Origin of the sequence: Bacteroides sp. OF03-11BH (assembly GCF_003604005.1) — a bacterium.
Lineage (GTDB): Bacteria > Bacteroidota > Bacteroidia > Bacteroidales > Bacteroidaceae > Bacteroides > Bacteroides ovatus.
In genome coordinates, this window is the sequence record NZ_QTMW01000014.1 from 1 (window position 1) to 57,671 (window position 57,671).

At 41.1% G+C, this 57,671-nt stretch carries 43 protein-coding genes (1 of these 43 running past the window's edge); 23 read left to right on the forward strand and 20 right to left on the reverse strand.

Going from position 1 to position 57,671, the window contains the following annotated elements:
• Positions 1 to 31: 31 nt before the first annotated feature.
• Together DXA54_RS12400 and DXA54_RS12405 are read left to right on the forward strand one after the other, a co-directional pair.
• On the forward strand, positions 32 to 1,453 hold the full coding sequence (locus tag DXA54_RS12400; RefSeq protein ID WP_120079599.1) for an MBOAT family O-acyltransferase: 1,422 nt from the start codon (positions 32 to 34) through the stop codon (positions 1,451 to 1,453).
• A gap of 6 nt (positions 1,454 to 1,459) precedes the next feature.
• Complete coding sequence (locus DXA54_RS12405; protein WP_008649132.1) at positions 1,460 to 2,500, forward strand: hypothetical protein; 1,041 nt, start codon at positions 1,460 to 1,462, stop codon at positions 2,498 to 2,500.
• 70 nt (positions 2,501 to 2,570) lie between these two features.
• Here DXA54_RS12405 and DXA54_RS12410 read toward each other — a convergent pair whose 3' ends face one another.
• The gene (locus tag DXA54_RS12410) at positions 2,571 to 3,554 is read right to left on the reverse strand and encodes a glycosyltransferase family 2 protein (protein WP_120079601.1); all 984 of its coding nucleotides are present in this window, start codon (positions 3,552 to 3,554) and stop codon (positions 2,571 to 2,573) included.
• Positions 3,555 to 3,750: 196 nt separating this feature from the next.
• On the opposite strand from DXA54_RS12410, the gene DXA54_RS12415 reads away from it, so the two are divergent.
• From DXA54_RS12415 to DXA54_RS12440, 6 genes are read left to right on the forward strand one after another with little or no spacing between them, the layout of a single operon-like run.
• A complete protein-coding gene (locus tag DXA54_RS12415) occupies positions 3,751 to 4,560 on the forward strand; it encodes a glycosyltransferase family 2 protein (protein ID WP_120079603.1) in 810 nt (269 codons plus the stop codon).
• Between the two features lies 1 nt (position 4,561).
• Positions 4,562 to 5,611 (forward strand): pyridoxal phosphate-dependent aminotransferase, encoded by a 1,050-nt coding sequence (locus DXA54_RS12420; protein ID WP_004298294.1) that lies wholly within the window; start codon positions 4,562 to 4,564, stop codon positions 5,609 to 5,611.
• Entirely contained in the window at positions 5,608 to 6,339 is a 732-nt protein-coding gene (locus DXA54_RS12425; protein ID WP_008649128.1) for an NTP transferase domain-containing protein, read from the forward strand. The genes DXA54_RS12420 and DXA54_RS12425 overlap by 4 nt, the downstream gene beginning before the upstream one ends.
• A 15-nt stretch (positions 6,340 to 6,354) precedes the next feature.
• Positions 6,355 to 7,167, forward strand: coding sequence for a phosphorylcholine transferase LicD (locus tag DXA54_RS12430; protein ID WP_120079605.1), 813 nt, complete (start codon positions 6,355 to 6,357; stop codon positions 7,165 to 7,167).
• 29 nt (positions 7,168 to 7,196) lie between these two features.
• Complete coding sequence (locus tag DXA54_RS12435) at positions 7,197 to 8,330, forward strand: glycosyltransferase family 4 protein (RefSeq protein WP_008649124.1); 1,134 nt, start codon at positions 7,197 to 7,199, stop codon at positions 8,328 to 8,330.
• Positions 8,327 to 9,139, forward strand: coding sequence for an FkbM family methyltransferase (locus DXA54_RS12440; protein ID WP_004298298.1), 813 nt, complete (start codon positions 8,327 to 8,329; stop codon positions 9,137 to 9,139). Before DXA54_RS12435 ends, DXA54_RS12440 begins: the two co-directional genes overlap by 4 nt.
• On the opposite strand, the gene DXA54_RS12445 is transcribed toward DXA54_RS12440, so the two are convergent.
• Complete coding sequence (locus tag DXA54_RS12445; RefSeq protein ID WP_004298299.1) at positions 9,140 to 10,051, reverse strand: lipopolysaccharide kinase InaA family protein; 912 nt, start codon at positions 10,049 to 10,051, stop codon at positions 9,140 to 9,142.
• A 232-nt stretch (positions 10,052 to 10,283) separates the two neighbouring features.
• Here DXA54_RS12445 and DXA54_RS12450 point away from each other — a divergent pair, with 232 nt between their 5' ends.
• Positions 10,284 to 11,342: a glycosyltransferase family 9 protein gene (locus DXA54_RS12450; protein ID WP_004298301.1), complete on the forward strand. Its 1,059-nt coding sequence runs from the start codon at positions 10,284 to 10,286 to the stop codon at positions 11,340 to 11,342.
• Here the strand turns inward: DXA54_RS12450 and DXA54_RS12455 are convergent.
• The 3 genes from DXA54_RS12455 to DXA54_RS12465 are packed head-to-tail and all read right to left on the reverse strand — an operon-like array spanning position 11,325 to position 14,099.
• Complete coding sequence (locus tag DXA54_RS12455) at positions 11,325 to 12,401, reverse strand: glycosyltransferase family 4 protein (protein ID WP_008649122.1); 1,077 nt, start codon at positions 12,399 to 12,401, stop codon at positions 11,325 to 11,327. The two genes, DXA54_RS12450 and DXA54_RS12455, sit on opposite strands and share 18 nt — an antisense overlap.
• 57 nt (positions 12,402 to 12,458) lie before the next feature.
• Complete coding sequence (locus DXA54_RS12460; RefSeq protein WP_008649121.1) at positions 12,459 to 13,490, reverse strand: glycosyltransferase family 9 protein; 1,032 nt, start codon at positions 13,488 to 13,490, stop codon at positions 12,459 to 12,461.
• 3 nt (positions 13,491 to 13,493) lie between these two features.
• On the reverse strand, positions 13,494 to 14,099 hold the full coding sequence (locus DXA54_RS12465; RefSeq protein ID WP_008649120.1) for a DUF4254 domain-containing protein: 606 nt from the start codon (positions 14,097 to 14,099) through the stop codon (positions 13,494 to 13,496).
• 117 nt (positions 14,100 to 14,216) lie between these two features.
• On the opposite strand from DXA54_RS12465, the gene pdxB reads away from it, so the two are divergent.
• Entirely contained in the window at positions 14,217 to 15,257 is a 1,041-nt protein-coding gene (gene pdxB, locus DXA54_RS12470) for a 4-phosphoerythronate dehydrogenase PdxB (protein WP_004322488.1), read from the forward strand.
• A 106-nt stretch (positions 15,258 to 15,363) separates the two neighbouring features.
• Here pdxB and purN read toward each other — a convergent pair whose 3' ends face one another.
• Positions 15,364 to 15,990 (reverse strand): phosphoribosylglycinamide formyltransferase, encoded by a 627-nt coding sequence (gene purN, locus DXA54_RS12475; protein WP_004307440.1) that lies wholly within the window; start codon positions 15,988 to 15,990, stop codon positions 15,364 to 15,366.
• A 98-nt stretch (positions 15,991 to 16,088) separates the two neighbouring features.
• Here purN and DXA54_RS12480 point away from each other — a divergent pair, with 98 nt between their 5' ends.
• Genes DXA54_RS12480 through rnc form a run of 3 tightly spaced genes read left to right on the forward strand, consistent with a single transcriptional unit; the run spans position 16,089 to position 18,636 of the window.
• A complete protein-coding gene (locus tag DXA54_RS12480) occupies positions 16,089 to 16,325 on the forward strand; it encodes an acyl carrier protein (RefSeq protein WP_004291965.1) in 237 nt (78 codons plus the stop codon).
• A gap of 15 nt (positions 16,326 to 16,340) precedes the next feature.
• The gene (gene fabF / locus DXA54_RS12485; RefSeq protein ID WP_004307441.1) at positions 16,341 to 17,603 is read left to right on the forward strand and encodes a beta-ketoacyl-ACP synthase II; all 1,263 of its coding nucleotides are present in this window, start codon (positions 16,341 to 16,343) and stop codon (positions 17,601 to 17,603) included.
• Positions 17,569 to 18,636, forward strand: a complete 1,068-nt coding sequence (gene rnc / locus DXA54_RS12490; RefSeq protein ID WP_120079645.1) for a ribonuclease III — start codon at positions 17,569 to 17,571, stop codon at positions 18,634 to 18,636. Before fabF ends, rnc begins: the two co-directional genes overlap by 35 nt.
• Here the strand turns inward: rnc and DXA54_RS12495 are convergent.
• Entirely contained in the window at positions 18,578 to 19,588 is a 1,011-nt protein-coding gene (locus tag DXA54_RS12495) for an ATP-dependent 6-phosphofructokinase (protein WP_008649077.1), read from the reverse strand. The genes rnc and DXA54_RS12495 overlap by 59 nt on opposite strands.
• 137 nt (positions 19,589 to 19,725) lie before the next feature.
• Here DXA54_RS12495 and DXA54_RS12500 point away from each other — a divergent pair, with 137 nt between their 5' ends.
• Positions 19,726 to 21,252, forward strand: a complete 1,527-nt coding sequence (locus tag DXA54_RS12500; protein WP_008649076.1) for a GH3 auxin-responsive promoter family protein — start codon at positions 19,726 to 19,728, stop codon at positions 21,250 to 21,252.
• A 405-nt stretch (positions 21,253 to 21,657) separates the two neighbouring features.
• Here the strand turns inward: DXA54_RS12500 and mnmA are convergent, their stop codons facing one another.
• A complete protein-coding gene (mnmA, locus tag DXA54_RS12505; RefSeq protein ID WP_120079607.1) occupies positions 21,658 to 22,815 on the reverse strand; it encodes a tRNA 2-thiouridine(34) synthase MnmA in 1,158 nt (385 codons plus the stop codon).
• Between the two features lie 53 nt (positions 22,816 to 22,868).
• On the opposite strand from mnmA, the gene DXA54_RS12510 reads away from it, so the two are divergent.
• From DXA54_RS12510 to DXA54_RS12520, 3 genes are all read left to right on the forward strand, one after another.
• Positions 22,869 to 25,709: a DEAD/DEAH box helicase gene (locus tag DXA54_RS12510; protein WP_120079609.1), complete on the forward strand. Its 2,841-nt coding sequence runs from the start codon at positions 22,869 to 22,871 to the stop codon at positions 25,707 to 25,709.
• A gap of 145 nt (positions 25,710 to 25,854) precedes the next feature.
• Positions 25,855 to 28,356, forward strand: coding sequence for a DUF4955 domain-containing protein (locus DXA54_RS12515; RefSeq protein ID WP_117512404.1), 2,502 nt, complete (start codon positions 25,855 to 25,857; stop codon positions 28,354 to 28,356).
• A gap of 24 nt (positions 28,357 to 28,380) precedes the next feature.
• Complete coding sequence (locus DXA54_RS12520) at positions 28,381 to 30,366, forward strand: PL29 family lyase N-terminal domain-containing protein (RefSeq protein WP_008649070.1); 1,986 nt, start codon at positions 28,381 to 28,383, stop codon at positions 30,364 to 30,366.
• Between the two features lie 60 nt (positions 30,367 to 30,426).
• Here the strand turns inward: DXA54_RS12520 and DXA54_RS12525 are convergent, their stop codons facing one another.
• Positions 30,427 to 31,596 (reverse strand): ATP-binding protein, encoded by a 1,170-nt coding sequence (locus DXA54_RS12525; protein WP_004324308.1) that lies wholly within the window; start codon positions 31,594 to 31,596, stop codon positions 30,427 to 30,429.
• A 166-nt stretch (positions 31,597 to 31,762) separates the two neighbouring features.
• On the opposite strand from DXA54_RS12525, the gene DXA54_RS12530 reads away from it, so the two are divergent.
• Positions 31,763 to 32,575, forward strand: a complete 813-nt coding sequence (locus DXA54_RS12530) for a Cof-type HAD-IIB family hydrolase (RefSeq protein WP_004307449.1) — start codon at positions 31,763 to 31,765, stop codon at positions 32,573 to 32,575.
• 231 nt (positions 32,576 to 32,806) lie between these two features.
• On the forward strand, positions 32,807 to 34,288 hold the full coding sequence (gene cysS / locus DXA54_RS12535) for a cysteine--tRNA ligase (RefSeq protein ID WP_118161185.1): 1,482 nt from the start codon (positions 32,807 to 32,809) through the stop codon (positions 34,286 to 34,288).
• A 140-nt stretch (positions 34,289 to 34,428) separates the two neighbouring features.
• On the opposite strand, the gene DXA54_RS12540 is transcribed toward cysS, so the two are convergent.
• The 9 genes from DXA54_RS12540 to DXA54_RS12580 all read right to left on the reverse strand — a co-directional run bounded on the left by DXA54_RS12540 (position 34,429) and on the right by DXA54_RS12580 (position 51,766).
• Complete coding sequence (locus DXA54_RS12540) at positions 34,429 to 37,290, reverse strand: chondroitinase family polysaccharide lyase (protein ID WP_118419664.1); 2,862 nt, start codon at positions 37,288 to 37,290, stop codon at positions 34,429 to 34,431.
• A 113-nt stretch (positions 37,291 to 37,403) separates the two neighbouring features.
• On the reverse strand, positions 37,404 to 38,954 hold the full coding sequence (locus tag DXA54_RS12545; protein ID WP_004298319.1) for a sulfatase: 1,551 nt from the start codon (positions 38,952 to 38,954) through the stop codon (positions 37,404 to 37,406).
• A 152-nt stretch (positions 38,955 to 39,106) separates the two neighbouring features.
• On the reverse strand, positions 39,107 to 40,309 hold the full coding sequence (locus DXA54_RS12550) for a glycoside hydrolase family 88 protein (RefSeq protein WP_120079611.1): 1,203 nt from the start codon (positions 40,307 to 40,309) through the stop codon (positions 39,107 to 39,109).
• A 281-nt stretch (positions 40,310 to 40,590) separates the two neighbouring features.
• Positions 40,591 to 42,399: a glycoside hydrolase family 2 protein gene (locus DXA54_RS12555; protein WP_120079613.1), complete on the reverse strand. Its 1,809-nt coding sequence runs from the start codon at positions 42,397 to 42,399 to the stop codon at positions 40,591 to 40,593.
• 39 nt (positions 42,400 to 42,438) lie between these two features.
• Entirely contained in the window at positions 42,439 to 43,515 is a 1,077-nt protein-coding gene (locus DXA54_RS12560) for a metallophosphoesterase (protein ID WP_120079615.1), read from the reverse strand.
• 3 nt (positions 43,516 to 43,518) lie between these two features.
• Complete coding sequence (locus DXA54_RS12565) at positions 43,519 to 44,604, reverse strand: family 43 glycosylhydrolase (protein WP_004307466.1); 1,086 nt, start codon at positions 44,602 to 44,604, stop codon at positions 43,519 to 43,521.
• 26 nt (positions 44,605 to 44,630) lie between these two features.
• Positions 44,631 to 46,463 (reverse strand): RagB/SusD family nutrient uptake outer membrane protein, encoded by a 1,833-nt coding sequence (locus DXA54_RS12570; RefSeq protein ID WP_371682946.1) that lies wholly within the window; start codon positions 46,461 to 46,463, stop codon positions 44,631 to 44,633.
• Between the two features lie 20 nt (positions 46,464 to 46,483).
• Positions 46,484 to 49,984: a TonB-dependent receptor gene (locus DXA54_RS12575; protein ID WP_120079619.1), complete on the reverse strand. Its 3,501-nt coding sequence runs from the start codon at positions 49,982 to 49,984 to the stop codon at positions 46,484 to 46,486.
• A 57-nt stretch (positions 49,985 to 50,041) separates the two neighbouring features.
• Positions 50,042 to 51,766: a hypothetical protein gene (locus tag DXA54_RS12580; protein ID WP_008776096.1), complete on the reverse strand. Its 1,725-nt coding sequence runs from the start codon at positions 51,764 to 51,766 to the stop codon at positions 50,042 to 50,044.
• Positions 51,767 to 52,171: 405 nt separating this feature from the next.
• On the opposite strand from DXA54_RS12580, the gene DXA54_RS12585 reads away from it, so the two are divergent.
• From DXA54_RS12585 to DXA54_RS12595, 3 genes are all read left to right on the forward strand, one after another.
• Complete coding sequence (locus DXA54_RS12585; protein ID WP_004310927.1) at positions 52,172 to 52,768, forward strand: RNA polymerase sigma-70 factor; 597 nt, start codon at positions 52,172 to 52,174, stop codon at positions 52,766 to 52,768.
• 101 nt (positions 52,769 to 52,869) lie between these two features.
• A complete protein-coding gene (locus DXA54_RS12590) occupies positions 52,870 to 53,862 on the forward strand; it encodes a FecR family protein (RefSeq protein ID WP_004307470.1) in 993 nt (330 codons plus the stop codon).
• A 32-nt stretch (positions 53,863 to 53,894) separates the two neighbouring features.
• A complete protein-coding gene (locus DXA54_RS12595) occupies positions 53,895 to 54,305 on the forward strand; it encodes a PaaI family thioesterase (RefSeq protein ID WP_008649042.1) in 411 nt (136 codons plus the stop codon).
• A gap of 169 nt (positions 54,306 to 54,474) precedes the next feature.
• Here the strand turns inward: DXA54_RS12595 and DXA54_RS12600 are convergent, their stop codons facing one another.
• Together DXA54_RS12600 and DXA54_RS12605 are read right to left on the reverse strand one after the other, a co-directional pair.
• Positions 54,475 to 55,350 (reverse strand): DUF3108 domain-containing protein, encoded by an 876-nt coding sequence (locus tag DXA54_RS12600; RefSeq protein WP_008641759.1) that lies wholly within the window; start codon positions 55,348 to 55,350, stop codon positions 54,475 to 54,477.
• On the reverse strand, positions 55,295 to 57,211 hold the full coding sequence (locus DXA54_RS12605) for an Ig-like domain-containing domain (protein WP_008649040.1): 1,917 nt from the start codon (positions 57,209 to 57,211) through the stop codon (positions 55,295 to 55,297). Before DXA54_RS12605 ends, DXA54_RS12600 begins: the two co-directional genes overlap by 56 nt.
• Positions 57,212 to 57,548: 337 nt before the next feature.
• Here DXA54_RS12605 and DXA54_RS12610 point away from each other — a divergent pair, with 337 nt between their 5' ends.
• Positions 57,549 to 57,671 carry the 5' portion of a DsbA family protein gene (locus tag DXA54_RS12610; protein WP_004307474.1) on the forward strand. It continues 489 nt past the right edge of the window, so 123 of the gene's 612 nt are visible here — the first part of the coding sequence; its start codon is at positions 57,549 to 57,551; the stop codon falls past the right edge of the window.

Here is a 57,671-nt window from a genome sequence, read left to right on the forward strand (position 1 = left end):
ATTGTTGTATATAAAGGTTTAATACCTGTAGTTGGCCGAATACTTACTCTTAGTCTTTCTACCAATAGTATTCTTATTATATTGGTTTGCTTTCAAAAAATTAAGGACACAAAACTTATTTGTTGTTGTAGCTAGTTATCTATTTTATGGTTGGTGGGATTGGCGCTTTCTTATCTTAATAGCGTTTACTACTTTGTGTAGTTATGCAAGCGGAATCCTACTTGAACGACAAGAAGGACATAGACACATCCAACGCTTAATAAGTATTGCCAACATTGTATTAAACCTAACTATATTAGGAATATTCAAGTATTTCAACTTCTTCTCGGAAAATTTGCAACATCTATTTCAGTGGTTTGGATTTGAATTGGATTGGGTCACATTAGATATCTTACTTCCAGTAGGAATTAGCTTCTATACATTTCAAGCACTTAGTTATACAATCGATATCTACCGTCACAAGATGAACCCCACACATGATATTGTAGCATTCTTTGCTTTTATCAGTTTTTTCCCTCAACTCGTTGCAGGTCCTATCGAGAGAGCGACCAATTTACTACCGCAGTTCGAAAGACAACGAACTTTCGATTACACAGCGGCAGTAGATGGTATGAGGCAAATTTTATGGGGATTATTCAAAAAGATTGTTGTAGCAGACACATGCGCTGTCGCAGTCAATCAAATCTTTGCAAATTATCAAACACTTAATAGTTTGAATCTGGCTTGGGGAGCTTTCTTATTTACTTTCCAAATTTATGGAGACTTTTCTGGATACTCGGACATCGCTATAGGTACAGCAAAGTTATTTGGTATAAACTTACTGCAGAACTTCAACTTCCCATATTTCTCTAGAGATATTGCCGAATTTTGGAGACGTTGGCATATTTCACTCACCACCTGGTTCAGAGATTATATTTATATCCCATTAGGAGGAAGTCGATGTAGCAAATGGAAATCTTTCCGTAACACTATGATAATTTTCTTAGTTAGCGGTCTTTGGCATGGAGCCAATTGGACGTTTATTTGTTGGGGTGCATTTCATGCTCTACTATTTCTACCATTATTACTCATGGGAAGAAACAGAAAGTATAAAGACATAGTAGCTGAAAACAAACACCTACCATCCCTCAAAGAACTTGGACAGATTATTAGTACTTTCATTCTTGTAATGATTGGTTGGGTTATCTTCCGCGCCGAAAATATAAAAGAAGCCTATCAATATATCATTTATATGTTTACTAAATGGCAACCTTCATCACTTGAATATGGAGTTAAATGCATCCAATACATTGCTATTTTGATTATCATAGAATGGATTAACAGACGCAAAATGCACGGACTAGAAATAAATATAAAATACCCTATAATCAGATGGGGAATCTACTGTGCCATATTCTATTATATATTTTATTACTCTAATGAGATTCAAACATTTATCTATTTTCAATTCTAGAACTTTATGAGAAAATTTATATTAAAATGCTTATTCACCATATTCCCTATCATGGTATTAATATACGCATATGGCTTTTATGTGAATTTCTATTTGATAGACCGTCTAACCAAAGCCGGTGATTTAGGGAAACTTGGCTACTTTTACATAGACAAAACCCAAACCAATTTAGGTACACCACTATCAGAGAACAAGGTAGATACATATTATGACAACATACAAAGAAATTACAAAGTTATGACCATAGGAGACTCCTTTAGCCAACAAGGTTTCAGTGGTTATCAAAATTATTTAGCAGCCAAATTAGGAGAAAGAATCCTCAACTATCCTGATCCAAGAGGAAGAGGATATAGTTCTGAAGATATCGCATTGTATTTATTGAATAACGATATATACGCTAGCCTAGGATGTAAAACTGTTATTATTGAAACGGTCGAAAGAGAATTTGTACAGCATATACTTAGCTTTAGAGATATTAAAGACATCAATTATACTCTTGAGAAAGAAGACAATAAGCCAGAAAATAATTTTACAGAAAAAAAGAAGAAAGATTATTTAATGGAAACGTTTAAATATATCAAATATCATTTATACAAATCAAAAAGGCCAGTAAAAGAAGTACAGTTAAACACTGATTGTTTCTCTGTTCCACCATACAACACCTTCTATTTTTACAATGACGATTTATGGAAATTATCAATCACAAAAGAAGAATACAACGCCATTTTAGACAAACTAAACTACCTTCATAAACGCTTTCAAGAAAAAGGCATTGACCTCTATTATATGATAGCTCCCGATAAATATGATGTATACCAACCATATATAATAAACAATCCATATCCGCCTAAGAAAGTAATTGATCAACTAGAAGAAAATGGAATTAACCAACTAAAATGGTTTATTAATCCTAGAGATAATTTTAGAGAAATGATCGCCAGCGGAGTCAAAGACGTTTATCATATAGATGATACACATTGGGCAACTATAGCTAGTGAAACTGTTGGTTATATTATTGCAGATAAGATAGAAAAATCCACCGACTAAATTTACTTTTATGTGATTATTAGCAAGTATTTCATAAACATTATCCATTTCCAATAAAAACATCCAGTAATCACAGACGATCTTTATCACGAGTAATCAACCAAGGCATCAGCCAACTAAAACTTTTATTAAATCGTTCTACATAATAATCACTAGAATTTACTTTTAAAGAAGATACTAAGTGCAATGTAAGTTCCTCCTTGATTTCAGTAGGCACCTTAAGTCTTTTTATCTCTTTATAGAAGCTCCCATGACGCACAGTCTTTCTTCGCCTTCCTATATCAACGAGAGAATGCTCTATTCTATTTACTATATATATGTCTTCCCGAACCCCATCTCCTGTCTTTTGCCCCTTCTTGGTAGTGCTTACATTATGCAAACGAAATTTATTCAATTTTTCATAAACTTCGACTACCATTCCTTGCTTGGCCATTTCTATCCAGAAAAGCCAATCGCCACTATAGCGCATTGAAAAGCAAGACAAATCTTTTATTTGTTCAAAACATTGTTTACGAAAGACAACACCACTAGCATTGTAAATATAATTACGCCAATAAAGATTATGTTTTATATAATCTTCACCATCAAAAACACCTATATTGTGAGGATGACGTAATTGTTTTGAAGTCCAACGGTCAAAATCAGTAGATAGTTGATTCCCTTTTTCGTCTATACAATGTGAACCTAGAAAACAGAAGGAAGCACGCGGATATTGATTTAAAACAGAAACAGCTTTCTCTAGAAAAGAAGATTCAGCCGCATCATCACTCTCGGCAATCCAAATATATTTTCCACGGGACAAACTAATCCCTTTTTGCCACTGTGCAAAAGGACTCCCTGTGTTGACAGAATTAATCTCCAAATGAGTGACACGAGAGTTTGTTTTATAATGATTTAAAATAGACATGCTATCATCGGTTGAAGCATCATCCAATAATATAATCTCATAATTCGTATAGGTTTGTGCCAATACCGATTCGATACGTTGTCGTAAAAAACGAGCATAGTTATAATTAGGAATGATTACGCTAACTTCCACCGGATGATTTTCCATTACAAATGCACTATTTATCTTAGTTATTATAACAAACTGATAGCAAAGATACAGATATTATTCTTAAAAAAGACGCTAACCCTCTAATGTTTAGCAAAAAAGCCTTTAACACTTGTCACAACCAAATAAAATGTATACATTTGTAGAATTTTAGTGCAAGCCCCCTTAACTATTTAACTAACATAGTAATAATTATATGAATAAACCAATGGCGAGCAACATAAGTACATCGCTAATTATATCCACCTATAATAGAAGCGACGCATTAGAATTATGCGTTAAAAGCGTGCTACGTCAATCTCTCCTTCCTGATGAAATTATCATTGCCGATGATGGTTCTAAAGAAGACACAGGAGAACTAATTCATCAATTGGCAGCTTCCTCTGAAGTTCCCATTATTCATGTTTGGCATGAGGATTTAGGCTTCAGACTGGCCTCCATCCGCAACAAAGCTATTGCGAAAGCATCTAAAGAATATATTATACAAATTGACGGAGATATCGTCTTACACAAAGATTTCATCAAAGATCATGTACATTTTGCTAAAAAAGGTAGTTTCGTAACCGGTAGCCGTGTATTAATCCGGGAAGGCTTAACGAGAAAAATGTTAGCAGAAAAAAACTGCATCATTTCCATTCACGACAAAGGTACTAAAAACACAATCAACGGAGTACATTTACCTTGGTTGAGTCCACTACTTCAACATTATCGTCAATGGGATGTTTCTTACTCGAGAGGATGCAATATGGCTTTCTGGAAAGAGGATTTGTTAAAAGTTAATGGGTACAATGAAGCTATTACCGGATGGGGAAGTGAAGATCATGAGTTAGTGTGCCGCCTCATCAATAGCGGTGTACGCAAGCGTACCATTAAATTTGCGGGAATTGTGTTCCATCTTTATCATGAGCTACATGGAACGGATAATTTGAGCAACAACCGCAGTATTTTGAACGAGACGAAAGTCAGGAAGCTAACCTGGTGCGATAAAGGAATCATACAAAACTAATATGGAAAAGAATTTGAACTTTTTAGATCGAAACGAATTTAACTACAGTCCATCAAAAGAAGTAGTAGAGGCTTTAAAAAACTTCGATATAAATAAACTTTGTTTTTATACCCGCATTTATGATGAAGGAAAGAAAAGTATATTATCTGTTTTCTTATCCGAACTTTACGATATAGATGAAACACAAGTCTTATTAGGATACGGCGGAGAAGATATTCTGAAGCAAGCTGTACACTACTTCCTGACTCAAGAAGATGGAAATAAAACGATGTTGATTCCCAAGTTCTCATGGTGGTATTATAAATCAATTGCAGATGAGGTGAATGGCCATACTTTGCAATATCCTCTCTACGAAGACGGAAATACTTTTAAATATGACTTTGAGACGCTAAAAGATATGATTCAGAAAGAGAATCCGAAGATTCTTTTACTAGCTTCTCCCAATAACCCTACCGGCAATGGTTTAACTCCAAAAGAATTGGATGAACTGCTTGCAGAAGTACCCAGTCAAACAGTGGTACTGATAGACGAAGCATACGCTTCTTTTGTTTCAACTGATACCAGTTATATCAAAAAGCTGGTTAATAAATATCCGAATTTGATTATTTCCCGTACTTTATCCAAGTTTTATGGATTGCCCGGTTTACGTATGGGATTCGGATTCATGAGTAAGGAGCTGGAAAAATTCAGCAGATACAGCAATAAATATCTGGGATATAACCGGATATCCGAAGATATCGCCATTGCGGCTCTTAAATCGGACGCACACTATCGAAACATCGCCAAACTGATGAACGAAGACCGTGAGCGTTACGAAAAGGAAATCGGCGTGTTACCCGGATTCAAAGTATATGAATCGGTTGCCAATTTTATTTTAATCAAATACCCGATAGAGCTGAAAGAGGCTTTACAAAAGGCTTTTGCTGAACAGAGTTATAAAGTGAAGTTTATGAATGAACCGGATATCAATACTCATTTGCGTATCACATTGGGACGCCCAGAGCAGAACCGGATCGTTATAGATACAATCAAAGAAATAGCATCCAAATGAAAGCAGTAATATTAGCCGCAGGAATAGCTTCACGCTTACGCCCGCTGACCGATACGACGCCCAAATGTCTTCTCAAAATAGGAGAACGATGCCTTTTGGAAAGAGCTTTTGATGCTCTGATACAAAACGGATTTGATGAATTCATCATTGTCACCGGGTATCGCCAGCAGCAAATCGTTGATTTCCTACAGGCACATTATCCAACCCAAGATATTACTTTCATCTATAATGACAGGTATGAATCAACCAACAATATCTATTCATTATGGCTCACCCGTTCCTATACAGATGGGCAGGAGATTTTATTATTAGACAGCGACATTGTATTTGATCCGCAGATTGTAGAGAAACTGCTTCATTCGGATAAGGACGACATATTGGCACTGAATCGTCATGAGCTCGGAGCAGAAGAAATAAAAGTCATCGTGGACGACGCACAAAAGGTCGTTGAAATCAGCAAAGTCTGCTCAATATCCGATGCTATCGGAGAATCTATCGGCATTGAAAAGATGTCAGCTGAATACACCAAAGCGCTATTCCGGGAACTGGAAATTATGATTACTGCCGAAGGACTGGATAATATATTCTACGAACGGGCTTTTGAGAGACTGATTCCGCAAGGATATAGTTTTTACGTTATGGACACCACCGAGTTCTTCTCGGCCGAGCTGGACACAGTAGAAGACTTTCAACAGGCACAGAAGCTGATTCCAGCCAGTCTTTATTAATTAAAATCAGATAGAATGGCTAATTACGACATCCGCCCTCTACAGCTTCGCATATTAAAGAACTTATTAGCTGTTGACAAAGTTTGCAAAGAACATAATCTGCGATATTACATCATGGCAGGCACCATGCTGGGAGCTGTGCGCCACAAAGGATTCATCCCCTGGGATGATGATTTGGATATCGGAATGCCAAGAGCTGATTATGACTTACTAATGGCTAGTGCCAAAGAATGGTTACCGGAACCTTACGAAGCGGTATGCGCTGAGAATGATAAGGAATATCCTCTTCCGTTCGCAAAGGTGCAGGATGCCAACACAACCTTAATCGAGCGTATGCATCTCAAATATCTGGGAGGTGTATATATTGATATATTTCCACTAGATGGAGTTCCGGAAAGCCGCATGGCGCAAAGAATGCATTTTGCGAAGTATGAGTTCTACAAACGAGTACTTTATCTTATTCATCGCGATCCATACAAACATGGGAAAGGTCCCAGTTCATGGATACCGCTATTATGCAGAAAGTTTTTTACCCTTACCGGAGCACAGGAAAGCATCAGGAAGGTGATGAAGAAATACGATTTCGACCAATGCGCATTAGTCTGCGATTATGATGATGGAATGAAAGGAATCATGTCGAAGGATATCCTGGGCACTCCCACTCCTATCCGGTTTGAAGATGAAGAAGTATGGGGAGTACAGAAATACGACGCTTATCTGTCACAGAAATATGGAGATTACATGACCATACCTAAACAAAGTGGACAAAGACAACATAATTTCCATTATTTAGACTTGAATAAACCTTATCGGAATTTTGAAGTCTAATTATAATCACATAAAGGTAAGAAGAAGAAATGAGAATAGGTTTTGACGGAAAACGTGCAGTACAGAATTTCACCGGTCTGGGTAATTATAGCCGCTATATAGTGGATATCCTATGCCAATTCTATCCGGAGAATGAATATGTGCTGTATGCCCCCAAGAAACGGGAAAACAAGAGGCTGGACAAATTAACGAAGCAGTATCAGCAACTACAGCTTTCTTATCCCACTACTTCTTCCTGGAAAAAGTTAAGTTCATTGTGGCGAGTATGGGGCGTTACCCAACAACTGGAAAAAGAAAAAATCGATATATTCCACGGACTTAGTAATGAGTTGCCCCTGAATATACATCAAAGCGAGGTAAAAAGTATTGTAACGATTCACGATCTGATCTTTCTGCGCTATCCGCAGTATTACCATTCGATCGACAGGAAAATATACACATACAAATTCCGTAAAGCTTGCGAAAATACCGATAAAATCATTGCTATCAGCGAATGTACCAAGCGTGATATTATTGAGTATTTCAGGATTCCCGCCGATAAGATAGAAGTTGTTTATCAGGGATGTGATCCTTCATTCATGCATCCTGTAGCAGCAGAGAAGAAAAAAGAAATCCGGGCTAAATATCAGCTACCGGATCACTATATCCTTAACGTAGGAAGTATTGAAGAACGCAAAAACGCCCTTTCAGCGGTGCAGGCACTAACGATGCTTCCTGAACAGATTCATCTCGTCATTGTAGGACGCCACACGGAATATACTGATAAGATTGAACGTTTCATTAAGGAGAATAAGCTAGAAGAAAGGGTACATATCATCAGCAATGTTCCTTTTGATGATCTGCCGGCTTTTTATCAGTTAGCAGAAATTTTTGTATACCCTTCCCGTTTCGAAGGTTTTGGTATTCCCATTATAGAAGCTCTATACTCCGGTATTCCGGTAGTGGCCGCGACTGGATCTTGCCTGGAAGAAGCCGGAGGTCCCGACTCTATCTATGTACATCCTGACGATATCAAAGGAATGGCCGATGCTTTCAAACAGATATACTCCGATACTGAAAGAAAAAAGGAGATGATTGAAAAGGGGCAAAAATTTGCCAAAAGATTCTCTGAAGAAAAGCAAGCGGAAGAAATCTTAAACATCTACAAGAAACTAATGAAATGAACGTACTTAAACATACAATAAAGAAATTTATATATGGCACTCTCCCATATTATTTCATGAAAGGATATAAGCCTGGCTCTCCTTATCTGAAATACTATGAATATATTAAAGAACATGGATATTCAAGACACCTGTATGAATTCAAGGATGAATACGCCAATATGCCTGTTGATGTACAGAAAGATGAGGAAAAAGGCTTATACTATGTTCAAAAAGAAAAGAAGCGACTCTATTTCAGAAAAAGCACTCCAGCCAAGAAAATTCAAAAATATTATAGGGCTTTGAGTATGGAACAAGACAGGCGCTCACCGCACCATTACTTCAACAGCGTTAAAGAAGTGACAGGGAAAGTATTTGTGGATGTCGGTTGTGCCGAAGGCTATTCATCATTGGAAATTATCGAAGAAGCCAAACATGTTTATTTGTTTGAGCAGGACGAGCAATGGTTGGAAGCCATCAGAGCTACCTTCGAACCATGGCAGGATAAAGTGACGATTGTCCAGAAGTATGTGAGTGACCATAATTCTTCGAGAGAGCAAACACTAGATGATTTCTTCAACAACCAGACGAATGAACATCTATTTCTTAAAATGGATATAGAAGGAGCCGAACGGCACGCATTGGCCGGATGCAATAACTTATTCCAGAATTGCCAGAAGCTGGATTTTGCCATTTGCACATACCACTTGCGTGATGACGAAGAAGTTATCTCTGCATTTCTGGACAAACATAACTGCACATATATTAATCAAAAAGGTTTTTTCAGGCATAAAATCCGCAGTGTAGTGATGCGCGGAAGTAAGAAGTAATCATTGATAATCAGCAGAAAGCAATTCACAATAATCATACTTGCACAGGTATGTATCATAGATATGCTTTTCCTTTTTCAATAAGAAACGTGAGATATGCGGTTCCCAAGAAAAGAATTTACGTACGGAACGGTATAAACGGAAGAATAAAATCAGGGATACAATATGCTTTTCTTTCTCTTTCCGTGCCGCACGACGATAAATATAATGAGTAAAAAACTGATCGCTGTAACGAAGGGCCAGACTGACCGTAGATTCGACGTCCCATCCACGCAAAGAAGCATATTCTGTCATGATGTAAGTCAGTACCTCACGCGAAATACACAAACGGCACATATTACGGCATACCATATCACAATCAATATCCGATAGCAACTGCATGCGATTCACGTCGACCAGAGAGAAACTGTATTCATTCGTTTCATTCTGATGAATCAGTATATTACCGGGAGAATAGTCCAAATGGAGAATACCTGCCTGATGCAAAGCAGCAGTGTAGCGCGCAAAAGCAGAAAGTTTATCTTCATTTCCCTCTACTTTCCCATCCATCAGGGAACGGACAGTTTCGCCACCATCATAACAACAAATATAATAGCTATGTGAAAGAAGACCATTCTGAAATTGTTCAATCATAGCCACTGGCTCCGGAGTGTCAAAACCATGCTGTTGGATCTCCATAGAATAAATATAGGAACGTTCTGCTTTTGATTGCCGGAAAAACGAATATACAACGCGATTGATGATGTGAGGCTTCTTAAAGCTCTTCACCACAACATCAATACTGCCCAAGCCAATTCGTTTTAAAACATTACGACCATCATACACCACATCTCTTTCTTTCTGGAAGGACCTTGGAATTTCTTCTATCTCCTTCTGCAAATGTGCGTACTTGGGATTTACAATCACTCTCATTACACTCTCCTATATAATACTAATTACAAAGATTGAGCAAAGATAAAGAAATTAGGCCATATTCCGACTATATTTTTCTCTTTTCTCACAAAGATTGGCTAACTCTCTCTACATATAAGTCCTGTTACGAACCGCTTTAGTCATTTTTTCTTTTTTCTTTTCATTTATATTTAGACATAAATGCTTTTTTTTAGTTATGTTTGCACGATAAAAAGCATAAGGAAGTTTAAGCATGAAACCAATCAAAAGAATTCTAATTATTCGATTTAGACAAATAGGCGACTCAATTCTGGCTGTTGCATTGTGCAGCACGCTGAAAAAAAGTTTTCCCGATGCAGAGATACACTTCGTGCTTAATAAAAATATTGCTCCACTCTATGAGGGGCATCCGGATATAGATAAAGTCATTACATTTGACAAGAATGAGAATAAACCATTCACTGCTTATATAAAAAAAGTATGGCAGGTAATGCATAAAAACAGATACGATGTAATCATCGATATGCGCTCTACTATCCGGACCCTTTTTTTCTCTCTTTTTTCATTAAGAACTCCTTTCCGGATAGGACGCATTAAAGGATATACACATTTCCTACTGAACTACCGGACAGACACTTACAGTAAGAATCTGACAACTGACATGGTACAACGCAATCTATTGCTTGCAGCACCATTAGAAAAGATCAGACCTATTCAATACACAAAAGAATTCAAGTTATATCTGACTGACCGGGAAAAAGAAGATTTCCGATATTATATGGAAAAGGAAGGGATTGATTTTGCACGCCCTGTATTATTAATAGGAGTCACAACCAAACTCATCCATAAAAAATGGAATACGGAGTTCATGGTAGCCACACTGAAAAGAATATTAGAGGAATACAAGGACATACAAATGATCTTCAACTACGCGCCGGGGTACGAAGAAGAAGATGCCAGAAATATCTACAAGGAATTAGGATGTCCGGAACGTATCAAGATCGATATACAAGCTTCTTCATTACGACAACTGGCAGCACTTTGTGCCAACTGTTCATTTTACTTCGGGAACGAAGGAGGAGCCAGACACATCGCCCAAGCTCTTGGAGTTCCTTCATTTGCCATTTATTCACCAAGTGCGTCAAAGTCAATGTGGTTACCCGCCAATTCCGTACTCGCCGAAGGAATTAGTCCTGACGACATTCTTCCACCGGAACAACAGGCGACATTACCCTATGAGGAGCGTTTTGCATTAATTACTCCCGAAAAGGTATACGAGCAATTGATTCCAATACTAAGGCAATTGAGCTAACTCCCGATATAAATCAAGGTAGGCTTGTATATGCTTCTCGTAACTGAATGAAGCGGCATGTTCCTTGATTTTCTCCAAGCGTTCCTTATCTTTATAAAAATCAGGTAGATGCTCCCGGATACTTTCCACCATAAATTCTGTATCCAAATGTTCCCACATGATAGCGTGTCCATTACAAACTTCCGGCAAACTAGTGCGATTAGCAGCAAATACAGCCTTCCCAAATTGCATAGCTTCCACCACCGGCAATCCAAAGCCCTCTCCCTCACTAGGAAACAGGAATGCCTCACAGTTCCGATATAACCAGATCTTCTCGCTTTGAGAAATAACATCCGTCAAAAAGACATTAGTGAGCTGATTCTCACGGATCAGATTGCGCACTTCTTCAGCATAAGCAAAATGAGCATCGCCACAAATATATAGATCATATTCCGGGAAATAACGCATTACGTCAACCAAGAGATGGAAGTTCTTTTTTCTACGGATTTGTCCAATCGTAAAAAAGAAAGGACGCCCTGTAGCAAACGACGGCTTTATTCCTTCCAATGTATCGATTCTCTCCACTCCATTATAGATGACCCGGATCTCCTTCCCTTTCAAATCTACATGCTGCCGAATGACATCTGCCACATAATGAGAGATCGTAGTCACGACCGCTGCTTTATTGACCTTATTCTGCATCCGGCGAAGATACATTTTCGCCTTCCAGGGCTTTTTCTCTGTTAAGAAATTAAAGTCGTGTATAGTAAAGATAAACTTTGTACCACCGGCAATACGCAACATCTTGCGCTGTTGATTCACCGCATGCCATACATCTACCTTGGGAAGGGTAAAAGGAAAAAACTTATTGATACGACGTACCGGAACAGAGGTCACATTCGGACCAAATTCCTGCATATATTTCTGCCGCAATAAATATACAAAATGAAGATCATCTACCGGCATAGACGAAAAGGCGGTTGCATAGTTGGCCGCAATCTGCCCGAAGCCGGCTGTGAGACTACCATAATTCGTAAGATCTATCAGTACCTTTTTCTTTCGTTGTATCTCTTTCATCATTATTTGATTCTACGCTCTTTCGGCTCAATAAACAGCTAATTTGAACTTCAGCAAGGATTAATCTACAAGCCCTTCTATTTTCGCAATGACCTGCTCCGGCTTTATATCCCTCAAACAGGCATAATCACCTCGCCAGCAAGGCTTCTGACCATATACAGAACAGGGACGGCATGACAAATCGAGTTGCACGGTATTGACCGGCAATTGTTTCCAGCCCATAAAACCGGCATAAGGATGGGTGGCTCCCCAAATAGAGACAACCGGAATATTGACCAGGGATGCCAAATGCATATTGGCAGAATCCATTGAAAGCATCACGTCCAGATGGCTCATCAGATTCAGTTCGGTACGCATATTCAGTTTACCGATCATTGAAACGACAGAAGGATATTTAGCAATCCATGCATCAAATACGTCCTGCTCGCTTTTACCGCCTCCAAAGAGGAAAACCTTTACTTTGGGATTGGCAGCAAAATATGCTATAACTTGCTCCTGCAGTTCTAACGGATAAATCTTACCTGCATGTTTGGCAAAAGGAGCTATACCAATCCACTTTTGATCTTCTTTAGGCCCTGTGACTGGTTCTATTTCCGCAAAGTTTCCTTTTCCTTCGCCATAAATAGAAGAGAAATTTAATAGTACCGGTAAACCTAGCTTCTCAAGTACATCGGCATAACGACGAAAAGAACTCTTCTGATTTTCCATCACCTTATCATGACGGCGAACCAGCTTCTTTTTGCCTGCCCTTCCTTTACAAATGGAAGCTACCGGTTTATTGGCAAGACGGAATCGCAAACATAAATACTTAGAACGAAGTACATGATGAAAATCAGCAATGTAATCAAAATGCATCGCTTTCAATTCCGAATAAAGGCTATTCAAGCCCCAAAGCCCCTTGTGCTTGCCTGTTAAATCAGCTCCGACAAAACCCACATTGGCAGGCAACCCCTGAAAGAGTGGCTGCCATACAGCACGACTTAACACTGTTATTTCATGCTGCGGGTATTGCACAGCCAGCGAATGTATTACCGGGATTGTCATGGCTACATCGCCAAGAGCTGAAAAACGAATAATGAGAATACGCGCCATTCGTTATTTTTTCGCATAAAGCACCGGATTTAATGCCGGGTCATTATACATCTTCATCTGTTTATATACTTTCATATATTTTCTTCCGGCTTCGATATCAGCCAACAGCTGTTCAATAGCCGTAGAAAGGTCTTTGCGTTGTTCCAGCAGGATATTCAACCTAGTCTGGCATTGAGCACGGTGTTCCTCGGTAGTGTCCGTACGTTCCACCTCCTGCTGCATGTGGTAAATTTTCAATGCAAGAATTGACAAGCGGTCAATTGCCCATGCAGGGCTTTCCGTATTGATCGTTGCGTCAGAGAGAGGTTTCACCTCTTTGTATTTGTCTAAAAAGTAGCTATCAATTAATTCCACCAGGTCTGTACGATCCTGATTTGATTTATCAATTCTTCTTTTCAAGGCCAATGCTTCTACCGGATCAATCTGCGGGTCACGGATAATATCCTCAAAATGCCATTGCACAGCATCAATCCAGTTCTTTAGATATAAATAATACTCAATAGTTTTCAACTCGTAAGGATTGTTCATCGGAGCATCCACACTATCCGTTACATGGTAATCTGTTGTCGATTTCCAAAAAATCTCGTTGCAAAGGTTACTAAATGTCATAATCTTAACTAGCTAATAGATATATAATAGGGCAAATCTATGTAATATTTTTCAGACAAGCAACCGTTTCTTACTTTTTTATTTGTTACCTTTGTGGATATAAAAGATGAATTGTATATGAAAATTATTATCGACAATAAAATACCTTATATAAAAGAAGCGGTACAGAGAATAGCCGATGAGGTAGTTTATGCACCGGGGAAAGATTTCACTCCGGAGCTCGTACGGGATGCGGATGCACTTATTGTCCGTACCCGCACACATTGCAACCGGGATTTATTGGAAGGTAGTCGAGTGAAATTCATAGCGACGGCAACCATAGGTTTCGACCATATTGATACGGAGTATTGCAAACAGGCCGGTATCGAATGGACGAATGCACCGGGATGTAATTCGGCTTCTGTCGCCCAATATATACAGTCATCGCTTCTTGTATGGAAGTCCGTCAGGAATAAAAGACTGAATGAACTGACGATTGGAATCATAGGAGTAGGAAATGTCGGGAGTAAAGTAGCTAAAGTTGCCCAGGATTTTGGCATGCGTGTTTTATTGAATGATTTGCCACGGGAAGAAAAAGAAGGTGCAGAACGATTCTCTTCACTGGAGAAAATAGCGGAAGAGTGTGACATCATCACTTTTCACGTACCTTTATATAAGGAAGGAAAGTATAAAACGTTCCACTTGGCGGATGAAGTTTTCTTTCAGTCACTCAAACGGAAACCTGTTATCATCAATACCTCACGGGGAGAAGTCATCCAGACTGATGCTCTTTTAAAAGCCTTGAACAGCCGGATGATTTCGGATGCCATCATTGACGTATGGGAGCATGAACCGGAAATCAACCGTGATCTACTGGAAAAGACATTTATCGGAACTCCTCACATTGCAGGTTACTCTGCAGATGGAAAAGCAAACGCCACACGTATGTCATTGGATGCCATCTGCAATTTTTTCCAAATAAAAGGGGATTATGAAATTAACGCACCCGCACTTGTCTCCCCCATTATTCATGCAAAAAACCACGAAGAAGCAGTCCTCCAAATGTATAATCCAACCGAAGACAGCAACCGGCTAAAAAATCAACCGGAGCTATTCGAAACCCTACGCGGAGATTATCCTTTGCGGAGAGAAGAGAAAGCATACATTATTAAGTATTAGGTATTAAGTTTCAAGTAAGTATCAGACATTAATCGCATCGACTGAAAAATTTAATAAAATTCTGTCAAAGGATTATCTGTACGACGTAATACTTAATACCTGATACTTAATTCTTATTATTTAATACCTGTTCTATGATTTGCGGGAAGTGTTCATATTCCAAAGCATGCACCTTCTTAGCTACATCATCCGGAGAATCAGTCGAAAGAACAGGGCAAGTAGCTTGAAAAATCGTATTTCCTTCGTCGTAATGCTCATTTATATAATGTATAGTAATGCCGCTTTCTTTCTCACCGGCAGCCACTACCGCTTCATGAACCCGGTCACCATACATCCCCTTGCCTCCAAACTTCGGCAGAAGAGCAGGATGTATATTTATAATTTTATCGGGATAAGCATGCAAAAGTAAATCAGGCACACGAACCAGAAAGCCAGCCAGCACGACAAAATCAATGCGGTACTCCTGCAAAATAGCCAAAATTTCATCTCCGGCTATCCAATCCTCCTTTGGAAACACGTTAGAAGGCACTCCCAAGCGATGCGCACGTTCCAAAACATAGGCGTCACTTTTATTAGAAAGCACCAACGAAACCTGAACGGAATCGTTTTTTTGGAAATACCGGATAATATTCTCGGCATTTGAACCGGAACCGGAAGCGAAAATTGCGATGTTTTTCTTCATAACTCTCAAATTCGATGCACAAAACAGTGAAAAATGTGCAAAACATTGCATTTATTTAGTCAAATATTTGCGCAAAACGATAAATATTCATTCCTTTGCACCGCAAATTTAAAGAAATAAAACTAATTATTAATTAAAAACTTAAAGTTATGTCTGAAATTGCATCAAGAGTAAAAGCGATTATCGTTGATAAATTAGGCGTAGAAGAATCAGAAGTTACTAACGAAGCAAGCTTCACTAACGACCTGGGAGCAGATTCTCTTGACACTGTAGAACTTATCATGGAATTCGAAAAAGAATTCGGTATCTCTATTCCTGATGACCAAGCAGAAAAGATTGGTACTGTAGGTGATGCTGTATCTTATATCGAAGAACACGCTAAGTAATTCGATTTCATCAATATGGAATTAAAAAGAGTGGTAGTAACAGGCCTTGGCGCCATTACTCCCGTTGGCAACAGCGTTCCCGAATTTTGGGAAAACATTGTGAACGGGGTTAGTGGAGCAGGGCCTATTACTCATTTTGATGCGTCGTTATTCAAGACCCAATTCGCATGCGAAGTGAAAGACTTCGATGCAACGAAATACATAGACCGCAAAGAAGCAAGAAAGATGGACCTGTATACTCAATATGCCATCGCTGTTGCTAAAGAAGCGGTGAGTGATTCCGGTCTTGACGTCGAGAAAGAAGACTTGAACAAAATCGGTGTTATTTTCGGCGCCGGTATTGGTGGTATACATACATTTGAAGAAGAGGTAGGCAACTACTACACTCGTCAGGAAATGGGTCCGAAGTTTAATCCGTTCTTCATTCCAAAGATGATTTCGGATATTGCAGCCGGACAGATTTCTATCATGTATGGTTTCCATGGTCCTAACTACGCGACTTGTTCAGCATGTGCTACTTCAACCAACGCTATTGCAGATGCCTTCAACCTGATTCGTTTGGGTAAAGCAAATGTAATTGTATCCGGTGGTTCCGAAGCAGCAATCTTCCCGGCAGGTGTAGGCGGTTTCAACGCTATGCACGCCTTGTCAACACGCAACGACGAAGCTTCTAAAGCTTCACGTCCGTTTAGCGCAAGCCGCGATGGTTTCGTTATGGGCGAAGGTGGCGGTTGCTTGATTCTGGAAGAACTGGAACACGCTAAAGCTCGTGGTGCAAAAATCTATGCAGAAGTTGCCGGTGTAGGTATGTCTGCAGATGCACATCACTTGACTGCTTCTCATCCGGAAGGTCTGGGAGCGAAACTGGTGATGATGAATGCACTGGAAGATGCGGAAATGGATCCGAAAGAAGTAGACTATATCAATGTACACGGTACATCTACTCCGGTTGGTGATATTTCAGAAGCAAAAGCAATCAAGGAAGTATTCGGTGATCATGCGTTCGAGTTGAACATCAGTTCAACCAAATCAATGACAGGTCACTTGCTGGGAGCTGCCGGTGCGGTAGAATCTATTGCAAGCATCCTTGCCATTAAGAACGGCATTGTTCCTCCGACTATCAACCACGAAGAAGGTGACGACGACGAGAACATCGACTACAACCTTAATTTCACGTTCAATAAAGCACAGAAACGCGAAGTTAATGTTGCCTTGTCCAATACATTTGGATTTGGTGGTCACAATGCGTGCGTTATCTTCAAGAAATACGCAGAGTAATATCGTGTTACGTAACGAAATAGATAAGATAAGGCTCTTGTTCCGCAAGGATAGAGAGTCTTATCTTTGTTTTTACCGGATACTTGGGTTCTACCCGCGCAATATCCAGCTTTATGAGCAGGCTCTCCTGCACAAATCGACTTCTGTCCGCTCCGACAAGGGACGTCCCCTCAACAATGAACGGCTGGAGTTTTTAGGTGACGCCATCCTCGACGCCATTGTGGGAGATATTGTCTACAAACGTTTCGAAGGGAAACGGGAAGGTTTCCTAACCAATACACGTTCCAAGATTGTACAACGGGAGACGTTGAACAAGTTGGCCGTTGAAATCGGCCTGGATAAGCTCATCAAGTATTCTACCCGCTCTTCTTCTCACAACAGCTACATGTACGGAAATGCTTTTGAAGCGTTTATCGGAGCTATTTATCTGGATCAGGGATATGAACGTTGCAAACAGTTTATGGAACAACGGATCATTAACCGTTATATCGATCTGGATAAAATATCCCGAAAAGAGGTTAACTTCAAATCCAAGCTTATCGAATGGAGCCAAAAGAACAAAATGGAGGTTTCCTTTGAATTAATCGAGCAGTTTCTCGACCATGACAGCAACCCTGTATTCCAAACTGAAGTACGCATTGAAGGACTTCCGGCAGGAACAGGTACGGGGTATTCCAAGAAGGAGTCTCAACAGAATGCCGCCCAGATGGCTATAAAGAAGGTAAAGGAACCGACATTTATGTCAACCATCGAAGAGATTAAAATACAACATTCGGCAACTGCTACTGAAATGGAAACAGAAATGGAAATTGAATTTGCGACTGATTCTGAGACTGAATTGGCAACCGGGCTTGAGAATGAACCCGAAACCGAACTGAATGCAAATCCCGAGATAGAACCGGAAAATGTTCCAGAAAAAAACATCCTCGTCAATGAGATTTCCACAGTGCAGCAGGGCACAGAAGCTCTGGAAACTAACCAAAGCAAATCCCCATGCGACGACCCTGAATCACCAAATCGTGATCTTCAGTAACCAATTTCAGTTTTCCTGCAACTTCTTCAAGAAGAATAGATGCTATATCGTCTCCTTGTAAAGTCACCATACGCCCGAATTGGCCATTGGCTATCAATTCTGTTGCATGCCCGCCCATGCGGGTAGAAAGATTGCGGTCGAAAGGAGTAGGCGAACCACCACGCTGGATATACCCCAGAACTGTTTCGCGGGTTTCTATACCGGTTTCATATTCAATTTCCTGTGCGATATATTCAGCAGCACGTTTACGCCCGTCAGTCTGAATTCCTTCCGCTACCACTACAATAGAATAGGGTTTGCCTTTCTTTAGTCTTTCCAGAATCGTATTGCCGATATTCTTAATGTTATAAGCGATTTCAGGAACGAGAATCACATCCCCTCCTCCTGCCATACCAGAATACAAAGCAATCCAACCGGCTTTATGTCCCATCACTTCAATCACCATCACTCTTTTGTGAGAGCTTGCGGTGGAATGTAGACGGTCGATGGCATCAGTAGCAATACTTACCGCCGAGTCGAAACCAAAAGAGATGTCCGTGCCCCAAATATCATTATCAATGGTTTTAGGAACAGATACGATGTTAACTCCCATTGCAGCAAACTTGGCTGCAGTCTTCTGCGTCCCATTTCCACCGATACAAACGACACAATCCAGTCCAATTTCATGGATATTCTGAAGAATTAAAGACGGTTTGTCAACATCCGAAACAACGCCTCCTTTTTTGAAAGGCTTCTCACGAGAGGTTCCTAGCATCGTTCCACCCAAATTCAGCAGACCGGAAAGCGACTTGTCTGTAATAGATTCGACATCTTTAGTCAGCAAGCCCTGAAAACCGCTGTGAATGCCTATCACTTCCATCCCATAATAATTGATGGCAGTTTTGCACACGCCACGAATGGTGGCATTGATACCGGGACAGTCCCCGCCGGATGTTAAGATTCCAATTCTCATTGTCGCATTTTTTAGTCTAAAACTCGGGTATTCTATGAAAGTCGTCAATTTTTAACGATTATTTCCGTCGTAAAGATAGAAAAAAAAGATAAATAAGTTACTTTTGCACGACTAAACATTATTATGTTAAAGCAGAAATGAATATTACAAAAATTATTAGTAAGACTTTCGATTCCCGTTTAAAACAGATAGACCTATATGCTAGTCAGGCTAGTGAGATACAACATCGTGTGTTAAGTCGCTTAATACATCAGGCCGCTCAGACTGAATGGGGAAGAAAGTACGATTACTCCTCTATCCGTAACTATGAAGATTTCCGTAAACGTGTTCCTATCCAGACATACGAAGAAATCAAACCTTATGTAGAACGTTTGCGAGCCGGGGAACAGAATCTGCTTTGGCCATCGGAGATACGCTGGTTTGCAAAATCCTCCGGAACGACTAATGATAAAAGTAAATTCCTTCCTGTCAGCAAGGAAGCGCTGGAAGACATTCATTACAGAGGAGGAAAAGACGCGGCAGCTCTTTATTTCCGCATCAATCCGGATAGCCATTTTTTCTCCGGCAAGGGACTGATTCTAGGAGGAAGCCATAGCCCGAACCTCAATTCCAATCATAGTTTAGTAGGAGATTTATCCGCTATTCTGATTCAGAATGTAAATCCGCTTATCAATTTCATTCGTGTACCCAGCAAGAAAATTGCGTTGATGAGCGAATGGGAAACCAAGATAGAAGCAATCGCCAACAGTACTATTCCGGTAAATGTGACAAGCCTGTCCGGTGTACCGTCGTGGATGTTGGTACTTATCAAACGTGTTCTTGAAAAGACAGGAAAGCAGGCACTAGAAGAAGTATGGTCTAACCTGGAAGTCTTCTTCCACGGTGGAGTGGCTTTCACACCGTATCGTGAGCAATATAAACAGGTGATTACAACACCTAAAATGCATTATGTAGAGACCTACAATGCTTCGGAAGGATATTTCGGAACCCAGAACGACCTTTCCGATCCTGCCATGTTATTAATGATCGACTATGGAATTTTCTACGAATTTGTTCCATTGGAGGAAGTTGGAAAAGAAAATCCACGGGCTTATTGTCTTGAAGAAGTCGAGCTTAACAAGAACTATGCAATGGTTATTTCTACTTCTTGTGGTTTATGGAGATACATGATTGGGGATACAGTGAAGTTTACCAGCAAGAATCCCTATAAGTTTGTCATCACAGGAAGAACGAAGCATTTCATCAACGCATTTGGTGAAGAGTTGATTGTCGATAACGCTGAAAAAGGATTGGCGAAGGCTTGTGCCGAAACCGGAGCACAAGTTAGCGAATACACCGCGGCACCTGTGTTTATGGATGAGAATGCCAAATGCCGGCACCAGTGGTTAATAGAGTTCGCTAAGATGCCGGATTCAATAGAAAAATTTGCAGCGATACTTGATGCCACACTGAAGGAGGTTAACTCCGATTATGAGGCGAAACGATGGAAAGACATAGCTTTGCAACCATTAGAAGTGATCGTTGCCCGTGAGGGATTATTCCATGATTGGCTGGCACAGAAAGGAAAGCTGGGAGGACAACACAAAGTCCCCAGATTAAGCAATACGCGCGAATATATAGAAACAATGTTAGCGCTGAATGACAGCATTCCTTCGGAAGAATAACCATACATAAAATGATTTCCTATAGGTTAGAAAAGTCAATATAGGGCGTAATCCGCCATTCCCAAGGTAAGAAACTACAGTTCCCAGGCAGGAAACTGTAGTTTCCAAAGCGGGACACTGCAATTTCCAAGGCAGGACACTACAGTTTCCATGTAGGGAAAGCGGAGTCTTTTCATAGACTTTAATGAAAACAGCATAGACTTTTCTTCAGTAATATATTGTGTTGCAGATACTTTATCTGCAACCTATCTGCAACAGGTATCTGCAACGCCATAACAATCTGTTTATTAATAGACTATCTTCATTTTGTTGCAGATGGCAGATGTTTTATACTTTTCAACTTTATAGAGGGGTTGGGCTTTGGTACTTCCTCGTCAGAGAATGATCATCTTCCCTCATGTAAAATTACCGGGCGTTGACTATTATCCCTCCTCCCAATAATAAGCCATCTTTATAGAATGCAGCAGCTTGTCCCGGAGCAATGGCGGCTAAAGGCTCATGAAGTTGCACATGCAGTAGATGATCTGGTGTAATGGTAATCGTAGCATGGTTTTCCTGTTTGCGATACCGTATTTTCACAATGATGTCAGAATGCCCTAAAGTACGCTCCTGATTGACAAGATTCCAGTCTTTCAACCACATTTCTGTTTTCTCCAGAGCTGAAAGAGAAGCTAATACGACTTCGTTCTTTTCAGGATTAATCTCTTTCACAAATACGGGACGGTTCAAATGAATGCCCAAGCCACGTCTCTGTCCAATGGTATAAAAAGGATAACCCTCATGCCAGGCAATAAAATCTCCCTTTTCATCGACAAACCTTCCTCGTTTCACTTTATTGAGTCCTGCCTGATTGCTTCCAACCAATGCTTGCCAATCTCCAACCAATGCTTGATTCTCCCCCATCATCTGCTCTTCTTCTGCCAATGCCTCACTATTTTGAGCCAACCAGTTTTTCAGAAAAGTCCGATAGTCCATTGGGCAAAAACAAACGCCTATACTATCCTTTTTAGTTGCCACCTTCCGGAACCCATGTTCCGCAGCCCAGGCACGGGCTTCCACTTTCGTAATATTCCCCATCGGCAACAGCATCCTGCAAAGAATATCTTGTTTCAATCCCCATAGAAAGAAGGTTTGATCCTTATCCGAGTCGGCAGCGTATGTTATATAAAAGGTGTTATTTAGTTGTATATTCTGCGCATAGTGCCCGGTAGCGATATAAAAAACACCCATTTCATCGGCAATTTTAGCAAGCAGAGGCCATTTCAGGTAATTATTGCATAATGTGCAAGGGACCGGAGTCCGTCCTGCCAGATACTCCTGCACAAAATAGTCAATAATCTGCTTATTGAATATTTCACGGGCATCGTATGTTATATGCCGTATTCCTAAACGTTCTGCCAGATTACGGGCATCTTCCAGATACTCTGTCGAGCCATTCAATTCATAAAAACGAAAGGTTACTCCGATCACTTCATAACCGGCTTCCAGCAATCGCATAGCAGCAACAGAACTATCTGTACCGCCGCTCATTCCAAGCAATACTCGTTTGTTTTCCTCCATCATGCTGCAAAATTAAGTATTTTCCCGTATCTTTGTCTGTTAAAGCCTAAAAGAGAATGAAAGAGAGACCAACTAACGGACAAGTTATAATCGTTTTCACAGAACATCCGATACTCGGCATATTGCTGATTCCCTATATTGCGGAAAGGCTGGACGATGGTACCTTGCAATTGGTAGAACAAGCATTTCACGCCTCTCCCGAAGCTATGAGCAAGATGAGTGAGGCAGAAAGACAAGCTATTCATATCGCCTCTTATTATACGGAGAAGCATCTAATGAGTGTCTACTCCCGCGAAAAAACAGTATCGCGTTTTTTACATAAATTATCCGAAGATCCGGAACGAATAAAGAATGATATCCGTCCATCTATCGAAAAGAAACTGTTGGAAATGCTGGTACTGATACGGGACAACGGACTGCCTTTTTATCAGAAACAAGCCGGCAGTAAAATACTATACGCCCATCATGCCTATCACATAAATCCTCATAATGCAGAAATTCGTGTAACGTTTCATGTTGACAATAAAACGTTTCGTTATCAGTTGCAGTGCTATTATGAAGGACAGCCATTCTCTTTAAGTGAGTTGAAACCTGTGGTTGTACTGACATCCGCACCAGCCACGCTATTATTGGGAATGGAGCTATACTTCTTTCCGCACATTGAAAGCGCACGCATCTTACCTTTTACAAAGAAAAGATCAATCAGCGTAGACGCTTCCCAAATTGAAAAATACATAGATAACATTGTTATCCCGATTGCTCGTTATCATGAAATCGAGACTCACGGTTTGAGTATAATGGAAGAGAAATGCCCCTGTGAAGCAATTCTCTCATTCGAAGATACCACGTACAACGGACAAGCATTGCAGCTTGGTTTCCGTTATGGAGATCAGACATTTACATCGGATAGTGCCCTTGAAATGAAAAAAATCATTTATCGGAAAACATCCGGTGAAATCTTCTTTTTTCGCCGGAACATTACTGCTGAAGAACAAGTCGTTCAGCTCTTAACGGATGCAGGCCTGCGACAACTCAATAATACACATTTCAGCCTATCCCCTGAAGCTCCGGAGAAAACGATCGTCGAATGGATCAACAGCCATCGGGAGATGTTGCAGCAGTCCTTCCATCTCACCAGCAATATGGGAAACACACCTTATTGCCTGGACGAGATACGCATCGAGCAAAGTTGTGACGATGAGGTCGACTGGTTTGAATTGCACATCACCGTTGTTATCGGCAATCTGCGTATTCCTTTTTCACGCTTCCGCAAACATATCCTGGAGGAAAAGAGAGAATATCTGTTACCTGATGGCCGCATGATTCTCCTGCCAGAGGAATGGTTCAGCAAATATGCGAATTTACTAGAGATGGGAATTCAAACGGAAAAAGGAATCCGCTTGAAACATACATTTGTAGGTGCCGCACAGACCGCCTTAGGTGAAGAGGAATTAAAGAAATTTCCGGTGAAGCAACAGATACAAAATGTTGCCGTACCCAAAAACCTCAAAGCAACATTACGTCCCTATCAGCAGAAAGGATTCTCATGGATGGTACACTTGCATAAACAAGGATTTGGCGGATGCCTGGCAGATGACATGGGGCTTGGGAAGACACTCCAAACTCTTACTCTATTACAATATATATATAAACCATCTACCCCCAGACAACCGGCTACCCTGATCGTTGTCCCCACATCGCTACTTCATAACTGGCGACGGGAAGCCAAACGCTTTACAGCTCTCTCGATGACGGAATACAACAACACCGTGTCTATAGACAAGGAACAACCGGAAAAATTCTTCGGTCATTTTCACTTGATCTTTACGACCTATGGCATGATGAGGAATAACATTGATATACTCTGTTCATACTGTTTCGAATACATCGTGCTCGATGAAAGCCAGAATATCAAAAATAGCGAATCGCTCACCTTCCGGTCAGCCATTCGACTACAAAGTAAACACCGGCTTGTACTTACTGGCACTCCCATCGAAAACTCATTAAAAGACCTGTGGGCTCAATTTCACTTTATACAACCAGACTTACTGGGTACGGAAAATGCTTTCCAAAAGCAGTTTATAATGCCGATTCGTCAGGGGAATGCCCGTGCAAAAGTATTATTGCAACAACTGACAGCCCCATTTATCCTCCGTAGAAGCAAGAAAGAGGTAGCTCCGGAACTTCCGGCACTTACCGAAGAGACCATCTACTGCGACATGACTGAAGAGCAGAATACTTGTTACGAACAGGAGAAAAACAGCCTGCGCAACATCCTTCTTCAGCATCCTCAAAGTACCGACAGGCTTCATTCGTTTAGTGTATTAAATGGCATCTTACGTTTACGACAACTATCTTGCCACCCGCAACTTATCCTTCCCGACTATACCGGAACATCCGGAAAAACGGCACAGATAATCGAAACATTCGATACGCTACAGAGCGAAGGCCACAAAGTTTTAATTTTCTCCTCATTCGTCAGACATCTGGAGGTGCTCGCCGAAGCTTTCCACGAACGGGGTTGGAAATATGCCTTATTAACAGGATCGACCAACAACCGTCCTTCCGAAATCGCCTATTTCACCGATCAAAAAGACGTCCAGGCATTCCTGATTTCACTAAAAGCAGGAGGCGTGGGACTTAATCTGACTCAAGCCGACTATGTATTTATCATAGACCCCTGGTGGAATCCTGCCGCCGAATCGCAGGCGATCGCCCGCGCCCATCGTATCGGGCAGGACAAGCAAGTAATTGCTTACCGCTTCATTACCCAAAACAGTATCGAAGAAAAGATTCTTCACCTACAAGATGAGAAACGAAAACTAGCGGAAACATTTGTTGCCGATAGTGAGCCATTACCTATATTAAGCAACGAGCAATGGGTAGACCTGCTCTAATAATACATAAAGTCGCAATCTATCACAGAGACGTGTAAAATGTATTATTTCATCGTATTCCTGAATTTTTTTATCCATATACTCTTATTTTATCCGGTTATCTTTGCCATTGTGAAAATTATAAATAACCCGAAATAATAAACGTATGAAAAACAGGAGCATTACCTACCTATTACTATTTGGTATTTGCAGCATGCTATTCGTTCTGCAATCTTGCCAAGAAACGGATGACCTGCGTTCTGAAATTGATTCGCTAAAAAATCGCGTCCAAGTATTGGAAGAAACAGCTAATCAACTGAACACTTCTATCGAAAGTTTACAGTATTTATTAAATGATCCGGTCATCGTGGGTATCACACCTATCGAAAATGGCTATACTGTAGAATTAAGTGACGGAAAAAGTATCACCGTCATGAGTGGAGAAAACGTTAATGCGCTAGTCCCCACTTTATCCGTAGATAACGAAGGATACTGGATTTATAGCACTGATGGAGGCACCACCTACATGCCTCTAAAAGATGCTAATGGCAATAAGATATATGCCATTCCAACCAGTAAGCCGACCGATCCTAACGGGCCGTCCACCCCTATTCAATCTCCTAAACTAAAAGTAGATGCAGAAGGCTATTGGCTAGTTAGCTATGATAATGGAAAAACTTATCAGTATCTGACCAATAATGACGGCAGCAAAATTGAAGCCATTGAAAGTGCCGGAAAAAATTCGATCTTTGACAAGGTAGAATATGATACTACCAGCAAGAAACTAACCATTATATATGGTAGCGATAAGACCATTGAACTTCAAGTGATCGATACATTCTATCTAAAGATAAAAGGTATGGAAAACACTCCTATTTTCCCGTTAAACGAAACACGCCTTTATGAAGTGGAACAACAAGATGTTACAGGAGCGGTGATTAAAGCTCCACAAGGATGGAATGTCGTTTTAAAAGATAATGAACTTTCCATTACTTCACCGAAAGCAAATGATATAGAGAATAAAGAAGAAACAATCAATATTATTATTACTTCTTCTAAAAACTATATCCGCATAATATCTTTCAAAGTACGACTACTGACAACAGGCTACGATGCCAACACATGTGATGTATGGAACAAATTTAACTTAGGACAAGCAGATAATGTACTGCTAGATTTCTCTTATGCTGGTTATAAACATGGTGAAGTCGCACCTCCCGATGTATGGTCTTTAGGTTACACTGTATATAATGTAAAAGATTACGGTGCTATTCCCAATGACGGCAAGTCCGACCGGGAAGCCTTAACCAAAATATTAGCCAAAATAGGCTCAAAAGTGGACAATGCCAAGGCGATAATCTATTTTCCTAAAGGAGAATACATTCTGCATACGGCAGCCGATGATGTAGATGGAAAATCACAAACAATTCAGTTATTAATGGGAGGAGTAATCCTGAAAGGTGACGGACGCGACCAAACTGTCATAAAAATGGATGCCCCTAACCAACCGACCAATCCAAGTGTCATGTATTCCTCACCTGTCATGCTGGAAATCAAGCATAATAGTGGATTATCCCCTATTACCGAGGTTACGGGAAACGCCGAAAAGGGGACTTTCTCAGTAGAAGTGGCCTCCACCACAGGTATTAAAGTCGGAGATTGGGTATGTTTACAACTGGCTGATAATAGTCCGGAACTTATCAAAGCAGAATTAGCACCTTACCAACCCACTTCAAACATGACTAATCTACATGAAGATGGCGTACAGGTCTTCGATTATCATTTAGTAGCAGCCATCGACGGGCAAACTGTTACTTTCAAAGAGCCAATCATGCATGCTGTAGATCCACAATGGAAATGGACTATCCAAAAATATCCCCACTATGAGAATGTAGGTGTGGAAGATATGACCTTTGAAGGAAAAGCTAAAGTTGACTTTACTCATCACGGTTCATGGGAGGACGATGGAGCCTACAAGCCTATCAATCTTATTCGCCTGACAAATTCATGGATGCGCCGCGTGGGCTTTCGTAGCGTCAGCGAAGCAAGTTCGATCGTCAACAGTTCCAATGTATCCGTATACGATGTGGTCATTGACGGAAACCGTGGTCACGCAGCTATCCGTTCGCAAGCCTCGTCACGCGTATTTATAGGCAAAGTGACGGACAAATCAAACGGATTCCTTATAGATAACAAAAATGTATACGAACAAGGAGCAGGCCAATACCACGCATGTGGTGTATCCAAGCAAAGTATAGGTGCTGTCATTTGGAATGTAGACTGGGGAACTGACGGTTGCTTTGAGTCTCATGCCACACAACCTCGTGCAACGCTGATTGACCGTTGTACAGGTGGTTTTATGAGATTCCGCCAGGGAGGTGATTACAACCAAATGCCTAATCACTTAGCCGATTTGACTTTGTGGAACTTTAATGCCAAGAACAATGTTGCGGATTCTCCATTCATCTGGTGGGACAACAATTCTCTTTGGTGGAAGTTCCTTCCTCCTATCGTAGTGGGATATCATGGCGGTAGTATTCATTTCGATGAAAGCCAAATGAAGTTGAATGAAGAACAGGGTAATACCGTTACTCCATATTCACTCTATGAAGCCCAATTACGCAAACGTTTAGGTGCAGTTCCGGCTTGGTTAAATTCACTCCAGTAATAACTTTAAAAACAAGATACAATTATGAAGAAACTTTGGTACGTATGTATGTTACTGACTGTATGTCTGGTAGGATGCAATAAGACAGACGACTTATGGGACGACGTTAACGATTTAAAGACTCGTGTTACCGCCCTTGAAAAAACCGTTCAAGATTTGAACTGGAACATTGAAGCCGTACGCGAACTTTGCAAAGAAGGCGCTACCATTACTGATATTGAATTAAAGGATGGTATATATACCATTACATTAAGTAATGGCAAGACACTCAAACTCGTTGAAGAAACCGGAGCGGGTGCCTTGATTCCTCAAATGGGCATCGACAACGATGGTTATTGGACGGTAAGCTATGACAACGGAAGCACTTTCACACAACTGAAAGATAAAAGCGGGAATCCTATAAAAGCAACGGCTGAAAATGGAAAGACTCCTCTTTTCCAAATCGATGCAGCAACAGGATACTGGCAAGTCAGCTACGACGGTAGTACTTATGAGAACGTAAAGGACTCTGCAGGCAATCCTGTAAAAGCAACCGACGGGGAAGCCGTAAAAGATAAATTTTTCAACTCTGTAGAAAAGGTTGGCAACAACTTCAATATTGAATTAAGAGATGGCACAAAGTTATCTATCCCTATCATCAGCAACTTCTACTGCAAGTTTGATGAAAGTATTGTAGGTATACAAAGAATCGCAGCAGGATCTACGAAAGATTTCATTGTACACATGAAGGGCGTAGAATCTTATATCATTACCGCTCCCGAAGGTTGGGAAGCGACTTTGTCTGAACCGTCCGCAGATAACGATGAAGGAACATTGACAATAAAAGCTCCTGCAACAGCAAAAACTCTATCGCGTGCCGTCGCTGATAATACCAAAGACGTATCTATTCTTGCAACTTCAGGAGCATATGCTGCCATCGCAAAAATACAGGTAGAGCTTGGAGAAGCAGAAACACGGATTGACTATAAAGCAAAATTCGATAACGGAGAAAGTATAACAATCGGTGATATCACATTTGATAAAAATACTTATCCCGATGCAGAAGTAGTAGAGTTGGATGGAACAGAACCAGAACTTGACAGCTATATCAATAATTCCAAGAAAGTCAAAATCTTATTCTTAACAGGAAATAATGATTTTACAACAATCAATCCTGTAAACCTTAATAATACAATTATTATCATTGGGAAATATTCTGATTCTAAACCTGTCATTAAACCTAGTAGGGTTTGGAAAACAGTCTCTGGAAATATCTTCATAAAGAATATTCATTTAGATATGAGTAGTTTCACTACTGATGGACAATATTTCAACAATTCGAATACTTCAAGTGCTACTGATTTCACAGCTTTGATCATAGATGAATGTAAGATCAGCGACGTTAAAAACCCAATTTATCAAGATACAGCAAAAGACAATTTGAATGGTATCAATACGATCATTATTAATAGAACTCGTATTATGGTCAATGCAGACAACAAAGCTCTCATACATCTATATACAACCAAAAACTTGGCTCCATACAAGAAATTTGCATTTACCAATAATATAGTATACAGTAAAACACCTTATGTGGGTCAAATATTGAATTGGGGATTACAAACAGACTTTACAGAAGGAAATCTTACTGCAATAATATCTAATAATACAGTAATTAATATTGCAGGAAACAATCCATATTTCAGACATAATAAAGGTAGTCTCACGATGACAAAAAACATCTTTTATGTAGACTCAAGTTTTGCAAAGAATAGCAACCTTTATACTTACGTGGGAAATGATACTCATCCTGTAAGTGTAACTACAGTAGATGTTAAAGATAATATCGTATATGGATTAACAAGTAACAGTAAATGGTATAATTACCATAGCAACTGTGATGCAAGTGTGAAAGTTGACCCCTATGTATTGACTCCTCACGCCACTGCACCACTGACCATTACTGATGTAGAAAACGGTATATTTGTCTTGGCAACAGATATGGATGGATACGGAGCAAACATAGAATAAGAAAACATTACAACATCAATAAAAAAGGATATCCGAATTTGGATATCCTTTTTTTATTGACTAATATCCCATTCCGAACTGCCACAACGGCACCACATTCATAAAGCCTCTTTCAATATCATCCTTCACCACAAATCCTTTCTGTACCTCCTGAATCTGCTTTTGTCCCTTTTTCTTTCCTCCCACCTCAAATGTCATATCATCAATCAAGAAATCAGAAACAGGAGAAGCTACTACATCCGAAAAAATACGGGTCTGGTTCAAAAAGAAAGTCTCCCTGATATTTCCAATATTAGAATTATCTTGAGCCAGACTATATATCAAATTGGTATTATCCAGATAAATTTTATCTACTTTCCCTAACCCGCGTATTCCGCCGGTAGCATCTCTCAACTGCGCTATCAACCCTGCCTCTTCAATATAAAGGCAATAATCGGATATATTATTACGGCTCACTTCAAGAATTTTAGCTATACTGCTAAAATTAGGCTTGAACGGCACACTCTTAGCAATGATAGCAAGAAGTTGCTTAAGTTTACGCCCAGTGGAAACATTCATATCAGCAAATTGAGGTATGTCCGACTCCAAAGTCAAATTGATGATCTGTCGCAAACGTATATCAAAATCTTCCTCCAATGCAAAAGGATAGTAGCCTTTCTGCAAATAGTCATGAAAGAGTGGAAGCGGATGCTCCAAACCCGGAATTTCCACTTTATGCGCTACAATATCCTGCAAACTGTATATTCCAGAAGGAATACGATGAAATAAATACAAATACTCACGAAAAGAAAGTCCCTGCATCTGATACATGACAGCGCGACGACTCAAATCTGAAGCTCCTTTATTAATATCCAATACAGATGAACCTGTAAAAACAATATTCAACTCTGAATGATAATCGTAAATCAATTTAAGCTCTTTCGACCAATCTTTATATTTATGAATTTCATCAATAAACAAATACTTGCCTCCCATTTTTACAAAAGCATCTGCCAAGTCAAGCAAACGATGGCTGGCAAAATAAAAATCTTCAGCCGTCACATATAAAGAGTCATTTAAATTCAGCTTTTCTTTAATGTGCTGTAATACAAGAGTCGTCTTCCCTACTCCTCTAGGTCCCGTAAGCCCTATCATGCGACTATTCCAATTTATCCTGGAATAAATATACCGGTGAAACTCAATATTAGTCTCCCGTATCATCTTGTGAAAATACTCAAATAACTTATCCATATAGCATTGGTTTATAGACAAAGATACGATTATTTGCACTATAATAGTGCAAATAACAAAACAAATTGCACTTTCACAGTGCAATTTCAGCTAAAGCCACATCTTTTCCCCCACCACCTTGCAGAAAAACTTTTTTAATTTATCTTTGCATCCAAAACAACCCTACATGAAATACAAACTTATCGTGCTCGATCTTGACGGCACACTCACCAACTCTAAAAAGGAAATCACTCCCCGCAACAGGGAAACTCTGATACGTATGCAAGAGCAAGGAATACGACTGGTATTAGCTTCCGGTCGACCTACTTATGGTATTGTGCCATTAGCTAATGAGTTACGTATGAATGAATTCGGTGGATTCATCCTGTCCTATAACGGAGGAGAAATCATTAATTGGGAAACACAAGAGATGGTATATGAAAATGTGTTGCCTAATGAAGTTGTTCCAGTGCTCTACGAATGTGCCCGTACCCATCAACTAAGTATATTAACCTATGACGGAGCAGAGATAATAACCGAAAACTCTCAAGATCCATACGTATTAAAAGAAGCCTTTCTCAATAAAATGGCAGTTCGGGAGACAAATGACTTCCTGACAGACATCACGCTTCCCGTAGCCAAATGCCTCATCGTAGGAGATGCCGATAAACTGATTCCACTTGAAGCCGAACTTTGTCTCCGGTTACAAGGTCGCATTAATGTTTTCCGTTCAGAACCCTATTTTCTCGAATTAGTCCCGCAAGGTATCGACAAGGCCCTTTCTTTGGCCGTCCTGTTAAAAGAAATAGGAGTAGCGCGTGAAGAAGTTATAGCCATAGGTGATGGATATAATGACCTATCCATGATTAGGTTTGCAGGACTGGGGATTGCCATGGGAAATGCTCAAGAACCTGTAAAGAAAGCAGCAGATTACATCACTCTAAGTAACGAAGAAGACGGTGTAGCAGAAGCAATCAAGAAGTTTTGCAATCAACAATAGCCAAACATTTACTGGCATGCCGGCAGAGTTTTAGTTTCTCGGTGAGAAATCTTTGGTTTCAAGGAATGAAACTATTGGTTCCTCGGTGTGAAACTGTTAGTTTCATACCGGGAAACAAATCACATTACTGGTAAAAACGACCCGACACTTAAAATCAACCGATTAAAGATAGGGCGCATATTCAGATTTTATACTAACTTTGCGATTCCAATAAAACAAATATAAAATGTTATGGAACATCAACTTACCATTTACAACACCTTAGATAGAAAGAAAGAGTTGTTTATACCGCTTCATGCACCTCATGTAGGCATGTATGTGTGTGGACCGACTGTTTACGGAGATGCCCATTTAGGACACGCCCGTCCGGCTATAACCTTCGATGTGTTATTCCGCTATCTCACCCACCTAGGATATAAAGTACGCTACGTACGAAATATTACCGACGTAGGTCATCTGGAACACGATGCCGATGACGGAGAAGACAAGATCGCCAAGAAAGCACGTCTGGAAGAGTTGGAACCAATGGAGGTTGTTCAATATTTCCTGAACCGCTATCATAAAGCAATGGAAGCGTTGAATGTACTTTCTCCAAGCATTGAGCCACATGCTTCAGGACATATCATTGAACAAATCCAACTGGTACAGAAGATTTTGGATGCCGGATATGCCTATGAAAGCGAAGGCTCCGTCTACTTCGATGTAGCCAAATACAATAAAGATTACCACTACGGAAAACTTTCCGGACGTAATCTGGACGACGTATTAAATACCACCCGTGACCTCGACGGACAAAGCGAAAAACGCAATCCCGCCGACTTCGCCCTTTGGAAAAAGGCACAACCTGAACATATCATGCGCTGGCCGTCTCCATGGAGCGACGGTTTCCCCGGATGGCACGCCGAATGTACTGCTATGGGACGCAAATACCTGGGTGAACACTTCGATATTCACGGAGGAGGAATGGACTTGATTTTCCCTCACCACGAATGTGAAATCGCACAATCGGTAGCTTCACAAGGCGACGACATGGTTCACTACTGGATGCACAACAACATGATTACCATCAACGGAACCAAGATGGGTAAATCACTTGGTAACTTCATCACTCTGGACGAATTCTTCACCGGTACTCATAAGCTGCTGGCGCAAGCCTACACACCAATGACAATCCGTTTCTTCATCCTGCAAGCTCATTACCGCAGCACGGTAGACTTTAGCAATGAAGCACTGCAAGCATCCGAAAAGGGTCTGCAACGTCTGATGGAAGCTATTGACGCATTAGATAAGATAACTCCCTCATCGGCCACTTCAGAGGGAATCAACGTGAAAGAACTGCGCGCCAAATGCTACGAAGCAATGAATGACGATTTGAATACACCGATTGTCATCGCACAGCTTTTCGAAGGCGCCCGCATTATAAACAATATCATTGCCGGCAATGCCACCATCTCCGCCGAAGACCTGAAAGACCTGAAAGAAACATTCCATCTGTTCAGTTTCGACATCATGGGATTGAAAGAAGAAAAAGGCTCTTCAGATGGTCGTGAAGCAGCTTACGGCAAGGTAGTAGATATGCTACTGGAACAACGTATGAAAGCGAAAGCCAACAAAGACTGGGCTACTTCCGACGAGATCCGCAACACACTGACAGCACTCGGATTTGAAATCAAAGATACCAAAGACGGTTTCGAATGGAGACTGAATAAGTAACAAGAAAAGAAAGTGCTCAACGCACCTTGTACATACAAAGAAGACCGGCTCAACACGAACCGGTCTTCTCTTTTTTCATAGAAACATGATAACTAATACCCTCTCTTTAAATTCTTATTTTCTCTTATCTTATTCACTAATTATTTATTTTCCATGAGCATTTCAACCGGCTGTCCATGCTGACAAGTTACCGTCAGTACGGTCTGCTCTCCCTGCTGTTCCAACCGGACATTTTCCATCGGACTTGTCAATGTCCAATGCCCTTTAAGCCGTATCTCCTTAGTAATAGGACGACTGGGTTCTTTCGTTGTATACGTCTTCTCTTCTATATTCAGATTCGGATCACAGACGCTTAAACGGATCCCCTTATCAGATTCCTTTGCATACATCACCATTGTTTCCGCAGGAATAGCCACGAACACTTTATCAGTGGCAGGCTGATAAGCTTCAAAAGCAGCATACGCCGTGATACCAGTCTTTTTATCATAAACAACGTGAGCAGTCTGATCCCGTTGCAACACCTCGTATGCAGGAGTTTTGCGCAGTTCGTCAAGATCGGAAGCAGAAGGCTGTATCAATACCATATATTCATAAGTCCCCTCTTTCGGCGCCTTGCCATGTTCTATCCAGGCAGAAGAAAATTTTCCTTTGGTTATTTCACGCGTCTTTTCATGCCGTGATTCCTGTTCTGCCACCTGTGCGCGAACGGTTCCGTCCACTACATGATAATAATTGTCATAACCATCATGAAGCCAATAGTTATCCTCTCCTACTTTGGGCTCCTTACCATTATATTTTGTCTGGAAAAGAGTCGTTTCCGTAGGATAATCCGCATTGGAGTTCGAAATACCTGTTCCCAGGCAAACCATCCGGTTATCAAAACAGAATACGGATTTACGGGCCACAAAGTCCGGTGTAAAATTCTCATAATCCCGTTCTGCCAACTTCATAGCGAACATTCCATTTTTACCATCTAAAGAACTGCTTCCGGAGAAATTCTCTTTGGAGCGTGCCATAGTCGTTCCTTTCAATGGGCTATCAAGCAAGTTGAAAGGCAAATGAATGGTAGTTGTACCCGGCAAACGGTTCCAATCCCATCCCTCCTGCACAAAACCGCTTCCGGCACGTGACACGGGATTTCCTTTCCCCATAATCTGCACGGAGCCATAACTCTGATAACGTCCGTAACGGTTATCTTTCGTATAAATTTCAGAGCCCCATACGTCTGTGGTATATCCTTTCAATGTCACCATCCAGTCCGCACGACGGAAAATGCCTGCCGAACCATAGTTGTAAACGAAGAATCCCTGTGGAGCCTGTGCCGGTTGAATACCTTCCTTCTTGAAAAAACGCGCATTCGGAGTATCACTATTGCGTATCAGACGTAAATAGTCGGCAGCCAGACCACGATCAAACGTATTTCCCTGACCGGACAAATCGCCGGATAAAGCGATATTGGCAAATGCTTCGATATCATCGCTTCCCATCTTCCCTCCAAAAGGATGACGGCCACTGATTCCGATGCCCCATTCATAAAAATTGCAATAATTGCGCATAGCAATAAAGGCTGATTTCATGTGTTTGCGCGCATCTTCTGTCAGTTCAAAACTTGTACCATTGGTAAATGCAATATATTCTCCTACAGTCGCAAGTACTCCAGTGGTATATCCCGGATAGAAACCGCCATGATGGAAAGTCGTACCGTCTACCTTTATACCACCGATCGTTCCCGGAGTATAACGCAAAGAAGAAGAAAGCCAACGTGACAAGCCGCTCAACGCTTGCGCCTGTTCTCTTGCATCGGGAAACATCATAGCGGAAATAAATTTCGCCATCAATAACGTATGCCAGGAATCCAACAATTCATCACGTGTTGGAGAGCATGGCTGACGAGTTTCTTGCAGAGCCGCCCAAAAACGCAATGTGGAGAGATAAGCATCCCGATGAGGATGTTTATAGATAGCATCACGCATCAGCCAGGCAGTTGTATATATCTTACGTACCTGATAACCATAATGATGATTGGTACCCATACCGCTACCGTATGCAAATCCCTGATCGATAGCATAGTCGAATACGGTAAAGTAGTTTTTCTTTGATGTTTCGTTCTGGTTATAATAAGCATCATAGGCAAAGCCGGAAAGCATCGTTTCAATATCGTTCCATGACATTTCTCCTTTCTTCTTGTCCTGTTCATCAGGAGCAACAATAGGAGTTCCTATAAATCCCGTCCCAGCGATGGATGGACTGATAGCCGCTTTCTCAAATGTTTTATAGGCAGCATTAATAGGCCCTTGCGGTGCCTTTTTCACTTCCAGAAAATCTGTCAAACGTTGTTCGATAGTCTTCAGTTCCTTCTTTTGCTCGCTTGTCAATTTAGAAGGCAGAGGAATATCATACGACTGTTGTTCCCATTTCCACACGAGACACCAATGCCACAGGTCACGATTAGACAGCCCATTATTGGTAGGCAACTGCTGGTCGGGAGTGGTACGAAGATTCATTTTCTTTTCCGGGAAAATCAGACGGTCAAGAAAGATACGTCCCTTCCGTTGCGGGGCAACCAGTCGATAGGCTACGATCTTCTTATCTTTCTTGTCGCCCTGCATATACTCAAAAGAGATCCAGCAAGCCCGCCAGCCTGCTGCCTGCAAACGATAAGAGAACCAGTAAGAGACTTCTCCCTCCTTATTCAGAAACTCAAAACGAATAGAATCCTGCTGCGGTTTCTCATTATAAATCCACAAGGTAATGCCGAACTGCTTCTCGTTTCTCGTATTCAACGATAAAGGAGCAATTTGAACATCCAGCGTAGAACCAGGCTGAAAGTCCCATTCCAGACTACTTTCACCCTCCTTGTAAAAAAGAGAAGAGATTTTCACTTCTCCCTTTCCGGAAACTTTAAATGCTTCGGGCACTTCTTCTTCAAATCCGATGAGTTGGGCGAAAGCTGAAGGAATGATTCCCAAAAGGAATAATACTATAAAACAACTGTTTTTCATTACTATTTTCAATTTAAACGCGGATGCGGATTAACACCTATTATTGTCGCAGAGATTTACTCCTAAAATTGGCACTTATTTGCGTTAATCAGCGTTTTATAAATTACTAATCGCTAATAAGGTATCCGATCCGACAGAATCTTTTCCGTATACCAAGGATCATTAATTTCCTTCAACATAGCTCCCATTTCACCGCAAAGTTGTGCCACAATCTCCTTATTTTCTTCCAAAGGCAGGTTATGCAGTTGATATGGATCTTTTACATCATCGAATAAGAGGCTTTTCTTCAATTGCTTCGTATCACGGTCGATATATAACGCCAATGTATATTGAGCCGTCTTGATACCTCTTGAAGAAGGGAAGTAAGTCTGCACCAATCCATTTTCATCTTTATCGCCATCTACATTCTGAATATACAGTGCACCTGTAGGACGAACAATTTCAGCCTTTTCATCGAAGAAAAGAGGAGCGAAATTACGTCCCTGCACTTCCGCCGGAATAGAATCACCCAATCCGCACAAGCCAAGCACCGTAGGCATAATATCAGGAGCGGAGAGCAATAAATCATCTACCCTCGGCTGAATCTTACCGGGAAAACGAACCAGGAACGGAATATTCATGGATTCAGAATAAGGGGAATTCTTCGGATCATCAGTGCGCTGGCTACACATCGTCTCACCATGATCGGAAGCAAAGATTACGACTGTATTCTTATCCAATCCCAATTCTTTCAATGTCGTCAAAATCTGTCCGAAAGCACGGTCTACTCCGGTAACGGAAGCGAAATAATAACGTGCAGACTCCGCTTTCTTCATCTTCAAATCGACATTCGGACGAATCAACAGACTATCCAGAGGCTGATCTTTATAAAGATTAAAATCCTGCTCTTCACAGTCATTCAAGGAGCGATACGGGCTGTGAGGAGGATTCATGCCCACCATTATGAAGAAAGGTTTCTTGGTATCACGTACGTTACCGTCATTTTTCAGATAAGAAATGACTTTGCCTGATTCGTGCAAAGGTGACCATTCCTTCGGATCGTGTCTCTTACCATCCGTATCCCAATAATGCGGGTTCTTGTGTTCGTCAAATGTTCCGTAAGAATACCAGTAGTTAAAGCCGTGCCGGCGTTCTTTCGGTGTATAGGCATCCCATGCCGGACGTTTTTCTTCCACATACTGTCCCGGATGTTCGGGATCGTTCGGAGTCGGGAAGTCAGCGTGAAGTTTACCAAAATAAGCACAGTCATAACCTGCTTTGCTGAACACATCGCCGATACATTCCGCATCCTCGCGTAAGGAACTGATCGGACGTGTAGAATTGCAATTCAATGGTACACCGCTTTTGTTCGGATACATACCGGTCAGTAACATTCCACGATGAGGGCTGCTCAACGGACAGTTACTCTGTGCAGACGACAAGACCATAGATTCACGTGCAAAGGCATCCAGATTAGGAGTATGCACGGGGTCTCCTTCAAAATTTACTTTATCCCGGAATCCGTCCTGCCTCCAGAAGCCCATCGCCTGGTTACGGTATTGATCGGGAAATACATAGATTATATTAGGATGCTCCGCTTGTTGGGACGCTTGCTTCGGAGCCTTGCAACCTTGTGCGGCAAAGAGCGTCAAGCCTCCTACAAGAAGGTTTATAGGTTTATTCATGATGGTTTATGATAAATGATTAAAAACAGGTAAATGACAAACGGTCAATAGAAAGTTATAGACAGCAAGTAGCGAATGATAAACGGTAAACATGTTCCGTCAGAATCCGCTAAGCATTCACCGTTCACTGTTTACCGTTCATTATCTATTTCTTATTTCTTTTCCAAATCTTTTTTACGCATCAGTCCTTCCAGGAAGTAATAGTCAGCATAGTTCAGAGGAACGTCAATTTCCTGACCGTGAGGAATACTGCCAACCGAATGCATCAGGATAAAGTTTCCATTTGTTCCAACTTCTGCGCGATAAGCAGGTGAGCCCAAACTTTCCATTATCTTATCAGCCGTTTCCTTGTAGTGGTTGCCCGGCAGATAGCCATCCAGTTCATAAAGGGCAGAGGCTGTACAAGCTGCTGCAGAAGCATCGCGCGGTTCGTTCGGAATATTCGGAGCATCATAATCCCAGTATGGTACGAGGTCTTCCGGCAGGTTCTTATTATTAAAGATGAAGTTATAGACCTTTTGTGCCTGGTCGAGATATTTCTTGTCTTTGGTATAGCGATAGCAGGTAGTATATCCATACAGAGCCCATGCTTGTCCGCGAGCCCAAGCCGATTCGTCGGCATATCCCTGTGCAGTTTGTCTCTTACGCACTTCTCCTGTCTCCGGATCGTAATCTACCACATGGTAGCAGCTGTTGTCCGGACGGAAGTGGTGAGCCATTGTTGTATCAGCATGTTTCACTGCAATATTGTAGAAAGTAGAATCTCCGGAAAGAGCTGTTGCTTCAAATAAGAGTTCGAGATTCATCATATTATCAATAATCACCGGACATTTCCATCCCCGTGTTCCCTGCCAACCTTTATCGGCATCCCATGACTGGATAACGCCTGCATTCGGACGAAAACGAGTGGACAATGATTTGGCAGCTTCTATAATGACGTCTTTGTACTCTTTCTTATCTGCCATGCGATAGCCGTTCAGATAACTGCAACCGATCATGAAGCCTACATCATGATGCCATTTCAGATATTTCACAGAATCAAGAGCTTCTGTGTATTTCTCAGCCAGCGGCAACCATTTCTTATCACCCGTCAGATTATAAGTCAACCATATACTACCGGGAAAGAAACCGGAGCACCAGTCTTCCATCGGTATGTAAGAGATACTCCCATCTTCGTTGATTGTTCTCGGATTCAAGATTTTACCGGACTTCTCGATAATGTCCGTCTGGATTGTGTTCTGTGCCACAGCGTTGTCGATGTTGTCCTGAATAAAGTCTACTTTAACCTTTTTTTGTCCACCGCAACTCGTAAAGATCAATAGGGAAAGTCCTAATGCGCTAAGAATTGTTTTCATAATACAGGGATTATTTGTTAAGTGATTAATTTTCCTGATGGCAAAAGTAGTGCATTTAAATAGAATTGACCGACCTAAATAATCCAAATGAAGGACAATTTTGGTACATTTCACTGAAAAATGAAGGAATGGATAGAATTATATATTCAAAAAAACAGAGTCCAGATACAAAGAAAGTATCTGAATTCTGTTTTCTCAATTATATAATATTGCAAACTATATCTATAATTCGAATGGCTACAGATGAGTTTTTTGTTCAGCCAAATAGCTAATCCGGCTTCTTACTTTAAACTTTCACAAATTTCCGTATTTGCCCTCTTCAATTTCTGTTCATCCAGTTTTATTACTTTGCGGTCGTATGTCATCAATCCGTTCACTTCGATCTCAACATCTGTAGTCTGTGTATAAACAGCAGCCGAGAATCCACGTGCAATCATATCCTTCAGCATATTAGCATATTTCAGATACTCATCGGCAGCTTCTTTGGAAGTACTAAACTGAACATACCCCCAATTACGATTCGGCTCCCAAAGATGCTCCTTCAGCACTAAACCAATCCCTCCATACTCTCCGAGTACAGTTGCACGCTGTGCGTCATATAAATACATCTCCGGACCGGGATAATTATGCAAATCGAGCATATCACCACAGGTATAATGATTACCTCCACTGGCAGGATTCACTAAACGGGAAGGATCATATTGCTTTGTCCATTCTGCTATTTCAGGGGTTTTAAACTGCCCCCAAGCCTCATTGAAAGGTACCCATGTGCCAATACAAGGATAAGAGTAAAGGCAGTCGATAATTTCTTTCCATTCTTTACGATAAATAGCCTCTGATTCAGCAGACCGTTTGAATTCTGTTCCCTCAAAATACTTCCGATTCTGCCACTCGGGATTCTTATCGCCACTCGGCATGTCCTGCCACACAATAACCCCTAAACGATCACAATACGTATACCAACGGGCAGGCTCTACTTTTATATGTTTGCGAATCATATTATATCCAAAATCTTTTGTCTTTTGAATATCATATACTAAAGCCTCATCCGAAGGTGCTGTATACAAGCCATCCGGCCACCAGCCCTGATCTAAAAGACCAAATTGAAACAAGTCTTTATTATTCAATTGCAGACGCACAATTCCATTTTTATCACGCTTCGTTGAATATTTACGCATGGCAGTATAGCTCTTAACCTTATCGATCAACTTATTTTCTGAATACAGACAAATTTCCATATCATATAAAAACGGAGAATCCGGAGACCACCACTTTACATCAGACGGCATAGCAATCTCAACCGGAATACCATTTACGGAACTTCCTACAGCCACCAACTGCTTTCCTTCTAATACCTTCACCTCCAATTTATCTGAAAGCATCTGATGATCTGTCATAACCTCTACTGTCAACTTATTCCTGTCAATATCAGGAGTCGTTTTGATATTGACAATCGACCGGATTGGCACGGGTTCTAGCCAAACTGTTTGCCAAATACCACTGACAGGAGTATACCAGATACCTCCCGGCTTACTAACCTGTTTTCCTCTAGGCTGAGGACCTTTATCAGTCGGGTCCCACACTTTCACGATCAATTCATTTTCCCCATTCAGCAAGGCAGGCGTGATATCAAAAGAAAAAGGAGTAAATCCTCCTGTATGTTGTCCCACCTTTACCTTATTTACCCAAACATCCGCTTTCCAGTCAACAGCCCCAAAATGCAATAAGATCCTATGTCCTTTCCATTTGGAGGGAACCGAGAATTGACGCTGATACCAAAGTTCATTCTTCTCCCCAAGACTTTTCCCCACTCCGGACAAGCTTGATTCTACAGCAAAAGGAACTAAAATCCGACCATCATAACTTTGTGGCATAGCTTGACCTACCGGAGAAATAGCATAATTCCACAATCCGTTCAGATTTATCCAGTCAGCACGTTCCATAATTGGGCGGGGATATTCGGGCAACACGTTTTCAACATCTATTTTCGCCGCCCATTCCGTCATAATTCGACCGCCAACCGGTTTCCACTGTGCAAATAGATAAACACTATTAATAAGTATCACTAAAGAACATACAATTTTTCTCATCTACATTATTTCTATTAAGAGTATTTTTACTAGGTCAAGTTATTCCAATATAATATCAAACTGATCGTAAGGTGCCGTACGATGTGCCAGATGCCTGGTCAATTTTGAAATCCCAAACAAGGGAGAATAAGTACGTACTTTGATCGTTTTACCATCCGACATAAATTCCAGAATGCGAAGCCAACCATCCCCTCCGTTCCCTTCCGGACCGCCTCCTACATATTGTACATTAAACGTCATTTGTGATACATCTTTCCCGGCACTGTTCTTATCCACCCGATAAGCCACATTATTCTCATATTCACCGGTGCCTCTTCCCACATGTCCGCAAAGTACGAGACGGATATTGGAAGAAGGATAAATAAGTTTCTCCCAAATAGCCTGCCCCGAGTTTTGTGGAGAAATCTTATACCCATCTTTCGTAACGCGCTTATTACCTATATCAAGATAAGAATGAGTGATAAAAATCACCTTATGATTCTTGTATTCCGGCTTGTTTACCAAATTTTTCGCCCATTGCAGCACTTCATCACGAGGCACAAACTCTACTGCTATAACCAAAATCTTTCCCCATCCCGGCTCATCAAACTCAAAAGCCGAATTCTCTAAAGACGCCCTGCCTTCACGATTAGGAAATTCACTGACACAGATATTCCGCCAGGTAGAATTTCGTTCAAAAGGAATATAATCAGGAAAATAAGTACGACCGTTTTCTGCGGCTTTGTATCCATAATCATGATTGCCTGCGGCAATAATATAAGGTACTTTGTTATCCAGTCTTTTCAAAGCCTGCGATGCTGCCTCCCACATTTCACGACTGGTCTGGTTCAGCATCTTACGGTTTAATACATTATTATCATTCTGCTCCACCAAATCGCCTGTACAAAGGACAGCTTTAATTTTAAGCGACTCTATATTGTCCGCAATCCATGCGGTACAAAGATCAAAAAGCGGCTGGTTAATATCATACTTGGTATATCCCTGTGGATCACCGAGCAAAATCATAGAAAAGGATTCCGGATTGACCAATTTCTGGGGATCAGCCCGATGCTGCGCCGGGAGACAAGTGACAGAAGCACACAATATCCCGGCCAATAAATAGTTGAATAGTTTCATAGATTACTCTTTTTCTTCTTCGTTTTTAAATACAGGTGCACGAGATACGGATGCCGGTGTGCCATTAGTAATATAAGGCCAGCCATCACTGCTCCATTGTATGCGGTCACACATCAATTGACGACCATTATCTATTTTCGCTTTCTGCCAGGCATGATAGAAGAACCAGTCATTACCCTCGTCATCCGTGATAATTTCGGAATTGTGTCCGGTTCCGGCAAACAGGTTATTACCCTGTAGAATTACTTCATTATAACTACTATTTTCTTTCATCACAGTACCGTTTTTACCCACATAAGGACCTTCGATATTTTTAGAACGCCCCACCACTACACGGTACGTACTTCTTTCCTCTTCACAACAACTACCCGTAGAGCCAAATAGATAATAATAATTCCCGCGTTTATGAACCATGATGCCTTCTATTGAAGGACCCGCTATCTTTTCGGAAACAGCACCTTTAATGGATAGACCGTCAGCACTTAACTCTACATAACGGATACCTCCTTCATAGCCTTTAGAAGTACTATTATAACTTCCCCAGAAAAGATACTTCTTACCATTATCTTCAAAATAACAAGGGTCGATGCACTGCATAGTACCAGAATTGTAGTCAAGAAGTTTTCCGTGATCCGTAAAAGGTCCTACAGGAGAGTCGCTGACCGCCACCCCGATACAACTATTCTTAGGCAAGTCCCAGTGCCCGAGAGTATAATAGAGCACATATTTGCCATTGATATAGTTAATGTCCGGAGCCCATAAGCGAGTGTCCGGCTGCCAGTTCGGTTTTTGCAGAAAGGCTGCCCCAGCATAAGTCCACTGTGTCATATTAGTAGATTTGTAAATCGGAATATAGATATTATCCTGTTGGGTAACATACAAATAAAAGTTCCCGTCTGCCGCATGAATTATAGTCGGATCAGGCAACTGTTTGCCGACTATAGGATTGGAGAATGAAACAGGGTTAGGTGTACTCCCCCCACCCCCATTTCCATTACCGTTACCCGGCCCATCCGGTTGTTCGTCAGAGCCACCGGAACATGCCATGATACACAATGCTGTCGCAATTAAAAAAGATAATTTTTTCATATATACTTTATTAGTTAAAACTAAGATTAATTTATCCAACCTTCATTCTGTTCCAAATTCGAGTTCATTTCCATTTCTTTAGCAGGAATAGGCCAGCTCCAGCACTGATCTCCCAACCAGTACCAGGTATAAGTCGTTTCACCCCACATCTGCATCAGACCGTTACGATTATTATCAAACTTCTTATCTTTCCACGTTCCCCAACGCAATTCATGGAAATACATGGAATCTTCGCCACCGATTTCCCAGTAATACTCATTCCGGATACGTTCACGCAAATCACTCTGCCCGTTAACTTTCGTAGCAGGATAAGTTGCATTATTCAATTCGACATGCCCTGCACGACGTCTTACTTCATTAACACATCTGATTGCTTCGCTTTCATGGGTACTTCCCCATTCATTTAGCGCTTCTGCTTTCAGGAGCAATACTTCCGCATAGCGTATTAATGGAATATCCAATCCATAAGTATCACGTTCTGTCTGTTCCAGACCTTCAGGTACAAACTTTCTCCATAGATAGTAAAACTTATCGTTTGTATCAGTACGGATATCAAAAGGCTCTGCACTGTCGGAGCCACGATAAGGCCAACGCAATGTATAAGTATGAGCTATTCCAGAAGAAGCACCATTGTATTGTGCGTAAGGGGTAATGACAGCCATTTGCAGACGTGGATCACGGGTCTCGTAAGCTTTTTTGATACGTGCTTCATTGCCACTATCCAGATATTTGTTCATATCTGCCCCATAGGCAGCCATACGTTCCTTTTCCGCCGCAGACAGTCCATCGCGTAGAAAAAACACCACACGTTCTTTTTCTTTCATCGCACTATAGCCCGGCAAGTAGTTATCCCAATTAAACTTTTCTCCGGTCGCCGTCTCAAAAGATTCTACAAAATGCGGATTAGGCAAATAGTTATTCCACATAGAACCTGCTGTACAACGGTTGCCGTAAGTGATGTTCCTTGTATTGGAGTAGCCGTATTGCTTGATGCATTGCACAGAGAATATCATTTCTTCACATTGTTCATTTGCTATTTTCAACAACTGCTTATAACTGGTAGCACCGGCCTTAGTATATAACCCGAAGCCACAGTCAGCCACAGAATTAAAATCATCAACCGCCGCCTCCCAATTCTTCTGCCACATATATACTTGTCCGCGTAATGCATAAGCAGCTCCTTTGGTTACCCGTCCATAGTTAGAGTCACCCGAATTATATTTATCCGGTAGATTGGGTTCATTCACACAATCTGTCAGATCCTGGAGTATAGCCGCCCAAACATCCGCTTCTGAAGAACGGGCTTTGTTACCGTTTTCAGGACTCGTGATTGCATTCATATATAACGGCACTCCTTTATACAAGATATTCAAGCGCATATAAGCAAATGCACGCAAGAATTTACATTCGGCGATAGCCCGTTGCTTCTCTCCGGTCGACATATCAGGAACCTGACCAATATTATCTATCACATCATTAGCACGATAGATAAAAGTATAAAAACGTTTATAAATATCACTGAACAGGCCACTTGAGGGAGTAGCTGCTCCTGTACAATTAGGCATTCGCTTAATCCAGTTCTTGTCTGTATCCATCACAGAAGAATAAGCATCCCATGGAATCCGGTGCGAATCCAAAATGCCGGAGTTAGGACAATATTGATCCAGAAAGACATTATATACGCCGATAACAGCCTGTTCGGCCAAAGTTGCTTTCGTCCAGATACTACTACCGCTTATGTTATTGGTAGGAGTAGTATCTAAAAAGTCCGCACCGCATCCAGCCATAGAGAAAGACAGCAAGGCAATAGATGCACATCTTACTAATTTCCGAAATATTTTTATTTTGTTTTTCATCATAAAATCGTTTTAGAGTAAGTTTAGAAAGTGATATTTACACCGAATGCATATTGTCTCATAGTAGAATATCCCACTGCGGTACGCATTTCCGGATCCATTCCTTCATACCCGGTAATGGTAAATAAATTTTCACCGGAAGCAAAGAAACGGATATTCTGTGCATATACTTTTTTCGACAGGACAGCAGGCAATGTATATCCGATAGTCAGGTTCTTCAGTTTAATATAATCCCCTTTTTGCAAATGTACTGATGACTGTGTCATACCACTTTGGTCGTTACCGGAGTTATTTGTCAAACGAGGATTCTTTGAACTCAAGTTCGTGCGCGGATCATTGGGATTTTTGGGATCAAAGAAATAGTGATCGTTTGCTATTGCTTCCCCAATAGCATATCCTTTGATGGTAGCACTGCTGTTCAATGCCAAACGATAGTAGTAAATCTTGAAACCTGCCGCACCGGACCAGTTCATGGAGAAATCGAAGCCTTTCCAATTAGCGCTTGCCTGCAGACCGAAGTTATACTTGGGCACATTGGAGCATCCCTGAAACTCATTATCAGCGTCATTACCATATACACCGTCGCCATTTAAGTCAGCATAGATGTAATCACCATACCAAATGCCACTCTTACTGACGTTCTGACGCGGATAGAACTTATACCCTGCCCCTACCATAGCATTCAGCCATTTCATGTCGTCTACTGTACGGATCATTCCGTCTCTCGGACCACCGTTGATATTGACTGTTCCATCTGCGTTAAAACCGTTTCCACTGCCCTTGTATGGTTGCAACATATAGTATTCATTAATCATTTTACCCTCTATTACACGGGTAGATCCTCCGGTAGAGACATCGCCGATATTGGTTTGATAAACACGGCTCCCGTTTTCATCTGTCACCCAGCCACGCTGCAACTCTCCTTTGTATTTACTGACCTTGTTCTGGTTATAGGCAAAGTTACCGGATACACGATATTCTACTTTACCGATACGGTCTTGCCAATTCAGGGTCATTTCAATACCGCGGTTAGTCACTTCCGCAATGTTCTGACGAGGGCCACTGGCTGTCCCAAGAGACATGTACATATCAGGACGATATAAAATTCCATCCGTTACTTTATTATAAAATTCAGCCTCGAACGTCAGACGGTTTCTAAGAGTTGCAAAGTCGACACCAATGTTCGTAATAGCAGTGCTCTCCCATTCCAACAGGTTATTAGAGATAGAAGTGACTGCCAATCCGTTATTAAGACTACCACCAAACGCGTACTTTGCCGAGTTATATACAGCCTGCCATTCGTAGTTACCAATCGCATTGTTCCCTAACTTACCCCACGAAGCACGTAATTTCAGATTGTCGATAGGAAGTCCTTTCATAAATCTCTCTTCACTGATTCTCCACCCGGCAGAGAAAGATGGAAAAAGCCCCCAGCGATTATCCGGAGCAAAACGGGAGGAACCGTCATAACGCATATTAACCTCGAATAAATAACGGCTGTCGAAAGCATAGTTAATACGACCGAAGTAAGAACGGGATGTAAATTCCTCACCTGTACCACCTATGGAAGAAGGAGTAGTAGCAGAACTTGAATCACCCACAGACGAATCTATTAATCCAAGTTTGGCAGTGTCGGTAGTCCGTTTGACAAAACGTTCTTCTTCAAAGCCCAATAACATACCAATATCATGCTTATAAAAAGTCTGGTTATAGTTGAGCAAGTGCGTTAATTTCCAATGGTTTTCACGGACATACGCCATACGGGTATACAAATCGGCAGGATCTTTGGGGGCAGCTATCCACTGATCTGTACTAAAACTATATTTCCCATAATCCGTATTTACGGACATCGATTCATAACGGTAATCCTTATAGTTCAGATTAACATCGTATGAAAAGTGTTTCAGAAACTTCACGTTGGCATAGAAAGTAGTAAAGAACTGCGTGTTTTTGATATGCCCTTCCGATTGTGCCATGTCCCACAGAGGATTGTGAGATTGCGGATCTTCCTCGTTCGCTTCCGGCGCACCATATTTTCCGTCATAATATGGATATACGCCCGGTATCATCTTTTGAGTATTAATATTGGTGAGTGAACCGGTATCGCTTTTCTTCTGGTCAGTGTGATACCCCCATACGCGAGTACCGATACGTAACCACTTAGTAATATCCGAATAAACATTGGCACGCAAAAAATAGCGTTGGTATCCGGTATCCTTGATTAATCCCGGATTGTCAGTATAAGATATAGAAAGATTATATCCGGTACGTCCCTCCTGTCCAGTGACGGAAAGCGAATGTTTCATCATCCAGTCGTTACTATATATCTCATCGTACCAATCTGTATTAGGATAAGCTACATAATTAGGATAGCCGGAAGCCGAAATGCCATTCGGATCTTTTTCCGCCTCACGCCATTGATTGATGGTAATGTCGCTGAAAGGAGCAGATTCTCCTATATTAGTAGCAGCTTCGTTCATCAATTCCATATACTTGGCGTAGTTAGATACCGTTTTTATCAGTTTGGTAGGTTGATTCAGTGAAAAAGTAGCATTGTAGGACACGCTGACCTTTCCTGTTTGTCCGGTTTTGGTAGTAACCAGAATAACCCCATTTGCCCCTCGGTTACCATAAATAGCACACGAGGCCGCATCTTTCAGGATGGAAATAGAAGCAATATCGTTGGGATCTACATTATTCAGACTTTGTTCCATCCCATCCACCAACACGAGTGGTGAAGAGCTGTTCAGGGTACCTACTCCCCGAATATTGAAAGAAAAGCCTTCATTATATGGAGTCCCGGAGCTTTGCATCACCTGCAAACCGGCTGTCATACCGCTCAACGCCTGCGAAGCACTGACCAAAGGACGGGAAAGTGATTCCTTTTCCAAATTTACCGTAGCAACCGAACCGGTCAGGTTCACCTTCTTTTGCGTGCCATAACCAACCACTACTACTTCTGAAAGCATTTTCACATTCTCTCCCATTACAATGTTGAATGTCGTCTTGCCGGGCGACAATGAAATTTCCTGCGTGTCAAAACCGATATAAGACACTTGCAATTTCTTAGCGTCCTCCGGTATTTCCAATTCAAATTTCCCTTCCATATTACTCACCGTGCCAATATTAGTACCGGGAATTGATACCGATACTCCAATTAACAATTCATCATTGACATCGCTGATGACACCATTGATACGCCGTTTCTTATCCGATTTCTGAACGACAGGCCGGGTGATAATAATATGATTATCTTTTATTTTATAAATCAACTCCTGTCCTTTCAGAATCTGATCCAGTGCCTTGCTTATCGGTTGATTATCTACCTTTACAGTTACCTTACGGGTCAGGTCCACATCATTTTTCTCATATACTAAGGATACATTTCCTTTGACCTCCAACTCCCGGAACGCTTTACGCACCGTTACGTCCTGCAAATGTAAGGTCACCTGTTGTGCATGAACCGACAGTGGAAGAACTGCGGCTAATAGCACGAAGAACATGCATTTGATGATTTTACTCATTGATTTAAGTTTTTATATGTATATCTTTTGTTACTAACTCATTGTCTTACAATGTTCTTATTTAAACATTATCCAGGATTGCGAACTAGCTTCATTATCCGCATTTTTCACATTGCCGTTCGTTTCCCAATCGTATCTACCGGCTACCTTTCCTAAAGGCACCCCTCTACTATCATCCCGAATAACAACAGGACTATGATAGTTCTCACCAAACACAATGGCATCCGTACAACCCACTTCCTGCAATGCCACAGCAACTTCCCGTAAAGAAGAGCCATCACTAAAGACATTCCAAGCTGCTTTTACCGAGTTATAAGAATTCGTAAAACGATTACTTACAAAAATGACCAAGTCTCCTTCTTCCGTGATACCGACAGCCCGGCGTCCTACAGGCTTGCCATCAAAAGTCCAAATGCTTACCGGATTAGCAGCCCATGAATTACTTCCTGACAATGCTCCATCCATTCCTCTGTTACGGGTCGAAGTATTTCTTCCTTCATTAGTGGCAAATGTCTTGTAAAGTTCTGCATTTTCTCCGGCAATCATGATCTGCCCTTTTTGCAACGGATAGGAATATCCACTGACAGCACTGGTTGGAGACCACTGTACTCCATTGGCAGCTTGTTTGCCGGCTCCGCCGCTGGTAAACTTATACAAGTTATTATCTATCACTTCTGCATACGAAATCTCCGCTTTTCCATCAGCTGTAATTCCCAGAGTTCCCGGACAATACTTCAAAGAAGTAGATAGGTTATATCCGAGACGCGGTGCGGATAGCAGCCCACTATCATTCCACCCGAGGCTATAAAATATCGGTACCCAGAATTGCCCGGACAATCCCGGAACAAACAATGAATAATCCATATTATCATTCATGATAGCTGTTGTACGATGTTGAGCAGTGGGTTCAGCCCATGTTACATTGTCTTTATTCATATCCCAGCTAACCTTCATATTTATTCTACCGGCAGGAATAGTTATCAACCATCCCGTATTACCGCTCCTTCCATGCAAGTTTTTATTTTCATAGACAATCATGAAATCAGGAATACAAATACTACTGTGTTGGCTTTTTAGATCAGCAGTAATATTTTTCCAGTTTACCCCTGCGTCAATAATTCCATTTACAGCACTCAACTGATATTTTTTAGTCATGTTGTTCGTATTGTCTTTTACAGTAATAGTAAGTGTGCTACTTAGGTCAACAATCAGGTTTCCGTTTTCATCCTTTTGACTGACGGGATCCGTAGAGATGATTTCTGCGTTATCTGCCAAAGTCGGCATCAACACAACGTTTGCAAATGCAGTGTTTTGTTTGAAACGTAACGAAGCGATGCCATTAATAAAGTTAGCACTAACCTGCTCTGTGTTACAAGTAGCCGTTACGCCTCGAAGTAGCTGAGTAGAAGTGCTGAAAATGGTATATTCGATATCATCTGCTCCATCATTCACTTTAATACGGGTGATACCGCTGCTCAAGTCCAGTACAGCATCAGTAGTGAGCGGATCAATGGGCTTTGCCCATTCATCCGCCAGTTTGAGTTTCACATTCACCGCACTTTGGTCGTCCAAAATGCGAAAATCTAAGGCTATGACCCTACTGTTCTGGTCAATAAGACCATTTATCCAGTTCCCTGTGCCATCTTCTGCCTGTATGGCTACCAATGGTTCTTTTACGTACCCCGGATCTTCGGATAAGACAACACCTTTCAGTTCATCTTCTCCGCATGACGTGAATATAAACACAAGGAATGTGCTTAATAGAAAATGTAGTTTCTTCATACAATATTATTTAAATAAGAAATAGCTTATTTTCTGTTATTCCTGAAAACAATCTTTATCCTGCATGACTAAACTAAAACAGCTGTTTGTATACCTTATAACTTAAAAAAGAGTGTCGCGCTATGCTCTTTTACAATCCTTCTTTTTACCATTCATAGAGATTCAGGTTAAAATATGCTTTATTGGCCTATTCATTAATATGACAGCCAGATTAATAAAAAGTATAGTGAGAAATGATTTTTTTATTCGTTCAGCCCTTCAACTCATCTTTTTATTAGTGAGTTTGGTCATCTTACATTTTTTCAATACCTTGCCCCCGAATTATCCATCGGAGAAACAGAACCTGTGAGTATTCACCTTAATATATTAACTAATAAATCAAATATACGATTTCTGAAAGACATAATGGAAAAAAACCTGGAAACAGAGATTATCGAGGCCCTGAAATCGGGTAAAGAGGAGGCATTCCGATACATCTATAAAACTTACTATACAGATCTTTGCCGGATAGCGAGAGGGTATTTGACAGACTCTTATCTATCAGAATCTATAGTAGAAGATTTGGTGTATAGTCTATGGGAAAACCGCTCTAAAATAACAATTAACACCTCATTGAAGAACTACCTTTTCAGAAGTGTAGCCAATAAGTGTATCAATTATCTTCAGCTTGAATATGTGAGAAGGGAAACGGCCTGCTCGTCAGAAGACCTGGTCATTTACAGCGATTTATGGTCCTTGGGCGAAAATCCGGTTGAGCATTTAGAGGGTAAAGAGCTACATTCTATTATCCAGAAGACGATTGACGGCTTATCTCCGGAAACCCGGAAGGTATTTTTATTGAGTCGTTTTGAGAACAAAAGACAAGAAGAAATTGCCGAAATCATGGGAATCACTATTCATACAGTGAAATATCACATGCGAAGTGCACTGGATAAACTGAAGGAAGCAGCAAGATCTTATCTTGCCCTGATTGTAATGTTTATTACGAATATATTTAATTAATATTAAAAAGCAAAGTAATTCACTATACTTCTTCTATTGACAAACTGTCCTGATGATAGCGCAGGTATATGATTTTCAATAGATATTAAGTTTAAGATGGTATGAAAGAAGAATTTGACAGACTGATATATGATTTCCTCTCGGGAAGTATCACCAAAGAGGACTTGCATAAGTTGAACGAATGGATATACTCCGATCCGGAGAATCAGAAATATTTTGAACAGCAGAAACGAATCTGGCTTCTGTCTGCCGAGTATAAAAATGTATCTGTACACGAGGAACAAGCCTATAACAGATTTGCGAAACGAATCCGCAAACATAAGAGTGCTCCGGCAGGAAAGATGAGAAGAGCCTTATTTGTGAAGTATGCAGGTTACGCAGCGGCAATCATTATATTACTGTTTACCACTCCTTTTATAATTTATAATTTTACAACACCTGATGATTCTTTGATTTCCGAAGTATACGCTCCAAGAAAATCGAAATTAAAAATGAAGCTTCCTGACGGTTCTATAGTGTGGTTAAACGCAGATTCCAAGCTTTCTTACTCCGAGAGTTTTAGTCGGAAGAATCGCAATGTCCGGCTGGAAGGCGAAGGGTATTTTGAGGTAGAGCATGGAGAGCATCCATTTGTTATACAAACAGACTCCGCACAGATCAAGGTACTGGGTACTAAGTTTAACGTTAAAAATTATGGTGATGAGAATTATATAAAGGTATCACTCCTAGAAGGTTCCATTGTCTTATTGTGCATCAACCAAGAGTTTATAATGAAGCCTAATCAAACGATGACAGTTAATAAGCTTGACCAAACTTATAAGCTGACCGAGAGTGCTGACTATGCTGAACAGTGGATCAACTGCAAAGTATTCTGGGATGAAGTTCCTATGTCGATCATTTCTAAAGAGTTGGAGCGCCAGTTTGATGTGACATTCGCATTTGAGTCAGAGCAACTCAAGAATTTGATTTTCCATGGAAGTTTTATTATAGAAACAAATAATTTGGAGAAAATATTGGATATTATGTCTGAAACAAATAAATTTAGCTACTCAATTGAAAAAGATAAGGTATATATCCATTCATTGAAAAAATAAGAAACGATTAAAGAATCTTCAAAAATAATATCATGACTGCACAAGAGTTTTTTAAGAACGATCTGTTTGCCGAAAATGCAGGAGTAGTACTGCTGGAAGTACGCAAAGGTTACAGTAAAGCCAAATTAGAAATAAAACCCGAACATCTTAACGCAGGTGCCCGCACACAAGGAGGAGCGATCTTCACATTAGCAGATCTGGCGCTTGCCACAGCTGCCAACTCGCACGGTACACTAGCTTTCTCTCTCTCGTCCACTATTACTTTCCTACGTGCCAGCGGCCCCGGAGATACTCTCTTTGCCGAAGCACGCGAACGCTATATCGGTCGAAGTACAGGTTGCTATCAGGTAGATATAACAAACCAAGACGGAGAGTTGATTGCAACTTTTGAATCTAGCGTATTCCGAAAGGATCAGAAAGTGCCTTTCGAAGTTCAGGAATAAAACAGGAAAGCGCATCAACACTTTTAAAAGTATACCTTTTAGAAACAGATAACGCGGATGATACGGATAAAAAGATAATAAATCCGTGTCATCCGCGTTATCCGCGTCTAAAAAATAACAGGTTGGCAGGGCCATTTACTTCTGATATGCCTTCGTTTTTTCTATATATCTATTTAACGATAGAAGTCAGCGGATGCCGGTTACCCGTCACATTATTCAGGAATGCTTTTGCCGAACCGAAGTTCAGGAATAAATCCAGACGGACAGGAAGATGGTTCAAGTCGTCCGTCACGAAGAAAGTAATCACCTCCTTTTCTTTTCCTTTCTTATCATATTCTACCAATGAGAAGATCAGGCAACGGTAAGTAACTCCATTCTCCGCTTTCACATTTTCTTTTCCACGGTAGATAAGCGTTTGCTCTTCCACTTTACGGCCCGTAGCCATCGGGAACTTGATTTTGTCTCCCACCTTATAATCTGCAGGGTCGTAAGAACGTGCCTGCGCCAAGATGCTTAACATATCGTATATACAACGGCTATCGCTAGCTTCAGATTCATCAAACGCTCCATCCCGATAAGTACGTTTCTGGTTTACGAGGCAAAGACCGTCCTTATAAGAAAACCAAGCCTCATCAACCGTGTAACGTTTTCCCTCTTCGGCACCTTTGCGGAAATAGCGCGGTTCCAGTTTTTCACCGATCACACAAGTCAGCGTATCGCGCATCTTGAAAAAGAAGTCTGCCCGTTTACTGCCCAAAGCAAGCAGGTTAATCCGGTAGGCAGGTTGTGAATGATAAGTAGTAGCATTCGTCGTCAGACTGGCAAGTCCGGCTTTCACCCAGACAAACTTCCAGTTAAAATATAAATCATACATTACGTGTTCGCCGGATTGAAACGCATCATTCTTCGCTTCACATTGAGCACTGGCTGGGAGGGCGAAAGCTCCCATCAGTAAGGCCACTAATCCGATAATAAAATTGCGTCGAACGCTAACGACGGCGGTTCTGACTATTTCGTTCCCGATCCTTTTTCTTCTTGTCTTCATCTGGTTTTTGTTTTTTAAGTTCATCCAGCTTTTGCTTATCCAGCGGAACTGCATGAATATCCCAACTTTGTTCTAGATCCCAGTTGGCTTTCGGCTCTAAAATCTGATTATAATAATACACCTCTTCGGGCTGCACCCCTTTTTCAAAATTGCCGGTATCCCATTCACCGTTTCCATTCCGGTCGTTAATCAACCGGGCGGAGTACTTACCGGGATTTAAGTAATAAAAGTCGGCATAACCTCCTTCCTCTACTCTTCTTCGGCGTACCACTTTATCCTGCGCATCCAACAGTTCAACGAAAGCATTAGGTTCCGCTCCCGTCACCACAAACGTGATTTTGGCATATTCTTCCAAACTACGCACCTTGAACCCTTGTTTTATTTTGTCTGTAAACAATCCGTATATACCATGGAACGCAGTCGAGTCTACCGAAAATTCATATTCCAGTGTCGGCTCCCAATCATAATACAGATTGAACCTCTTTAGATTCACAGAGTCCTGTTCAAAGTCGAATGGTATATCTTTCCAGAGCGTATCTACCTTTTGCCGTAGATGGATGGCCGCAGTATCGAAACTGGCTATCGGTTCTTCAAAACTCAAAGAGATAGAACCATATACATCCATTGACGAAGGAGCACCGACATTTACCGGCAAGAATTTTGTCGGTTCGGGTTCATCCTCTTCACCTTTCTTTTTCTTCTTTTTCTTTTTGTCCTTATCCGGCTCCTCTTTCTTATATTTCTGCTTCGAAACGAGGTTGAGCGTATCCGTACGGGGCACTAACTGATTCAATGTATCCGTATAAAGATAAGTCAGGCTCATGGCCAGCGTATCCTGCTTAAAGAGCAGGGAGTCTTTTACCCAATAATGGATGGTGTCGTTCCGCTGATTCTTTTCGATAACAAAAGCATCCTTTTCATCGAAGTTCAAGCCTTTCAATACAGGCAAAGTATCTGCCTTACCTGCAAAATAGAACGTAAACTTCTGCGGAACCAGTCTTTCCGACTTGATAAGGTATTGCGAATAATTGAGTTCCTTAAAGGCACGGAGGATGACATCATCCGGCAAATAATGCATATATTTCTTCTCAACAATCGTGTCATAAGTCAATGAATCCACCCAAGCCGTATCCATGCGGATACGTTCTTCCATACGAGGGATAATCAACGAGTCATGGAAAGCGATCATCTCGCTCTTCTGATTAAAAGTGAAGTTCTGGTCGGCATCCATCAAACCGTAGATACGATACTTGCCGGGAGCTATACCCCGGATAGAGAAACGCCCACGGCTGTCCGTACGTGCCACACGGTCGAAAGGCAATTTGTTGAAAGCCGAATCGTTCAAGTTGGAATGTAGTCCGACAAGCATACCTTTAATAGGCTCCAGGTTAGAGGCATCGAGCATCGTTCCTGCTACTTCCATCGTATCGATTTCCGTACCGGTAGAGAACGTAAATGCAAAATTCCCTAGCGGGTTACCTTCATTATTGTCGACAATTGCATCCGAGAAGTCAATCGTATAGGTCGTGTTAGGCTTCAAAGAGTCGAGTAGGTTGACTTGTATTCTCTTGCCGGAAGCCTTGATTTCCGGTTGCTGTATCTGGGGAGGAGAAACAACGACTTTTTCGGTTGCTTTCTCCAGCTTAATAAACTCATCAAACATCAAAGAAATTTTAGTCCTTTCATTATTCAGAGCGCCCGCAGCAGGAGTACTACCGATGAAACGGGGCGGCGTCTCATCATAAGGGCCTCCGTCCGGCCGTCCAATACTGGCGCAGGAATATAACATAGCTCCCAGCGTTACTACCGGAAGCACCTTGCGAACTATTTGCTTTATCTTTTGATTCTCAAATTGTAACATGCTGCAAAAATAAGCGTTCTTATTCAATAAACACCACACTTTCTAGCTAATTTATTAAAAAAGGAAAGGGTGACTTAAGGTAATAAACAATATTTGCGACGTTTTTATTTTTTTCCTGCTAATATAATTAGTTTTATTGCCTAAAGAGATTACCTTTGTTGCCTAATCTTTTTTCGTTCCACTATAGTGTTCCGCAAAGAACACTATAGTTTCCCTTGCGGAGCACTATAGTGGGACGAAAGAGAAACTATAGTGGAACGAAATAAAAGTAGCAAGTGAAGTAAATCCGGATAGGCAAACGGATTTATCAATGTGCCTACACTAAATAAAAACGAATATGAGTATACAATATGACCTTTACGACACGCCTGACATTCAACAAACAGGCGACGCACAACCGCTTCATCCCCGCGTAGTATTCAAAGGAACCGTCGATCAGGAAGAATTTCTAGACCGTGTA

Excerpts from the sequence above, each read along its gene's own strand:
- DXA54_RS12405 (WP_008649132.1), top strand. The coding sequence starts at position 1,460 with ATGAGAAAATTTATATTAAAATGCTTATTCACCATATTCCCTATCATG.
- DXA54_RS12410 (WP_120079601.1), bottom strand. The coding sequence starts at position 3,554 with ATGGAAAATCATCCGGTGGAAGTTAGCGTAATCATTCCTAATTATAAC.
- DXA54_RS12415 (WP_120079603.1), top strand. The coding sequence starts at position 3,751 with ATGAATAAACCAATGGCGAGCAACATAAGTACATCGCTAATTATATCC.
- DXA54_RS12420 (WP_004298294.1), top strand. The coding sequence starts at position 4,562 with ATGGAAAAGAATTTGAACTTTTTAGATCGAAACGAATTTAACTACAGT.
- DXA54_RS12425 (WP_008649128.1), top strand. The coding sequence starts at position 5,608 with ATGAAAGCAGTAATATTAGCCGCAGGAATAGCTTCACGCTTACGCCCG.
- DXA54_RS12430 (WP_120079605.1), top strand. The coding sequence starts at position 6,355 with ATGGCTAATTACGACATCCGCCCTCTACAGCTTCGCATATTAAAGAAC.
- DXA54_RS12435 (WP_008649124.1), top strand. The coding sequence starts at position 7,197 with ATGAGAATAGGTTTTGACGGAAAACGTGCAGTACAGAATTTCACCGGT.
- DXA54_RS12440 (WP_004298298.1), top strand. The coding sequence starts at position 8,327 with ATGAACGTACTTAAACATACAATAAAGAAATTTATATATGGCACTCTC.
- DXA54_RS12445 (WP_004298299.1), bottom strand. The coding sequence starts at position 10,051 with ATGAGAGTGATTGTAAATCCCAAGTACGCACATTTGCAGAAGGAGATA.
- DXA54_RS12450 (WP_004298301.1), top strand. The coding sequence starts at position 10,284 with ATGAAACCAATCAAAAGAATTCTAATTATTCGATTTAGACAAATAGGC.
- DXA54_RS12455 (WP_008649122.1), bottom strand. The coding sequence starts at position 12,401 with ATGATGAAAGAGATACAACGAAAGAAAAAGGTACTGATAGATCTTACG.
- DXA54_RS12460 (WP_008649121.1), bottom strand. The coding sequence starts at position 13,490 with ATGGCGCGTATTCTCATTATTCGTTTTTCAGCTCTTGGCGATGTAGCC.
- DXA54_RS12465 (WP_008649120.1), bottom strand. The coding sequence starts at position 14,099 with ATGACATTTAGTAACCTTTGCAACGAGATTTTTTGGAAATCGACAACA.
- pdxB (WP_004322488.1), top strand. The coding sequence starts at position 14,217 with ATGAAAATTATTATCGACAATAAAATACCTTATATAAAAGAAGCGGTA.
- purN (WP_004307440.1), bottom strand. The coding sequence starts at position 15,990 with ATGCAATGTTTTGCACATTTTTCACTGTTTTGTGCATCGAATTTGAGA.
- DXA54_RS12480 (WP_004291965.1), top strand. The coding sequence starts at position 16,089 with ATGTCTGAAATTGCATCAAGAGTAAAAGCGATTATCGTTGATAAATTA.
- fabF (WP_004307441.1), top strand. The coding sequence starts at position 16,341 with ATGGAATTAAAAAGAGTGGTAGTAACAGGCCTTGGCGCCATTACTCCC.
- rnc (WP_120079645.1), top strand. The coding sequence starts at position 17,569 with ATGCGTGCGTTATCTTCAAGAAATACGCAGAGTAATATCGTGTTACGT.
- DXA54_RS12495 (WP_008649077.1), bottom strand. The coding sequence starts at position 19,588 with ATGAGAATTGGAATCTTAACATCCGGCGGGGACTGTCCCGGTATCAAT.
- DXA54_RS12500 (WP_008649076.1), top strand. The coding sequence starts at position 19,726 with ATGAATATTACAAAAATTATTAGTAAGACTTTCGATTCCCGTTTAAAA.
- mnmA (WP_120079607.1), bottom strand. The coding sequence starts at position 22,815 with ATGATGGAGGAAAACAAACGAGTATTGCTTGGAATGAGCGGCGGTACA.
- DXA54_RS12510 (WP_120079609.1), top strand. The coding sequence starts at position 22,869 with ATGAAAGAGAGACCAACTAACGGACAAGTTATAATCGTTTTCACAGAA.
- DXA54_RS12515 (WP_117512404.1), top strand. The coding sequence starts at position 25,855 with ATGAAAAACAGGAGCATTACCTACCTATTACTATTTGGTATTTGCAGC.
- DXA54_RS12520 (WP_008649070.1), top strand. The coding sequence starts at position 28,381 with ATGAAGAAACTTTGGTACGTATGTATGTTACTGACTGTATGTCTGGTA.
- DXA54_RS12525 (WP_004324308.1), bottom strand. The coding sequence starts at position 31,596 with ATGGATAAGTTATTTGAGTATTTTCACAAGATGATACGGGAGACTAAT.
- DXA54_RS12530 (WP_004307449.1), top strand. The coding sequence starts at position 31,763 with ATGAAATACAAACTTATCGTGCTCGATCTTGACGGCACACTCACCAAC.
- cysS (WP_118161185.1), top strand. The coding sequence starts at position 32,807 with ATGGAACATCAACTTACCATTTACAACACCTTAGATAGAAAGAAAGAG.
- DXA54_RS12540 (WP_118419664.1), bottom strand. The coding sequence starts at position 37,290 with ATGAAAAACAGTTGTTTTATAGTATTATTCCTTTTGGGAATCATTCCT.
- DXA54_RS12545 (WP_004298319.1), bottom strand. The coding sequence starts at position 38,954 with ATGAATAAACCTATAAACCTTCTTGTAGGAGGCTTGACGCTCTTTGCC.
- DXA54_RS12550 (WP_120079611.1), bottom strand. The coding sequence starts at position 40,309 with ATGAAAACAATTCTTAGCGCATTAGGACTTTCCCTATTGATCTTTACG.
- DXA54_RS12555 (WP_120079613.1), bottom strand. The coding sequence starts at position 42,399 with ATGAGAAAAATTGTATGTTCTTTAGTGATACTTATTAATAGTGTTTAT.
- DXA54_RS12560 (WP_120079615.1), bottom strand. The coding sequence starts at position 43,515 with ATGAAACTATTCAACTATTTATTGGCCGGGATATTGTGTGCTTCTGTC.
- DXA54_RS12565 (WP_004307466.1), bottom strand. The coding sequence starts at position 44,604 with ATGAAAAAATTATCTTTTTTAATTGCGACAGCATTGTGTATCATGGCA.
- DXA54_RS12570 (WP_371682946.1), bottom strand. The coding sequence starts at position 46,463 with ATGATGAAAAACAAAATAAAAATATTTCGGAAATTAGTAAGATGTGCA.
- DXA54_RS12575 (WP_120079619.1), bottom strand. The coding sequence starts at position 49,984 with ATGAGTAAAATCATCAAATGCATGTTCTTCGTGCTATTAGCCGCAGTT.
- DXA54_RS12580 (WP_008776096.1), bottom strand. The coding sequence starts at position 51,766 with ATGAAGAAACTACATTTTCTATTAAGCACATTCCTTGTGTTTATATTC.
- DXA54_RS12585 (WP_004310927.1), top strand. The coding sequence starts at position 52,172 with ATGGAAAAAAACCTGGAAACAGAGATTATCGAGGCCCTGAAATCGGGT.
- DXA54_RS12590 (WP_004307470.1), top strand. The coding sequence starts at position 52,870 with ATGAAAGAAGAATTTGACAGACTGATATATGATTTCCTCTCGGGAAGT.
- DXA54_RS12595 (WP_008649042.1), top strand. The coding sequence starts at position 53,895 with ATGACTGCACAAGAGTTTTTTAAGAACGATCTGTTTGCCGAAAATGCA.
- DXA54_RS12600 (WP_008641759.1), bottom strand. The coding sequence starts at position 55,350 with ATGAAGACAAGAAGAAAAAGGATCGGGAACGAAATAGTCAGAACCGCC.
- DXA54_RS12605 (WP_008649040.1), bottom strand. The coding sequence starts at position 57,211 with ATGTTACAATTTGAGAATCAAAAGATAAAGCAAATAGTTCGCAAGGTG.